At 49.3% G+C, this 56,255-nt stretch carries 57 protein-coding genes; 41 read left to right on the top strand and 16 right to left on the bottom strand.

The features are described from left to right. Positions 1-88 precede the first annotated feature (88 nt). From QP860_RS06495 to QP860_RS06485, 3 genes are all read left to right on the top strand, one after another. Positions 89-529 (top strand): GNAT family N-acetyltransferase, encoded by a 441-nt coding sequence (locus QP860_RS06495; protein ID WP_070618078.1) that lies wholly within the window; start codon positions 89-91, stop codon positions 527-529. 370 nt (positions 530-899) lie between these two features. Then, a complete protein-coding gene (gene apf / locus QP860_RS06490) occupies positions 900-1,604 on the top strand; it encodes an aggregation-promoting factor (RefSeq protein ID WP_070618075.1) in 705 nt (234 codons plus the stop codon). A gap of 773 nt (positions 1,605-2,377) precedes the next feature. Further along, positions 2,378-3,136: a LytR/AlgR family response regulator transcription factor gene (locus QP860_RS06485; RefSeq protein ID WP_070618072.1), complete on the top strand. Its 759-nt coding sequence runs from the start codon at positions 2,378-2,380 to the stop codon at positions 3,134-3,136. A gap of 76 nt (positions 3,137-3,212) precedes the next feature. Here QP860_RS06485 and QP860_RS06480 read toward each other — a convergent pair whose 3' ends face one another. Then, positions 3,213-6,524 carry a hypothetical protein gene (locus QP860_RS06480; RefSeq protein WP_070618070.1) on the bottom strand — a complete coding sequence of 1,104 codons (3,312 nt, stop codon included), beginning with the start codon at positions 6,522-6,524 and terminating at the stop codon, positions 3,213-3,215. Positions 6,525-6,613: 89 nt separating this feature from the next. Between QP860_RS06480 and QP860_RS06475 the strand changes: the two genes are divergently transcribed. Beyond that, positions 6,614-7,921, top strand: a complete 1,308-nt coding sequence (locus QP860_RS06475; protein WP_070618067.1) for a sensor histidine kinase — start codon at positions 6,614-6,616, stop codon at positions 7,919-7,921. Between the two features lie 309 nt (positions 7,922-8,230). On the opposite strand, the gene pdxS is transcribed toward QP860_RS06475, so the two are convergent. After that, positions 8,231-9,085 carry a pyridoxal 5'-phosphate synthase lyase subunit PdxS gene (gene pdxS, locus QP860_RS06470; protein ID WP_070618065.1) on the bottom strand — a complete coding sequence of 285 codons (855 nt, stop codon included), beginning with the start codon at positions 9,083-9,085 and terminating at the stop codon, positions 8,231-8,233. A 93-nt stretch (positions 9,086-9,178) separates the two neighbouring features. On the opposite strand from pdxS, the gene pdxR reads away from it, so the two are divergent. The 3 genes from pdxR (at position 9,179) to QP860_RS06455 (ending at position 11,521) form a co-directional block, all read left to right on the top strand. Next, positions 9,179-10,564 carry a MocR-like pyridoxine biosynthesis transcription factor PdxR gene (gene pdxR / locus QP860_RS06465; RefSeq protein ID WP_070618062.1) on the top strand — a complete coding sequence of 462 codons (1,386 nt, stop codon included), beginning with the start codon at positions 9,179-9,181 and terminating at the stop codon, positions 10,562-10,564. A gap of 225 nt (positions 10,565-10,789) precedes the next feature. Further along, positions 10,790-10,936: a hypothetical protein gene (locus QP860_RS06460; protein WP_168162710.1), complete on the top strand. Its 147-nt coding sequence runs from the start codon at positions 10,790-10,792 to the stop codon at positions 10,934-10,936. A 312-nt stretch (positions 10,937-11,248) separates the two neighbouring features. Further along, on the top strand, positions 11,249-11,521 hold the full coding sequence (locus QP860_RS06455; protein ID WP_143236731.1) for a hypothetical protein: 273 nt from the start codon (positions 11,249-11,251) through the stop codon (positions 11,519-11,521). A 564-nt stretch (positions 11,522-12,085) separates the two neighbouring features. Here QP860_RS06455 and QP860_RS06450 read toward each other — a convergent pair. The 5 genes from QP860_RS06450 to QP860_RS06430 all read right to left on the bottom strand — a co-directional run bounded on the left by QP860_RS06450 (position 12,086) and on the right by QP860_RS06430 (position 17,185). After that, a complete protein-coding gene (locus QP860_RS06450; RefSeq protein WP_256374734.1) occupies positions 12,086-12,211 on the bottom strand; it encodes a hypothetical protein in 126 nt (41 codons plus the stop codon). Positions 12,212-12,355: 144 nt separating this feature from the next. Beyond that, positions 12,356-13,651, bottom strand: a complete 1,296-nt coding sequence (locus QP860_RS06445; RefSeq protein ID WP_070618151.1) for a uracil-xanthine permease family protein — start codon at positions 13,649-13,651, stop codon at positions 12,356-12,358. A gap of 565 nt (positions 13,652-14,216) precedes the next feature. Further along, entirely contained in the window at positions 14,217-14,537 is a 321-nt protein-coding gene (locus QP860_RS06440) for a putative heavy metal-binding protein (protein WP_067973897.1), read from the bottom strand. 683 nt (positions 14,538-15,220) lie between these two features. Continuing rightward, a complete protein-coding gene (locus QP860_RS06435; RefSeq protein WP_070618053.1) occupies positions 15,221-16,291 on the bottom strand; it encodes an LLM class flavin-dependent oxidoreductase in 1,071 nt (356 codons plus the stop codon). 45 nt (positions 16,292-16,336) lie between these two features. Further along, positions 16,337-17,185, bottom strand: coding sequence for a putative RNA methyltransferase (locus tag QP860_RS06430; RefSeq protein ID WP_070618050.1), 849 nt, complete (start codon positions 17,183-17,185; stop codon positions 16,337-16,339). Between the two features lie 164 nt (positions 17,186-17,349). Between QP860_RS06430 and QP860_RS06425 the strand changes: the two genes are divergently transcribed. The 3 genes from QP860_RS06425 to QP860_RS06415 are packed head-to-tail and all read left to right on the top strand — an operon-like array spanning position 17,350 to position 18,753. Next, complete coding sequence (locus QP860_RS06425; protein ID WP_070618046.1) at positions 17,350-17,736, top strand: DUF488 domain-containing protein; 387 nt, start codon at positions 17,350-17,352, stop codon at positions 17,734-17,736. 3 nt (positions 17,737-17,739) lie between these two features. Next, positions 17,740-18,567 carry a hypothetical protein gene (locus tag QP860_RS06420; RefSeq protein WP_070618043.1) on the top strand — a complete coding sequence of 276 codons (828 nt, stop codon included), beginning with the start codon at positions 17,740-17,742 and terminating at the stop codon, positions 18,565-18,567. 12 nt (positions 18,568-18,579) lie between these two features. After that, positions 18,580-18,753, top strand: a complete 174-nt coding sequence (locus tag QP860_RS06415; protein ID WP_168162709.1) for a hypothetical protein — start codon at positions 18,580-18,582, stop codon at positions 18,751-18,753. 694 nt (positions 18,754-19,447) lie between these two features. Here the strand turns inward: QP860_RS06415 and QP860_RS06410 are convergent. After that, positions 19,448-20,905: an NCS2 family permease gene (locus QP860_RS06410; RefSeq protein WP_070617295.1), complete on the bottom strand. Its 1,458-nt coding sequence runs from the start codon at positions 20,903-20,905 to the stop codon at positions 19,448-19,450. Between the two features lie 142 nt (positions 20,906-21,047). Here QP860_RS06410 and QP860_RS06405 point away from each other — a divergent pair, with 142 nt between their 5' ends. From QP860_RS06405 to proS, 7 genes are all read left to right on the top strand, one after another. Next, positions 21,048-21,620, top strand: a complete 573-nt coding sequence (locus tag QP860_RS06405; RefSeq protein ID WP_070617290.1) for an SGNH/GDSL hydrolase family protein — start codon at positions 21,048-21,050, stop codon at positions 21,618-21,620. Between the two features lie 76 nt (positions 21,621-21,696). Next, positions 21,697-23,004, top strand: coding sequence for an alpha-amylase family glycosyl hydrolase (locus QP860_RS06400; protein ID WP_070617292.1), 1,308 nt, complete (start codon positions 21,697-21,699; stop codon positions 23,002-23,004). Between the two features lie 18 nt (positions 23,005-23,022). Beyond that, on the top strand, positions 23,023-23,820 hold the full coding sequence (locus tag QP860_RS06395) for a Cof-type HAD-IIB family hydrolase (protein ID WP_070617294.1): 798 nt from the start codon (positions 23,023-23,025) through the stop codon (positions 23,818-23,820). 673 nt (positions 23,821-24,493) lie between these two features. Then, a complete protein-coding gene (locus QP860_RS06390) occupies positions 24,494-25,135 on the top strand; it encodes an NUDIX hydrolase (protein ID WP_070619326.1) in 642 nt (213 codons plus the stop codon). Positions 25,136-25,154: 19 nt separating this feature from the next. Beyond that, the gene (locus QP860_RS06385; protein ID WP_070619333.1) at positions 25,155-25,727 is read left to right on the top strand and encodes an ECF transporter S component; all 573 of its coding nucleotides are present in this window, start codon (positions 25,155-25,157) and stop codon (positions 25,725-25,727) included. A gap of 29 nt (positions 25,728-25,756) precedes the next feature. Further along, the gene (locus tag QP860_RS06380; RefSeq protein ID WP_070619336.1) at positions 25,757-26,287 is read left to right on the top strand and encodes an acyl-CoA thioesterase; all 531 of its coding nucleotides are present in this window, start codon (positions 25,757-25,759) and stop codon (positions 26,285-26,287) included. A gap of 268 nt (positions 26,288-26,555) precedes the next feature. Next, positions 26,556-28,007 (top strand): proline--tRNA ligase, encoded by a 1,452-nt coding sequence (gene proS / locus QP860_RS06375; protein WP_284912402.1) that lies wholly within the window; start codon positions 26,556-26,558, stop codon positions 28,005-28,007. Positions 28,008-28,718: 711 nt separating this feature from the next. Here proS and QP860_RS06370 read toward each other — a convergent pair. The 5 genes from QP860_RS06370 to QP860_RS06350 form a co-directional block, all read right to left on the bottom strand. Further along, positions 28,719-29,081 (bottom strand): PTS glucitol/sorbitol transporter subunit IIA, encoded by a 363-nt coding sequence (locus tag QP860_RS06370; RefSeq protein WP_070619342.1) that lies wholly within the window; start codon positions 29,079-29,081, stop codon positions 28,719-28,721. A gap of 147 nt (positions 29,082-29,228) precedes the next feature. Next, complete coding sequence (locus QP860_RS06365) at positions 29,229-30,533, bottom strand: TRAP transporter large permease (protein WP_070619345.1); 1,305 nt, start codon at positions 30,531-30,533, stop codon at positions 29,229-29,231. After that, positions 30,533-31,039 (bottom strand): TRAP transporter small permease, encoded by a 507-nt coding sequence (locus QP860_RS06360; RefSeq protein WP_070619347.1) that lies wholly within the window; start codon positions 31,037-31,039, stop codon positions 30,533-30,535. Before QP860_RS06360 ends, QP860_RS06365 begins: the two co-directional genes overlap by 1 nt. Further along, positions 31,026-32,090, bottom strand: coding sequence for a TRAP transporter substrate-binding protein (locus tag QP860_RS06355; RefSeq protein WP_083294392.1), 1,065 nt, complete (start codon positions 32,088-32,090; stop codon positions 31,026-31,028). Before QP860_RS06355 ends, QP860_RS06360 begins: the two co-directional genes overlap by 14 nt. Before the next feature lie 760 nt (positions 32,091-32,850). Beyond that, positions 32,851-33,852, bottom strand: coding sequence for an isocitrate/isopropylmalate dehydrogenase family protein (locus QP860_RS06350; RefSeq protein WP_284912401.1), 1,002 nt, complete (start codon positions 33,850-33,852; stop codon positions 32,851-32,853). 383 nt (positions 33,853-34,235) lie between these two features. Between QP860_RS06350 and QP860_RS06345 the strand changes: the two genes are divergently transcribed. Further along, positions 34,236-35,444, top strand: coding sequence for an AI-2E family transporter (locus QP860_RS06345; protein WP_070817357.1), 1,209 nt, complete (start codon positions 34,236-34,238; stop codon positions 35,442-35,444). 153 nt (positions 35,445-35,597) lie between these two features. Here QP860_RS06345 and QP860_RS06340 read toward each other — a convergent pair whose 3' ends face one another. Then, a complete protein-coding gene (locus QP860_RS06340) occupies positions 35,598-36,932 on the bottom strand; it encodes a C1 family peptidase (RefSeq protein WP_070619353.1) in 1,335 nt (444 codons plus the stop codon). Between the two features lie 172 nt (positions 36,933-37,104). Between QP860_RS06340 and QP860_RS06335 the strand changes: the two genes are divergently transcribed. Then, complete coding sequence (locus QP860_RS06335) at positions 37,105-38,241, top strand: DNA/RNA non-specific endonuclease (protein WP_070619357.1); 1,137 nt, start codon at positions 37,105-37,107, stop codon at positions 38,239-38,241. A gap of 738 nt (positions 38,242-38,979) precedes the next feature. Here the strand turns inward: QP860_RS06335 and QP860_RS06330 are convergent. Further along, a complete protein-coding gene (locus QP860_RS06330) occupies positions 38,980-39,255 on the bottom strand; it encodes a hypothetical protein (protein WP_070618395.1) in 276 nt (91 codons plus the stop codon). A 595-nt stretch (positions 39,256-39,850) separates the two neighbouring features. On the opposite strand from QP860_RS06330, the gene cysS reads away from it, so the two are divergent. From cysS to QP860_RS06290, 8 genes are all read left to right on the top strand, one after another. Then, positions 39,851-41,269 (top strand): cysteine--tRNA ligase, encoded by a 1,419-nt coding sequence (cysS, locus tag QP860_RS06325; protein ID WP_070618398.1) that lies wholly within the window; start codon positions 39,851-39,853, stop codon positions 41,267-41,269. After that, on the top strand, positions 41,270-41,683 hold the full coding sequence (locus QP860_RS06320) for a Mini-ribonuclease 3 (protein WP_070618401.1): 414 nt from the start codon (positions 41,270-41,272) through the stop codon (positions 41,681-41,683). It abuts the gene before it with no gap. After that, on the top strand, positions 41,670-42,422 hold the full coding sequence (gene rlmB / locus QP860_RS06315; RefSeq protein WP_070618405.1) for a 23S rRNA (guanosine(2251)-2'-O)-methyltransferase RlmB: 753 nt from the start codon (positions 41,670-41,672) through the stop codon (positions 42,420-42,422). The genes QP860_RS06320 and rlmB overlap by 14 nt, the downstream gene beginning before the upstream one ends. A 19-nt stretch (positions 42,423-42,441) precedes the next feature. Then, a complete protein-coding gene (locus QP860_RS06310) occupies positions 42,442-42,963 on the top strand; it encodes an NYN domain-containing protein (RefSeq protein WP_070618408.1) in 522 nt (173 codons plus the stop codon). Between the two features lie 43 nt (positions 42,964-43,006). Further along, positions 43,007-43,615 (top strand): RNA polymerase sigma factor, encoded by a 609-nt coding sequence (locus QP860_RS06305; protein WP_070618411.1) that lies wholly within the window; start codon positions 43,007-43,009, stop codon positions 43,613-43,615. Positions 43,616-43,693: 78 nt separating this feature from the next. Next, the gene (gene rpmG, locus QP860_RS06300; RefSeq protein WP_083272431.1) at positions 43,694-43,846 is read left to right on the top strand and encodes a 50S ribosomal protein L33; all 153 of its coding nucleotides are present in this window, start codon (positions 43,694-43,696) and stop codon (positions 43,844-43,846) included. A 20-nt stretch (positions 43,847-43,866) separates the two neighbouring features. Then, on the top strand, positions 43,867-44,040 hold the full coding sequence (gene secE / locus QP860_RS06295) for a preprotein translocase subunit SecE (RefSeq protein WP_067973991.1): 174 nt from the start codon (positions 43,867-43,869) through the stop codon (positions 44,038-44,040). A gap of 421 nt (positions 44,041-44,461) precedes the next feature. Beyond that, on the top strand, positions 44,462-44,647 hold the full coding sequence (locus QP860_RS06290; protein ID WP_070618414.1) for a hypothetical protein: 186 nt from the start codon (positions 44,462-44,464) through the stop codon (positions 44,645-44,647). Between the two features lie 368 nt (positions 44,648-45,015). On the opposite strand, the gene QP860_RS06285 is transcribed toward QP860_RS06290, so the two are convergent. After that, a complete protein-coding gene (locus tag QP860_RS06285; protein WP_070618417.1) occupies positions 45,016-45,216 on the bottom strand; it encodes a hypothetical protein in 201 nt (66 codons plus the stop codon). A gap of 233 nt (positions 45,217-45,449) precedes the next feature. Between QP860_RS06285 and QP860_RS06280 the strand changes: the two genes are divergently transcribed. The 14 genes from QP860_RS06280 (at position 45,450) to QP860_RS06215 (ending at position 56,105) form a co-directional block, all read left to right on the top strand. After that, positions 45,450-45,917 (top strand): hypothetical protein, encoded by a 468-nt coding sequence (locus tag QP860_RS06280; protein ID WP_284912400.1) that lies wholly within the window; start codon positions 45,450-45,452, stop codon positions 45,915-45,917. A gap of 111 nt (positions 45,918-46,028) precedes the next feature. Continuing rightward, complete coding sequence (locus QP860_RS06275; protein WP_070618422.1) at positions 46,029-46,346, top strand: PadR family transcriptional regulator; 318 nt, start codon at positions 46,029-46,031, stop codon at positions 46,344-46,346. Then, positions 46,343-46,963: a DUF1700 domain-containing protein gene (locus QP860_RS06270; protein ID WP_070618424.1), complete on the top strand. Its 621-nt coding sequence runs from the start codon at positions 46,343-46,345 to the stop codon at positions 46,961-46,963. The genes QP860_RS06275 and QP860_RS06270 overlap by 4 nt, the downstream gene beginning before the upstream one ends. Positions 46,964-46,979: 16 nt before the next feature. Continuing rightward, on the top strand, positions 46,980-47,684 hold the full coding sequence (locus QP860_RS06265) for a hypothetical protein (RefSeq protein WP_070618427.1): 705 nt from the start codon (positions 46,980-46,982) through the stop codon (positions 47,682-47,684). A gap of 13 nt (positions 47,685-47,697) precedes the next feature. Then, positions 47,698-47,913, top strand: coding sequence for a hypothetical protein (locus tag QP860_RS06260; protein ID WP_070618431.1), 216 nt, complete (start codon positions 47,698-47,700; stop codon positions 47,911-47,913). A gap of 98 nt (positions 47,914-48,011) precedes the next feature. Beyond that, on the top strand, positions 48,012-48,563 hold the full coding sequence (gene nusG, locus QP860_RS06255; protein WP_070618434.1) for a transcription termination/antitermination protein NusG: 552 nt from the start codon (positions 48,012-48,014) through the stop codon (positions 48,561-48,563). A 528-nt stretch (positions 48,564-49,091) separates the two neighbouring features. Continuing rightward, on the top strand, positions 49,092-49,517 hold the full coding sequence (locus QP860_RS06250) for a YrhK family protein (RefSeq protein WP_246818929.1): 426 nt from the start codon (positions 49,092-49,094) through the stop codon (positions 49,515-49,517). Positions 49,518-49,684: 167 nt separating this feature from the next. After that, a complete protein-coding gene (locus tag QP860_RS06245) occupies positions 49,685-50,599 on the top strand; it encodes a metal ABC transporter solute-binding protein, Zn/Mn family (RefSeq protein ID WP_284912399.1) in 915 nt (304 codons plus the stop codon). An 11-nt stretch (positions 50,600-50,610) separates the two neighbouring features. After that, complete coding sequence (locus QP860_RS06240; protein ID WP_070618443.1) at positions 50,611-53,544, top strand: pneumococcal-type histidine triad protein; 2,934 nt, start codon at positions 50,611-50,613, stop codon at positions 53,542-53,544. A gap of 134 nt (positions 53,545-53,678) precedes the next feature. After that, entirely contained in the window at positions 53,679-54,104 is a 426-nt protein-coding gene (gene rplK, locus QP860_RS06235) for a 50S ribosomal protein L11 (RefSeq protein WP_067974040.1), read from the top strand. Between the two features lie 99 nt (positions 54,105-54,203). After that, positions 54,204-54,893: a 50S ribosomal protein L1 gene (rplA, locus tag QP860_RS06230; RefSeq protein ID WP_070430600.1), complete on the top strand. Its 690-nt coding sequence runs from the start codon at positions 54,204-54,206 to the stop codon at positions 54,891-54,893. An 81-nt stretch (positions 54,894-54,974) separates the two neighbouring features. Continuing rightward, complete coding sequence (locus QP860_RS06225) at positions 54,975-55,337, top strand: CHY zinc finger protein (protein ID WP_070618446.1); 363 nt, start codon at positions 54,975-54,977, stop codon at positions 55,335-55,337. Further along, complete coding sequence (locus tag QP860_RS06220) at positions 55,327-55,533, top strand: hypothetical protein (RefSeq protein ID WP_284912398.1); 207 nt, start codon at positions 55,327-55,329, stop codon at positions 55,531-55,533. Before QP860_RS06225 ends, QP860_RS06220 begins: the two co-directional genes overlap by 11 nt. Then, positions 55,533-56,105 (top strand): formate/nitrite transporter family protein, encoded by a 573-nt coding sequence (locus tag QP860_RS06215; RefSeq protein WP_284912397.1) that lies wholly within the window; start codon positions 55,533-55,535, stop codon positions 56,103-56,105. Before QP860_RS06220 ends, QP860_RS06215 begins: the two co-directional genes overlap by 1 nt. The last annotated feature ends 150 nt before the right edge of the window (positions 56,106-56,255 follow it).

Below are 56,255 nucleotides of genomic sequence, written 5' to 3'. Positions count from 1 at the left end.
GATGATTTCTTCGCCAAGCTGGCAGGCTTTGTTTTTGCTTCCAGGCGTGTTAGAGTCAAACTATAATATGTAGAGAGGGGTTATAACCATGTTAGCGATCTATCGTCCAGGCGACCAGGCGCCGGAGTCTTTACTGGAGGCCATGGAGGGTGTGGACTTTCCAGGAGGAGGCTATCTGGCGGAGAAATTAGAGGACCAGACGCTCCAGGCGGGTGAAATGGTCTTAGTGGTGACGGATGTCAGTGGAGGCTTGATGGCCTTTGCTTCGCTCTTAGAGGAGGATATTGTGCCAGACCTCGACTATGGCCCCTTCCTAGCGGCCGTCTATGTTGACCCGAACTACCGTGGCCAAGGGATCTTCTATCATCTCGTCTCCTTGATCGAACTCGAAGCCAAGAGCCAAGGTCAGAGCCAGCTCTATGTGATCTCTCAACACAAAAACCTTTATAGTAAGGTGGGTTATCAGTTCAAGGAAGACCTGGTCGACTTCATGGAACGGCCAGTTTATTGTTTTAACAAGGCTCTTTAGTGGTGAAATATAACAATTCTTACAAGCAGCCAAGTTAAGGAAAGCCTGTTCTGATGGGAAATTTCCTCTAACTTGGCTTTTCTTTTAAGGATTCTTAGGATTTTTTGTCATAATTTGGTATGTAATTTTTAACAAAAGACAATTCAAGAGGTTTTTTATTACAGGATTTTTACATTTTTTCAGCTAAATTTCAAAAGCTCCAGACTTGTTAACAGAGGCGTTAAGGCTGATTAACAAGTCGGTCGGAGGGCTTTTTTTGTTTTGGGGGCCGTGCTAAGATATTTCTTGTCGACGAGGCAAGGCCCTGATGCCTTCGCCTGAAGTGAAAGAATATAGATAAAAAAGAGATGAAAAAGGAGAATTTACTCAAATGAAATTTAACAAGGTACTTTTCGGAGCAAGTGTTGCAATCGCAGGTTTCGCTTTCCAAGCGGTTCAAGGTCAAGACGTTCAAGCAGCTGAATGGGTAGCTCGTACAGTTGAACAAGTTCAAGCAGACGTTAAAGCTGTTGACGGCGATGCTAAAGAATACACTGTTCAATGGGGTGACACCCTAAACGTAATCGCAGCAGCCGTAAACGCTGATGTTGATGCGATCGCTGACCTCAACGACATCGAAAACGCTAACCTCATCGAACCTGGCCAAAAATTAACCTTCGAAGTGGACAAAGACGGTAAGGCCCACAATGTCAAAGCTGAAGGCCAAAAAGCTGAAAACAATGACCAAGTTGCAGCTCAACCACAAGCCCAAGCAAGTTCATACGCTAACGCACCAGCTGCCCAACCTTCACAACAAGCTTACAGCTATGAAGCCCCTGCTCAAGCAGCACCAGCCGCTTCAAACTACACCGGCTCATCTTCATCCGCTAAAGAAATCATCGCCCAACGCGAATCAGGCGGTTCTTACACAGCAACTAACGGCCAATACATCGGACGTTACCAATTATCAGCTAGCTACCTCGGTGGCGACCACTCCCCAGCCAACCAAGAACGCGTCGCTGACCAATACGTAGCCAACCGCTACGGCTCATGGGACAACGCCCTAGCCTTCTGGAACAACAACGGTTGGTATTAAAAAAAGGGTGTGAGACTTGGCGCTTAGACTCGGATGATTGGAGCAAGTCAGAATAAGAGCGAAGCATTCGCTCATTTCTGACTTGTGAAATCACTCCGAGTCTGCCAAGTCGAACCCAACTAGGACGTGAGGACGCACGGTTAGGTTCAAACAATCCTCTAACATTCATACAGAGCTATCGAGTGTGGGTTGATGCTGTTCAATCCACAAACAGAAGGTCCGAATGTGGGTTGATGCTGTTCAATCCACAAACAGAAGATCCGAGTGTGGGTTGATGCTGTTCAATCCACAGACAGAAGGTTCGAGTGTGGCTTGTTACCATTCAACCCACAGACAGAGCCAGCAAGTGTGGATAGACAGACCGATCGAACTCGGGCGCAAGCCAGAATGCGTTTCCTTGTACGTTAAACACCACTCAAAACTATTGAATATAACAATGAAAGGCTAGCACGGCAAAACTGCGCCGGGCTAGCTTTTTTCATTATTTAAGACGATTTTCTTTATGATAATCTTTAAAAACAAGTGGGGAGCAACTTGAGAACGAGGGATTCCAAAGCAAGTAACATCCTTCCAACTTTGAACTAAGGGCTCTGAGCGCAAGTTGAATGCCTCTAGTTTCAAAGGAGGCTGTCCAATGAAAGTTGTAAGAAGAGGCAAAGTTCGATTCCTTCTCACAATCACTCCTGAACCGTTAAATATCGCTCCTAAACGCTTGAGACTGGGAATCTTAGAGGCCAACATGTTATAATTAAGGGAAGTTAGGAGGCTTGCGAATGTTTGAAATTATTATTTGTGAAGATAATCCGGCGCATTTGGAAGCAATGGTGACTTATGTGAAGAACTATCTTGTAATGGAAGAAGATCTTCCCATTCGCCTGGCTCTTGCGACGCCGGAGGCTGCAGAAGTAGTCGCTTATGCTAGGCAGACGAGCGCTAGGCAGGACAGCCTTTACTTTATTGATGTGCGCTTGGGTGAGCAAATGAGCGGCCTAGACTTGGCTCGTAAGCTTCGTCGCTACCAGCCCCAGGCCAAGCTGGTCTTTGTCACAGCTTATGAAGAATACCTGCCCTTCACCATGACCTATCATCTAGAGGCCTTGGATTATATCTTGAAGGATGATTCGCACAAGATGCGGGACAAAATAATTGCCTGTATCCAGACAGCTTATGAGCGGAGCCTGGTTCAAGCGCAGAGCTTTCCCCCTTTTGTCATCCGCAAGGGGGCTCAAACCCAGGTGATCCGGAGCGCAGCGATTAATTTCTTTGAGACCCTGCCTGCCCACCGTATCCGCCTCGTGGGTCCGGATGCTCTCGTTGAATTCTATGATTCCCTCAAAAATATCGAAGCGGACTATCCGCAATTCGTTCGCTGCCACCGGTCCTACCTAGCTAATGTTGAGAATATTCAGGAGTTAGACAGCAAGGAGCGCCAGCTGACCTTTATCGATGGCAGTGCCATCCCCTTCTCTAGGGAACGTTACGACCAGCTGGTGGAAGCCATGGCCAATTATTCCAACCAGTGTCCGCGTTAAAGCAAAAAAACGACCGTCCCACTTAGTCTGCTAGACTAAATTGGGCTGGTCGTTTTTTCTTAGGCTGAGGGATCGCTTATTGGCGTTTCTTCAACCAATAGGCGAGGGGGAGGAGCAAGAGGGCGAGTAGGCCTGCAAATGGCCACTTGCTCGCTTGCTGGTCTTCCTTGTCTTCTTTTTCTTTGCTGGAATGGAGGCTTTCGGAGTCTTGACTAGCTTCAGCAGGCGATACTTTCGCCCCTTCTTTCTGATCTTGGCTAGTTGGGCGGTTAGGGTCAAGCCTATCATCTTCTACAGCTGCTTGGACAGGGGTTTGGAAGATCTGGGCGATGGCTTCCTTAAAGTTGAGGCCCTGTCTGGTGCGCAGGGGACGATCTTCTGGCGATAGGTTACGCGCAGTATCTGCCTCCTGGTTAGGATTTGGACGGAGGAAGCGATCCTGGAAGTTTTGGATGAGCTGGGCTAAGCTGCCTGCTTCAGGCCGGTCATCTTGCTTAGCCAGCTGGGTCTGCCGTCTGACGATACGCTGGCTCGGACGGTTGATCCAATCTTTAAGACTTTGGCTGAGTCGTTCAAGCCAAGAGATGTCTGGCGAAGTTTGGCTAGCTGGCTTCTCTTCTACTGGCTGGGTTGGAGAAGTGGAGCTTGGGCTAGAAGGGGCTTGACTTGTCGCTTCAGGCTGGTCAGCTTCTTTCGCTTGACCTCCTGCTTCATTGCCTGGTCGGGCAGTTTCTTCTTTATTAGCAGGTAGGGTTACCTGACTTTCTTCATAAGGCTTGTCCTTAGTGATGTCATCGTGGTCCTCTATTCCTTGACTCGCTCCAGCCTCTGATGTTTCTTTTGATGGGTCCGGCTTGTGGTCTTGATCAGGCAGCTTGACCTGGTTGCCTTCATAAGGTTTTTCCTTGGTGAGGACTTGGCGGCCGCCTGTTCCCTGGCCACCCTGGCCGAAGTCATCGCCGATATAGCGGTAGACCCGGTCTGGATGGTCTAAATCGGTATAGAACTTCATGGTATAGCTTATGAATGGAACAGGGCTTTCGAGGCCGAATTGTTGGACCCGGTAGCGCCGTTGGCTCCTATTATAGGGGTTGGCTGCCCCACTGATATTGGTCAAGGTTAGGATATAGTCGGAAGTCCCTTCGACAGGCTCAGTCTGATAGTAGAAAGCTTCGAAGCCGGATGGCTGGCTAGGGGATTTGAAGATGTAAAAATTATCCGCAAAAAGAATGGGATAAGCATAGGCCCCTTCAAATGTGCTGGAAGTTGGCAGGATATTGAAGATATTGGGAATATCGACAGGGCCTTTGCCTTCCTCCTGGCTACGAATTTTCTCCGCCTGAGTGAAGAAGGGCCGGGCTCCGCTTGCCTGGTCGGATTTCGGCAGGCTAAAGACTTTTTCCACGCTTTCGCTGTTGCTCTCTGGATCTGAGTTGACCAGGCTGAATTTGACCTGGTAGGAACTATCGTCTTCAGTGAGGATCTCCTTGCGCCAAGCTTCTTTCCGGAAGGTCACCCGAGGCAGGTAGAGCTTACCGACCAACTTATCGCCATACCGGTAGTGGGTGAGGTGGATGAGTTCTGTCTTATCATCGATCTTTTCCCGCTGGGTTTCTTTGGCATAGTAGTGGGCAGGGTCGTCCGTGTCCTTGGTCAGGATGAGGTCGAGGTCGCTTAGCACATTAGCTTGTGATGCGGGCTGGCTTTGCTTTTGGACCCACTCGTCAGTAAAGTGGAGGAGCTGTTGGTAGTGGTAGCGGGTTTGCTGGTCATCGAGTGCTTCTTTGGAAACCCGCCAGTGGACTTTGAAAGTCTTCGTATCCAACATGGGTCGGTCCGTATATTGGTAGATGAGGTCGACTTGGTCCTTGCCCTCTTGGGGGATGACAAACTTCGACCATTTAATTTGACTGGTGAGTCTGCCTTGGCTATCTAGCCTATGATAGGTCAGTTGTTTAGAAGGGAGGTTGAGGATCGGGTCCCAGCCATTTTCAATTTGCTTCCAATTGACCCCCAGCCAGTAGGGATTGAAGCTGAGCAGCTCTTCATCTGAGGCCCCTTCAGGACTATGGGGGAGGTCTTGGTAGATGAATTCAGAGAAAGGATTCTCCTTGTCTTCAACGATGAAGTAGTAGCGGTCATCTTCTAAGATGCCAGGACGAGGGGAGAGGGGCTCTTGAACGGTCTCCTTGTCGATCCGCCGCCAGACCCGTAACTTACCGAAGTCCTGGGGATTGGGGGTCCAGTTTTGGATCCCGTAGAGGAGGTCGCGGTCATTGGCGCTGGGGAGGGGGCCCAGGATGGTGAAGCGGTAGTGGTTATCCGAGTTGGCCTTTTCGGGGATAATCTGGTGCTTGCCTGTGGGCGATTTAGAGAGAGAACGCACGGGGAAGCTAAAGTAGCGGTCCCAGGAGTCTCTAGGTAAGCCCATGAGATCCCAGTGAGTAACGACTTGCTTCTCCGCCTCTTGGCCGCTTAGGCCCTCCTGGCTAAACTTTTGGTAGGGAGGCAGGTCAGCCTGGCCCTGGCCTTGGCTGTGGTCAACGATCCGCTCCAGCTGGCGGTCCAAATTATAGTGGAAGATGAGGCTTGACGCCTGCTCAGGGTCTTGTGGCTGGTCGTTGACTTCGTAAGAGATGATCCACTTGTGGTCTTGCTGGAAATGGGGGTTGCTGTAGCTGACTAGGAGCTGTTTTTGGTCAGCTGAGAGTTCGATTTTGCGCAACCACTCGCTGGGTGGTGTGATGTTGGCGAGCCGCTGTTGGCTGGCTAGGTTTGCGGGGAAGGTGCCGGGCTTATCATTATTGTGATCAGTCCAAGCATAAGGGTAGTTGATGAGTTTATCATTGGGCAAGCCTTTTTTGATCAGGGCTTGGAAGGGGAAGGGAAGCTGGTCGGTTGGTGTTGAGGAGGGGTCGATTAGCGGGGAATAGTGAGACCGGCTGATGACTGGTTTGTAGGCTTGACGGTGCTTTGAAGCGGGCTTAGGCGCTGACTTTGAATCTGCTTTGCTTGCTTGAGGAGCACTTGCCTTGCTTTCCTCGCTTGCCTTAGGGGTGTCTTGGACAGAACTTGGCTTAGGCGCTTCCGTGCTTGGATTCGCCTCTTGAGGCTTAGCCTCAGTGTCAGTTTGCTTTTCCAGGCTGGCACTTGTGTTAGTAGTTGCCGCTGGGCTTTCGTCTGTCTTTTCGGCAGCTGGGGTCTCTGCTTCTACCGGGCGATCGGTTGATGGCTCAGCTGGGCTAGAGGCTTTCGGTTGACTTTCCTTGGCCTGGACGTCTGGAGTCGTTTCAATGGGAGCAGCTTGGACCTCTTGGCTAAGGAAGAAGCAGAGGCTGGCGCTGCAGGCAAGAATTTTAAGAATGTCTTGTTTTAATTGTCTTTGCATATGGTTTCTCCTTATAATGGTAATATCTTAGTGATATTAATATAACATTTTATTAAATTTTTAACTAGTTTGAACTAAGGAGGTGGGCCATGTTTGCTTACCTAATGAGCCACTTGACCCTCTATGATTTTGTTTTTCAGGCCCTGGTGGTCTACAGCTGTCAGTTCTGGGCTAAGGGGAAGCGGTCTCTGACCAGCTATCTGGTCTTGTACGGGCTCTTATTATCAACAGCTCTGAATCCGCTAATTGTGAGCTTAAATTTCTATATGACCTTTAACTTCCTCCTAGTAGCAGCCTGGCTCTACTGGCAGTGGCGAGAGCTGACCCAGGTGATGGCGATGACGGCCTTGATCTTTGTTAATATTTCTTGCCAGGATTTTTATTACTTTAATATTGTTTACGAAAGCCTCCCATACGGCACACTGGGACATTTTATACTTTGGCTCCTGGGATCGATTCCCTTGATCTGGGGGCTCAGTCGCTTGGAAGATTGGCTTTGGCGGACATATTTCTCGGGGTCAATCCGCCGCCACATTACTTTCCTGCTCCTGACGGTGGGCCTGGCTTTCCTGATTTATTTTCCTGCTTTTGTCCGCGACTTCCAGAAGGTTTCAGACATTAATTCGGCAACCTGGATTTATTTGGCCCTGACCAACCTGCTCTTATTGATTTTCCTGATTTTTGCGGCGGCTCTCTTCTATCAGGGAACGGAAAGGATCCGCCAGGCGGAGCGCCAACAAGCTGAGCAACGCTTGGATGCGGAGTATGGGCGCTTAATCCGCCAACAATACAAGGAGATGCGGCGCTTTCGCCATGACCTGAAGAACCTCTTAGTGGGCTTCGGGGGTTATATTGAGTCCCGGAATTGGGAGGGCTTGGCGAGCTATTACCAGGCGCTGAAAGCAAGCGGGACCAGTTTGGACCTAGCGGAAGACCACCCCATCTTTGATTTGGTAGACTTGCCGAATGATGCCTTGCGGGAACTGGTCCAAACCAAGCTGAGCTTAGCCTTGGCCTACGATATCCCGGTCCATGTCGAAGTGGCCGAGGACCTGCCCCAGATCCAGGATGGCGTGGCGGGCCTGGTTCGGATCGTTGGTATTCTCCTGGACAATGCCATTGAGGAGTCTGAAGGCTTTGACCAGGCAGACCTGACCTTTGCGGTGGAAGCGGTGGAAGGCTATCTCTCCATTAGTGTGGCCAACCGCTGCCAGGATCCCGACCAAGTGAGGGCGGTTCTCCAGAAGACGGGCCAGTCGACCAAGGCTGGTCCGGGCCAAGACCGGGGCTATGGCTTGGTTAATATTCAGCGTCTGAGTGAGTCTCAGGGGATCCAGCACTTTACCAGCTTCTTGGGAGATACCTTGGTGCAGGAACTCTTGATTGATTTGAATTAAGTCGCATAGTGAGCATTCGTTCCGCTTTTGAATTTGGTCCTTAAAGAGCCATGGCACCGGCTCGAGCCAAGGTCTCTCGCCTAGCGAGCTTCAAACGGCTAGTATGGCTGACGCCTACTATCCGTATTTCACATCGCTTGCTTATTCATGGCTAAGGACTAACTTCAAAGCTACACTCCTGCTCATAAAGAGATAGTTAAATGAAAATGTTTTAATCAATCACTGCTTTTTATAATAATCTACTTTCATAAGAAAAAGCGACCCTGTCAAGGGGGTCGCTTTTTGTCTTAATGAGGTATAGCTCGATATTTAGCGGAGGGCCATGAGAACGTCAATTTCGTCTTCGTTGAGGCCGACCATGGCTTCGCCGAGGTCATAGGAGACTTCAGCGATGACTTCAGGCTGATCATAATTGGCCACAGCCTTGACGATGGCCTGGGCCCGTTTTTCAGGGTTGCCGCTCTTGAAGATCCCACTACCAACGAAGACGCCTTCTGCTCCCAGCTGGCGCATGAGGGCAGCGTCTGCTGGCGTTGCTACGCCACCGGCAGAGAAGTTGGGGACAGGCAGGCGTCCTTCTTGGTGGACGAAGCGTAGGAGTTCAATCGGCACCTGGAGCTCTTTGGCCTTGGTATAGAGCTCATCTTCCTGGAGGGCACGGACACTAGCGATTTCTCGGTTGAGGGTGCGGAGGTGTTGGACAGCTTGGACCACGTCACCCGTCCCGGCTTCCCCCTTGGTCCGGATCATAGCGGCTCCCTCGCTAATGCGGCGGAGGGCTTCGCCTAGGTTGCGGCAACCGCAAACGAAGGGCGTCTTGAAGTCGTGCTTGTTGATATGGTTGGTATTGTCGGCGGGTGAGAGCACTTCCGATTCGTCGATATAGTCGATCTCTAGGGCTTCGAGAACTTGGGCTTCAACGAAGTGGCCAATCCGCGCCTTAGCCATTACAGGGATGCTCACCGCTTCTTGGATCTTTTGGATAATGGCTGGATCGCTCATCCGACTCACCCCGCCTGCCTTGCGGATATCGGCGGGTACGCGTTCGAGCGCCATGACTGCTACGGCACCTGCTGCTTCAGCAATCTTGGCTTGTTCATGGTTGATCACGTCCATAATGACCCCACCCAGTAATTGGTCGTTAACTTCTTGGAATTTTGTCATGATTGGGCCTCCTTTTTCTAATGCATTTATTATAAAATAAGTCTGTAACCTTCTAAAGGTACAAAAGCTATTAAAAAAAGGGGTACAGATACCATGTTATCGATTGACTTTAAGCCAGGCGAGAAGCTCTACGAACAAATTTATGAGCGCTTGAAGGCGGCTATTTCGGACGGCTACTATCAGAGTGGGGACCAGCTGCCCTCCTTCCGGGCCTATGCCGACCACTTGGGGGTTAGCTTGAATACGGTCAAAACAGCCTACTTCCAGCTCTTGGAAGAGGGTTATATTATTTCTAAAGAACGCTGTGGTTTCTTCGTGGATAAGATCGAACTGGATCATCTGGGACCGAGAGAGGCGGTCTATCCCCAGTATCTTGCGGAGGCAAAAGAGGCGTCTGCTTGGCGTTATGACTTCTCGCCCTCAGCGGTTGACCTAGAAGGCCTGGCTCGGACCGGTCTCCAACAAGCGGCCAGTCTGGGAATGGCCCAGGCTAGTCGCTACCAGCAGGCCAATCCCCTGGGCGAAGTGCCCCTCCGCAATGCCCTGGCCCACTACCTCTATGAATTCCGGGGCCTGGCCACTTCGGCTGAAAATATCGTGATCACCCGGGGCTTTTCCCATAACTTACTGGCCTTAAACCAGGTCTTCGGCCATGCTTGTTATGGCCTGGAAGATCCTGGCTATGCGCTGAACCTAGCTAGCCTGCACGCGAATTTTGAGCAGAGGGAGAAGATCCCCATTGACCGCTATGGTTTCTCGGTTAAGGACCTGGAGCAGACGCCGGCCAATATTGCGGTGGTCTCTCCCAACCACCAGTTTCCCACCGGGCAAGTGATGGGGGTCCGCCGTCGCCAGCGCTTGTTGAACTGGGCGTCTGAGCGACCCGACCGCTACATTATTGAGGATGACTATGACTCTGTCTTTAAGTATGCGGGGCGGCGGATTCCTGCCATGAAGGCTATCGACCGGGACGACCGGGTCATCTTATCGGGATCCTTCTCCAAGTCGATTGGGCCTTTTATGGGCTTAGCCTATATGGTCCTGCCAGACGCTCTCTTGGACACTTACGCAACTTGTGCAGATCTCGGCTTGACCCCCTCGATTGCTAGCCAGTTGACCCTCAGCCAGTGGATGGCGGAAGGAGCCTTCACCAAACATGTCAACCGGATGAATACCTATTACCGGAAGAAGCAGGGGCTGATCATCGACGCCCTCCAAGAGCTGCCGGGGCTATCTTTCACCCAGGCGGATACTGGCCTCTACCTGGTCTTTCGCCTAGACCCTGACTGCTATAATCTGAACCAGCTGACCCAGACCTGGCAAACAGAGGGGTTGAAGATCGACAGTGTTGCTAGCTATTGCCGGCAGAAAAACTGGCCCTGGGCAGACTATCTCCTCGGCCTGGGCGGCGTTCCCCTAGCTGACCTGCCCCAGGCGATGGAAGTTCTTCGTCGGAGTTTAGAGGGGAGTCGGCTGTGATGACCATACGGGTGCTTGAATTATATTAAAACAGATAATAATTTCATTGTGTGTATTAAATATGATAAGAAATAAGAGGCAAATATTTCAAAAGAATTAAATCTATCTCAACGAAAATCAAAAAAGTAAAAATAATGTAAATTATTCTCAACATACTTGATATATATATATATATTAGGCTTTGCTTAAGCATAAAAAACCAATAATATAAAAGGTGGAGAAGCTATGAATGCGCTTATTAATTTTCTCATGGCAATATTTTTTATCATATCAGGCGATAAAAATCCTGGGAATGAAACAATTTTAAAATTTATAGGTGTAATCTTTTTGTTTTTTGCTTTAAAAGAAACGTTTATAGATAAAGAGAAATAACTGTTACTACAATGGGTTATGGGCTAAGATCTGTTTGAATTTGATGGCTATATTTTTAATGAAAGACTAATTTCGGCTCCTTTAGAGGAGGGGAAGGGGATATAATAAAAGAAAAAGAGTGGGGGGAGTATAGTGAGAATCCTAGTGATCTTAGCCCTTTTATGGGGGATTCAGCTACTGATAAATCTTACCGGGCTCCGTTTATCTTTTGGGAAGGCTTTCCTGGATGCCCAAGCAAATAAATGCTGTCTAAAAATTTATCTGATTTTTTTAGTTAGTATGCTTGGACTGATCATCCTGGAAGTCTATGTCTTGCCGCTTGCTTTCTTCTGCTGTGTCCTTTCTCAATTTCTTAAAAGCTACTCCCGGACTTTAGAAGACCTCTATGTCGCGGGGACTAGCTATCTAATTGTCTTTATCCCCCAACTGGTCTTTGTCTGGCAGATGGTGAAAAACTTGCTTCAAAACGAGGAAAGGCGGTTTACCCTAAGCTACTTTCTGACTATTTTCTGTATCCTTCTTCTCTTAACCACAGCTTGGGCCATCCTGATCCCTATCACGGCCATTGCCTTATATGGGGTGTGATGATTTGATCTCACTTTGTCTTTTTGTTAGTTTGAAAGTGAAAGCGAGGGAGATCGGTAATGAAGCGGATCGAAAAAATCATGAATGGCTATGTTTTTATTCTAGTGTGTATGATTTACTTCCTAGGACGCCTCTTGGATTTCGCTTTGGGGCAATCATTAAGTGAAGTAGTCTGGTCCTTTGAAAATTTCATGTATTTACTGGGTCTAGCGACCTATCTGTTTTGTTTAATCAAAATGAAGCGTGATGGGGTCATTGATAGTATTTGGTGATAAAATTTAGCTTAATTGCTATTTAGTTGAATAAAATTAGATTTTTGAATTATAAGATGAAGTCGTTTAAACAGTGTTTTTAATTTAGGTTGTCGGTATTAATAGCTGGTTAATTTTGAGCAGTAGTGGAGTTTTGGATGAGATCGTTAGCCATGAAAAAGCAAGGCCAGGGTGTAAAGGATAGCGGGAGAAATAGACCTCTGGAGCAAAGAGACAGAGAAGACTAAAAGTCTTCGACGGCTCTTTGTGAAGAGGAGCTATTTCTGCTAGCCTGAACCCGACTAGATGTGAATTACGGATAGTCGGCGTAAGCCGTTACTAGCCGTTTGAAGCTCGCTAGGCGAGAGACCTTGGCTCGAGCCGGTGCTGCTTTAGCTGTAGGAGCAAAGCGACGTACGGATAAAGTACGAGACGGCATTAGCCGTTCTCGATCCCTTAAAATTTAACGATCACATCCAAAACGGAACGGATGCTCACTCATGCGACTTGGTTTAGAAGTAAATAAAAGAGAAGCTACAATTCCAGTCTTGGTTTTGTAGCTTCTCTTATTTTATGTATTTTTTTACCGGTCCGAATTAATCTTGAGGTCCTTGAATTCAGGCAGGGCTAGGTTGAGGCAGACACCGACGATGGCGGCTAGGGCGGTCCCAGACAGGGAGAAGACGCCGACTTGGAGGATAGCGCCGCCCAGACCTAGGACGAGCATGGCACTAGCAATAACTAAGTTGCGGACTTGGTTGAAGTTCACCCGGGCTTCGATGAGGACCTTCAAGCCGTTGCTGGCGATGACCCCATAGAGGAGGATGGACATCCCACCTAGTACGGAGGCTGGGATGGTTGAGATGAGGGCAGTAAACTTGCCCAGGCAGCTCAGGATAATGGCAATGATAGCCGCATTGCGGATGACGCTGACAGAAGATACCCGGGTCAGGCCGATAACGCCTGTATTTTCCCCGTAAGTGGTGTTAGCAGGCCCACCTAGAAAAGCAGAGACGGCCGTTGCCACCCCATCCCCGATCAGCGTACGATGGAGGCCAGGTTTTTTCAAGAATTCGCTGCCGCAAATTTCGCTGAGGACAGTGTGGTCGCCGATATGCTCAGAGATGGTAACCAGGGCGACAGGCAGGATGGCGATGGCTTCGGGACCGAAGTAGAAGCGGTAGCTGTCGAAGAAGGGGGTCTGGAAGGGGAGTTGGAATTCGGGGAATTGGAACCAGGCCGCTTCATGGACAGGAGTGAAATCCACGAGGCCCAGGCAAGCAGCAGTAATGTAACCGCCAATCAGGCCAATTAGAAAAGGAATGACCCGGATAAAGCCACGTCCGTAGACGTTAACGAAGGCACAGATTAGGAAAGTTACGACAGCGACCAACATCTGCTGCCAGGTCCCATCTGCAGTAAAACCCGCATTGCTGACGGCGGAAGAAGACAGGCTTAGACCAATCACGATAATCATTGGCCCAATCACGATAGGTGGCAGGAGCCGGTCGATCCAGCCGGTGCCCAGAGCTTTGACAAGGAGGGCGACTAATACATAGATCACACCCGTCAGGATAACCCCGGTCTGGGCGGCTGATATATCGCCCCCCAATTGTTTAATGGCATAGGACATGGCCCCGATAAAGGCGAAAGACGATCCCAAGTAGACAGGAACTTGGTGCTTGGTTGCGAAGTGGTAAATCAAGGTGCCTAAACCACTACAGAAGAGGGCCACTGAGACTGGCAAACCCAAGATGAGCGGCACCAGAATCGTTGCTCCAAACATGGCGAAGACGTGCTGGAAGCTGAGCAGTAAACCCTCCGCAAAGGGCGGGGTGTCCTCAATATCAAAATTCATGCGTAACTGTTTGGTGTTCATTTCCATGACTTCATCCCTCCATAAGTCAATATCCAATCATTGATCAAGAGCCAGCCTAAAACTGGCCAAACTTTTGAAATTATACCGCATAAAAATCCCTTATTCAAGAGAAGGTTAAGAAAAAATTAAAAACGGAGGGTGTGAGGGCGCGCGGTTAGCTTCCTTTCACTGGAGCAAGTCACCAGAGCAGTCTGCAAGACTGCGGCGGAGACTTGTGAAGTGACAAGAAAGCTGCGCGACCGAACCCGACTATAAGGGTGTGAGGGCGCGCGGGTAGAAGTGGACCTTTGGAGCAAAATATCGAAGAAGGCTGAAAGACTTCGCCGATATTTTGTGAAAAGGAGCCACTTCTGTGCGCTCGAACCCGACTATAAGGGTGTGAGGGCGCGCGGTTAGCTTCCTTTCACTGGAGCAAGTCAGAATAAGAGCGAATACTCACTAACCAGATATGGTAAAAAACAAAAGAGGCTGGGACAAAAGTTCCAACCTCTTTAAAAAAAACGAACTTTTTTCAAAAATTTGTTCCAAAAGTCAGGCCTGAACGACTTTTGTCACACTCTCTGGCCTAATCAATAGAAACAGCGGTCCCGCTACAGGTTACCATGAGCATGCCGTTATCTGCGCCAAGAACCTCATAGTCCATCTTAACGCCAACAACAGCATTGGCACCTAATTCCTCGGCCCGCCCCTTCATTTCGTTGAGGGCTTCTTCGCGGGCTTGATTGAGCTCCTCCTCGTAGCCTTGTGACCGACCGCCGAAGATATTGCGTAAGCCGGCACCGATATCTCTAAACATGTTAATCCCAGTAATCACTTCACCAAAGACAATGCCGTGGTAGGCTTGGATGTTTTTGCCTTCAATTTGGGCAGTGGTTGTGCTAATCATGAGGCCATCTCCTTTTCTATTTGTAAGTGCTTTCTATAGTTTAATCATAACAAAGAATGGCGATAGAAAAAATACTGAGCCTTAAAATATTTTGCCTTGTGGGACTGTTGCCGATTCTATTTGCATGCAAAGTACTTGAGCGCTAATAGAGCGCTCTTATTTGTACACAGGGCTTCCGGGTGTAAATAGAGACTTGTTATTTGTATATAGAGCAGGTGAGGGCAAATAGAATTCGGCTATCTGTATACAGAGCCATCGAGTGCCAAAGAATGCTGCTATTTGCATATAGAGCTGCTCAGTGCAAATTGGAAAACTGCAAGCGTCCTCACACCCTAGTCGGGTTCGGTCGCGCAGAAGTGGTTCCTCTTCACAAAGCGCCGCCGAAGACTTTCAGTCTTCTCTGTTGCTTTGCTCCAGAGGTCCACTTCTAACCGCGCTCCCTCGCACCCTGGTATAGTCGGGTTCGCAGTTGCAGACTTGAAGTGACTTCACCCAATCGGAACGATCGGCTAAAGCCGCTCTTTTCCGTTTGGGCTCCAGTCATTCCAGTCTGAGCGCAACTGCTCACACCCTGTAGTCGGGTTCGACTTGGCAAACTTGGAGTGATTTCACAAATAAGAAACGAGCGAATGCTTCGCTCTTTTTCTTATTTGTTCCAATCATCCAAGTTTAAGCGCTAAGTCTCACGCCCTGGTATACTGTTTGATTTTGGGGAGGATTTTTTCGCCGATGAGGGCAATGGTTTTTTTGATTTCGTCGAAGGGCATGCCGCCGTTGTCGATTTGGGCAATGTAGCGTTGGTTTTGGTAGGCTTCGTGTTGGGCTAGGATTTTATCGATGATGAAGTTGGGTTCGCCGACGTTGATGACGCTGCGTTGGTCTTGGCCTTGGGCGAAGAGGCGTTTGGAGATGCCGCGTCCGTTGGCTAGGCGCAGCCCCTGGTCGACGCAGGGGTAGTAGAGGCGGTAGGCTTCCTTCATATCTTCGCGGGGGAAGAAGAAGCCGCCGGTTGAGACGGGCAGGTTTTCTGCTCGGTAGCCCGCTTCCTTAGCTTGGCGGCGGTAGACGTCGATATGAATTTCATAGGAATCGATAGTGCCCGCCAGGTGAGCTAGTTGAAGGGGGACGCCGCGTTGTCCAGCGCGTTCAGCAGATCCTAAACTCCCACCGACAGCTTGCCAGATGGGAAGGCCCTGGTTAGGATTTTGGGGGCGAGGGATGATCTTTTGTTCCTTCAATTCAGGGCGGAAACGACCTTGCCAAGTGATGGGGTTATTTTCGTTGATTGCTAGTAGGAGGTCGAATTTTTCATCGAAGAGGTCCTCGTAATCGGCGAAATCGTAGCCAAAAAGGTCAAAAATTCCCAGGCGTGATGCCCGACCGCCAACGATTTCCATCCGACCATCGGAAATTAAGTCGATCGTCGCTGCTTCTTCAAAGACACGGACAGGATCTGCCGTTGATAAGATGCTGGCGGCTGATCCAAGTTTTATCTTTTGCGTTTTAGCCGCAATAGCGCTGAGAATAACGAAGTGGGCCTGGGAGATGAAATAATCCTGGTGGGACTCGCCCAACATAAAGCAGTCCAAACCAGCTTCTTCAGCTAGGACCGCCATCTCGATAATTTCTTTGATCCGTTCCTGGACGCTGGTCTGCTGGCCGGTGAAGGGGTTGGGCATATGTTCACCTAGGCTGTAGAGACCGAATTCCAGGCCTTGACTGGGGTCAAATGAAGGCAGGATACGATGTGACATCTGAGGGCTCCTTTCTGTTTTTATCTTAGGAAAAATCGGGACTAGCTAGGCTTTGTAGCCAATCAAAATCTCTAAATCAATAGTCATTTCTGTGAGCTCAAGGGCTGCCTGCCGCTCTTGGTCTGAGGCGTGCCACATGAGCGGGGTCATCTGGATGAGCTCAGCCATGAGATCAGGTGTCATGGCGACTTGGTCATGGTAGTGGAAGCTCTCCATCTCTGGGAAGCTGTCTTGGAAACGTTGGCGGCTCTGGCTGGGATCTTGGGCAACGTCTTCTTGGTCGAGAACCAAGCGGCGGAGTTCGATGAGATAGCTTGGCCCCGGGATGATCTTGATAAAGGGGGCGCCGGCCTTTAAGACCCGTTTTACTTCTTGGTAGTTAGAAGGGGAGAGGATGGTCAGGGCTAGGTCCAAAGTCTTGTCGGCGAGCGGAATCTGGGCCAGGTCAGCCACAGCCCAGAGTGCCTGGCTGGATTGCTTGGCTGCGCTTTGGATGCCAGCCTTGGCCAGGTCCAGACCCAGACCGTGGACTTCCTTGTCTCCGAACTGGGTCAAGAAGTCTAGCAGATGGCTGCCTTCGCCTGTTCCCAGGTCGGCTAGGAAGATAGGGCTTTGGGGCAGTTGGGCAGCGATACTTTGATAGGCCTGACTGAGGGCTTGCCCGTAGAGCTGGTTTTCGCCCATAACGACTTGGCGGGCTTGGAAGAGGTCAGCGGTATAGTGCTTCTCTTGGTGGTTGGGGGCTAGGTTGATATAGCCCTGCTTAGCGAGGTTGAACTGGTGGCGATTGGAACACTGGAGGTCTGGGTTCAGGGCTTCATGGCAGAGGGGACAAGTGAGTCGTCCCTGCCAGGCTTGGATTTTTGCTTGGGCGCGTTGCTTTTTACTTTGCATAATAGGGACCTTTCCTTTAACATTAAGCATGTGAGACTGTGACAAAAGTCGCTTAGGCCTGACTTTTGGAACAGCTTTTTGCAAAAAGTGTGTTATTTAAAAAGAGGTCAGATTTTCGTGCCAGCCTCTTTAGAACTATCTTATCATAAATAAGAAGGTGTCTCATGTTTAGAAGAAAACGAATCTATGAAGCTGTGGAAGAGTCGGATGGTTACCGGGTCTTGGTCGATCGGCTCTGGCCGCGTGGCGTTAAGAAAGAAGATGCCCAGCTAGATGCTTGGCCCAAGGAAATCGCCCCTTCCAAGGACCTGCGCCAGGCCTTCCACCGGGCTGACCTGGACTTTGAGGACTTTAGCCAGGCCTATGAAGAGGAGTTAGAGGGGAATGAAGAGATCCAGGAAACCTGCTCGGACCTGGCCCGCCGTGCGCGCGACCACCGGGTGACCCTCCTCTATGCTAGTAAGAATGAAGAGGAGAACCATGTCCTTGTCCTTGAAGCCTATCTCGCTTCGTTACTTAAGGGCATCCGGACAGACTTGGAGGGAGACTAAAGCATGAAACGAAATTATTATAGTTTAGGCATTGGGGGCTTGATGGCTCTGGTCGCCTTGCTACTGGAGCTACTCTTTCCGGATTCAGCTTTGGCCTTGATCTTTGGACGGCCGGCACCTTTTGCGACCGGTTGGCCCTATTGGCTTTACTTTGTCTTGATTATGGGACTGGCCTTCACCTTAATGACCAAGGCCTATGATTTAATCGACCTCCGCCTGCCAGGGAATGCCTTCTATAAAACGGTGGTCTATGTGGCTTGCGAGCTCTTGCTCTGGCTCTTGTATACAGCGGAGCCCCTGCCTCATTTGGATCTGGCCAGCCTGACTATTAATCTCTTGAAGGGCTTTATTATTTTCTTGGTCCAGTATCAGTTAATTCGTCGCTACTTGGCCACCGAGCGCTACCATTACCAGCGTAAGGCCTTCCTGTATTGGCGGGGGATCGCAGTCTTTACGGCGAGTTTTGCGGTCTTTCGAACCCTGGGTAATCTCGCCTTCGACCTCTACCAATTGCCCCGCAACCTGATGGCCTTCTCCATCCTATGGGCCTCTTTGATGGGTTTTGCGCTGGGGCTCGTCTTTTGTTTCCTACAGAGGTATCTCAGTAAGCAGGACAAGAAGGGCAAGACCTTCCAGTTTAGCTTTAACTTCTTTAGTCCCCTAGTGATTAGCTACCATCTCTTCTTGGTCTTGAGTTATGACCTGGATGCGGTGGGGATTTTGATCCGGATTGGCCTGGATATCCTTGCGGTACTTGTTGCCAGTTGGATTGTTAGCCAGTGGCAGATCGACGAATTTATTGACTATGACCAAGCCGACAGTCAGACTTAAGGAGGGACCAAGATGATTAATATCAAACGTATGGGCATACTGGCTCTGGCCCTGATCCTGGCGGGCATCCTCTATGTCCTCTGCCAGAAGCTGGGCCTGCCAGACTTCCTTACACGCGTCCTAGCTGCCCTGACCTGCCTAGGCCTCTACCTTTTCCTAGCTGACCGTTTGCTCGAGCAAAAATAAAACAAAGCGCCTTCCTCGATTGGCTTCAACCGATCGAGGAGGCGCTTATTTGTTTGGGTACTTTATTAGCTAGGATGGGGTGGTTTAACTGCCAAGTCTCTCACCCTTATTAGTCGGGTTCGACTTGGCAAACTTGGAGTGATTTCACAAGTAAGGAACGAGCGAATGCTTCGCTCTTATTCTGACTTGCTCTAATCATCCAAGTCAAACCGCCAAGTCTCACACCCTGTGTAGTCGGGTTCGGTCTGGCAGCTTTCGTGTCACTTCACAAGTCTCCGCCGCAGTCCTTTAGACTGCTCTGGTGACTTGCTCCAGTGAACGAAAGCTAATCGCCAGCCCTCACACCCTTTATAGTCGGGTTCGGTCGCGCAGAACTGGCTCCTCTTCACAAAATCCCTGCGAAGTCTTTTGCTCCAGAGGTCCACTTCTACCCGCGCTCCCTCACACCCTTTACTAGTTGGGTTCGCAGTTGCAGACTTGAAGTGACTTCACCCAATCGGAACGATCGGCTGAAGCCGCTCTTTTCCGTTTGGGCTCCAGTCATTCAAGTCTGGGCGCAACTGCTCACACCCTGTGTAGTCGGGTTCGAGGATGCAGAAAGGGCTCCTCTTCGCAAAAGGGAACGACCGGCTACAGCCGTTCTTATCCCTTTTACTCCAGAGGTCCCTTTCTCCCGCATCCTCTTACACCCTTATTATAAATAAGCCATGATGATATAGTTAAGGATAAAGAGGAGGCTGGCGCCCCAGATGACGGGGTGGACTTCTTTAGCGCGTTTGGTTACGGTCATGGTCAGGCAGTAGAAGATAAAGCCGGCTGCAATCCCGTTTGAGATGGAATAGGAGTAGCCCATGAAGATGGAGGCGAAGAAGGCTGGGACGGCGATGGAGAAGTCGCCCCACTCGACTTCACGGAAGGATGACATCATGAGGACGCCGACCAGGATCAGGGCAGGGGCCGTAGCGGAAGCTGGCACTAGGCCGATAAAGGGGGCGATGAAGATGCAGAGGAAGAAGCAGATACCGGTGGCTAGGCTGGTTAAGCCGGTCCGCCCACCTGCTGCGATGCCGACCGAACTTTCTGCGAAGACGGTGGTGTTAGAGGTCCCGAAGATGGCTCCCATGGAAGTCCCTACTACGTCACCGAAGAGGGCCTTGTCCAATTTTGTATTGGACCGGGTGTCCAGGTTATCGATATCTTCTTTGGAGAAGATGCCTGTAGCCCGCCCGGTGCCGATAAAGGTCCCAATGGTATCGAAAATATCGGATAGGCTGAAGGCGAAGATGGTCACTAGGACCAAGGGCAGGCGGCTGGGGTCAGAGAAGAGGGAGAGGAGCCCTTCTGAACCAAAAGCAGCTCCAAAAGTGATGCCGAGTTCCTTAAAAGAGTTGGCCAAACCCGCTTGGGCAAAGTCTACCTGCTGGAGGAGCGAAGGGTCAATAATCAGTTGGAGGGCAGTGGTCGCCACAATCCCGATTAGGATAGCCCCTTGGATATTCTTAGCCATCAAGATAACGGTCAGTACCAGGCCGAAGAGAGCTAGGAGGGTTGAGGGCTCGGTAAAAGTTGCAATTTGTGGTAAGGTTGACCCATTGCTTGAGACCGCTTGGACCCCAGCCTCATAGACTTGCTGGCCAGCATCATAAGGAGCGCCGTTAATCTGCGTGATGGCAGCCGCATCGGCTTGGAAGTGGATCAGGTTGGCTGACTTCACTCCGATATAAGCGATGAAGACCCCAATCCCTCCAGAAATGGCATGTTGGATAGATTCCGGGATGGCGCTAATAATCACCCGACGGATATTGGTCACGGTGATGGCAATATTAACCAAGCCACAGATGAAGACCATAGCTAGAGCTTCCTGCCAGGTGAAGCCCAGGCCCATGACCACGGTGAAGGTGAAGAAGGCATTCAGTCCCATACCGGGGGCTAGGGCGTAGGGCACATTGGCGTAGAGGCCGATGAAGAGGGTAGCGATACCGGAAGCAAAAAGGGTTGCCAGAAAAACCCCTTGGTAGGGCATCCCCGTTTGTGACAGGATAGCCGGGTTCACGAAAATAATATAGCTCATGGCGAAGAAGGTGGAAATACCTGCCATGATCTCGGTTGACAAGTTCGTGTGGTTGGCTTCTAGTTGAAAGAATTCTGCAATTTTATTAGTCACAATGATTCTCCTTATTACGAATTTACTAATGAACGTCCTTAATTATAGCGGACAAAGGAGAAAAAATAAAGGTAATTACGAATATTTAAATTTATAAAACTTATTAATGTTCGTTATTAGGAGGGTTACAATGAAAGAAATCTTATCTTTGGGGGATAGTTTGGTCGCTTGTGGCCGCAATCCCGATGATTTGACTAGCCTGGGCCACGGTTTTGTAGGTGCACTGGCTAAAGACCAGGCAAGTTATCGTTTTTTAAATGGTGGCTACAATGGGGCTCGTTTGGTTGATGTGAACTTTTATCTGTTGGAGACACTGGCAGGCTGCCAGAATTTGGCGGGAGTCATTCTTTGGCTTGGGATCAATGACCTGGGGCGCCAGCTGGGGACTTCGGACGGCGAATGGAACAATTTTGTATTATCTTGGCAGGACCAGTATGGCCGCCTGGTCACTTTATTACGGGCACAGCTTGGTTGGGATCTTCCTATCTTGCTTTTAGCCCCTGTCGCTGTTCGAACTAAGCCGCGCCTGCTCGATTTGGTCCAGGCTGTTCGAGAGCTGGCCTCCTCCAGGCACTTGACCTTTGTAGATCTCAATCGATGGTTGACACCGGAAGATTTTATGCCGGATGGGATCCACCTCAAGGGGCGGGGCCAGGAGAAGGTCGCGGCGCACTTAAGGGACTGGGTCTCGCACTTAACTTAAGGCAAAAATATGCTAAAATATAAAATAGAATGAATACGAGCTGTTTAAGCGGCTGCTACTGAGATAGGAGGACGGTATGGCGAAGGTAACGAACTTGACGTTGAGACACCAACTCATTTACCAAGTCTATTTAAGGAATTACAGCCCAGAAGCTAGCTTTAAAGCTTTAGAAGCTGATTTGGACCGTTTGAAGGACTTAGGCGTCGATTTAATTTTACTGTCGAGCATTTTTCCAAGCCAGCAAGAAACGGAAGGAGAGGGAGATAGCCTCTTCGTCCAAAGTTTTGATGAAATCGGGACAGAGTATGGCAGCATGGCCGACTTTGAGGATTTGGTCCAAGCTGTCCGACACAAGGGTATGAAACTGCTTTTGACCATGGAGATTGTGGCTCTGGCTATGGATGCTCCCTTGGTTCAAGAACGCCCTGACTTTTTCTTGCAGGGACTGGATGGGAACCTGTACAGCCGGCTTCCAGAAGCAGCCCCTGTTTATGACTTGAACTTCTCCAATCCTAAGATGTGGGATGCTTTGATTGAGCGAATGAAGTATTGGGCCCATTATGTGGATGGTTTCTATATTCCTCATGCCCAATTGATTCGCTCCGAATTCTTCTCTTCAGCTCGGGCAGAAGTAGGGGATGTCCACCCTTATTTCTACTGGTTAGGCGGCCAGATGTCGGTCTCGGAACTCCTTGACCTGCGCCTGCAGAATATCGACTTTGAAACAGAAGGAGAGATGTACAGCAACTTCGATGTCCTAGACATCCGCCCTCATGCTGGCCTTCTGGAACGTTACTATGACGGCTTGATGGACTTAGCCAATGTTGCCTTCCTGTTGAATATGCGCACTCTAGTTACTGCGTCAACCAGTGTCTTAAACCGAGGACTTGAATTAGAGGCGGGCCAACGTATCGCAGCCAAAGTGAAGAATTATTGCGAGTTAAGGAACTGGACAGCCTTTTCCTTCTTCCGTAAGGGCATCGCCCAGCTGATGATGGGTCAAGAGTACGGGACCAAAGAGCGGATCCCGATCCACGAAAAGAAAGCTATTACTTGGGATAAGCCCTATGATCTGACAGCGATGATCCGCCAGCTCATGCAATTGAAGAAGCGGGAAGTCTTCAAGTCGGGCTACTGTTTCCACCAGGCAGCGAGTGATGACTGGCTCTTGGTGAGCTATCACTTTTATAACCAGCACGTTTTTGGCCTCTTTAAGTTGAGAGGGGATACGAACGATGAGATTGAAGTTGAACTAGGGATTCCTGAAGGTAAATATGCTAATCTCTTAGGGGAGGGGCACTATGAAGCCAAAGAAGGACGAATTCATGTGACAGAAGGACCAATTATTATCTCCTATGATGGGGATATTCGAGTACCGCGCTAATAGAGAAGGAGATGCTTAATGTATAAACTTGCTGCTTTTGATATCGATGGCACCCTGGTAAATGATGAGAAAAAAGTTACCGAATCAACTCTCAGAGGCTTAGCCCACCTCCAAGACCAGGGCGTTCATGTAGCGATTTCTACCGGCCGTCCCCTCAAAGGTGTCCACAAGGTCCTTGACCAGATCGACCAGGACTTGGTAGACTATGCTTCCTGCTTTAATGGCAGTGTGATCTACAACCTTAAAGAAAACCGCATTATTTTTGAAAGCTATTTAGAAGTTAGTCAAGTCCATGAAATTACCCGCTTTGCCTTGGACCACGGGATGGATGTCCACGGTCACAGCGACAGTCAGGTCTTGGTACACCGCGACCCTGTTGATCAATATGTGGGTGTTGAATCGGGTATCCTCGATATGCCGATCGCTCAGATAGACTTCCTAGCCGATGATGTCCACTTCCCTAAGTTGATGATTACCGGAGCAGCCGAACGCGTTCTTGAAATCGAAGGCGCAATTCCGAGCGACTGGTACCAACGCTACAACATCGTCAAGAGCGAACCCTATTATCTCGAATTCAACCCTAAAGAATCTAGCAAGGGCCTAGCTCTCAAACACCTCTGCGAGGTCTTAGACGTCGACCAGGCCCAAAGCATGGCCTTCGGAGACCAAGAAAATGACCTCTCCATGATCGAATGGGCAGGCTGCGGCATCGCCATGGGCAACGCCATCCCCGCCCTCAAAGACATCGCCGACTATGTCACCCACGACAACAACACCGACGGCATCGAACACGCCGCCAAAACATTGGTGAAATAAAGGGTGTGAGCAAGAGCGCTTAGCTTTGGATGCTTGGAGTAAGTTGGGATAAGTGCAAGTCCGCTTGCACGTTTCCAACTTGCGAAAGCACGCCAAAGCTGCTCTTGCGAACCCGACTACAAAGGGTGTGAGAGGATGCGGGAGAAAGGGACCTCTGGAGTAAAAGGCCAGAGAAGGCTGAAAGCCTTCGATGGACTTTTATGAAGAGGAGCCCTTTCTGCATCCTCGAACCCGACTATAAAGGGTGTGAGCAAAGGCAGTTAGAAAGGAATGACTGGAGGCAAAAGGGATAAGAACGGCTTTAGCCGGTCGTTCCCTTTTGCTGAAGTCACTTCCTTTCTGCCTTTGCGAACCCGACTAAAAGGGGGTGAGGGCGCGCGGGCTAGCGGTCAGCTCATTCATGCCCATTGCCAGTCTTTAATCCACAATTGAAGTTTTTGAGTGTGGGTTGGTCAGTTTCAACCCACAAACGAGGCCTAGGAGTGTGTGTTGGCGCGTTCCAATCCACAAATGAGACCTTTGAGTGTGTGTTTACCCATTCTAACCCAGAAACGAGGTCCAGGAGTGTGGCTTAGCAGCCTTCTATACCCAAACAAGCCCTTTTATTGTGTATTGCCGGCCCCTACCCCCTAACCCTCAGTCCGAGAATCAGAAACAAAGGAGGAAGTTTAGCTTGCTCGAGAAAATTTATCATATTTTTCAGTCTTATGAAGCCCAACCTCTGGGGATTGACAAGTATTACGCAGTCTTAATTCCCTTAGTTGTCATTGACGAAGAGCTCTATATTCTTTATGAGAGTCGGGCGGCCGGTATTTCCCAAGGAGGGGATACGTCTTTTCCTGGTGGCCGGGTCGAGGAGGGTGAGAGCTTTAAGGAGGCCGCGGTTCGTGAAACAGTGGAAGAATTAGGCTTAACTCCCGATAAAATTGCGCTTTTGGGTGAGATGGATTATGTTGTGGAGCGCGACCGAGTGATTGCTTGCTTCGTGGCCCAATTGAACATTGATAGCTTGGAAGACTTAGCGGTCAACCCGGATGAAGTGGCCTATCCTTTCTTGGTGCCCTTCATGAAGCTCTTCCGCCAAGAAACCAAGGCCTACACCTTTAGCCATGAGCTCCAGATCGACGCGGACTTTCCCTATGAGAAGATTCCTGGGGGCAAGGCCTACCCCTTCCGTAACCGTCAAGTAACGGACCAGGTGCCCTTCTATGATGTGGATGATGAAGTCCTCTGGGGCTTAACTGCCCGGCTCACCGAACGCTTGATGGATATTGTCCGAACGGGCGAGGCCGATATTTTTTCTGGAAAGCTTTGATTAGACTGAGGAGACACTAATGCACGAAAAAAAAGTCTACCGCCTAGCTATTGTCAGCCTCCTAACGGCTGTCTTGTTGCTGCAAACCTTTATCCCTTGGCTGGGCTATATTCCTTTAGGCCCTATTAGTATTACCATTGTTCAAATTACCGTCATGCTGGGAGCCAGCCTCTTCGATAAGCAGGTGGGAACCATGCTGGGGGGGATTTGGGGTGTCCTGGCTTGGTTGCGCCATCTGCTTCAACCGACCGTGGTTTCGCCGGTCTTTATTAACCCCCTAGTTTCGGTCCTGCCCCGGCTTTTGACCGGTTTTTTGACGGCGGTTTTAGCCAGCTACTTGAGGAAAAAGTTCTCTGGACGCTGGGTTTATGCCTTGATCGGGGCACTGGGGTCGCTTTGTAATACCCTGCTCGTGATGGGGGCTATCTACCTCTTTGCCCGGGCGGCTTATGCTCAAGCCTTGGGAGTGAGTGAAGCAGCCATTCTTCCCATTATCTTAGGGGTGGTCCTGACGAACGGTCTGGCTGAGATGCTGGCCTCTGCCCTGGTCTTGCCCCTGCTCGCCCAAGCCCTTCAAAAAGTACTCAAATAAAATTTTACTCAGAAAAGGAAGCGATTGTAATGAAACACTGCAAGGAAACGCGTGTTGTTCAAACCCACCGAATTATGCCCCAAGAAACCAACAGCTTCGGCAATATGTTTGGGGGCCAGCTCTTGTCCCTCGTTGACAATAGTGCCTCCGTCTCGGCGTCGAGGATGTCGCGGACAGTTGTGATGACGGCAGCTATGGATAAGATGAACTTTCTTGCGCCCCTCCCCGAAAATGATTCCGTCTGCGTAGAGAGCTTTGTCTCCGGAGTGGGCAAGAAGAGCTGCGAGGTGTTTGTCAAAGTCCTCGGGGAACACTTAGCTACGGGTGAACGTTATATTGCGGCGACTTCTTTTATGACCTTTGTCGCGATTACGGATGATCCGGACTTCCATATGCCTGAGATCGTGGCAGATAGTGAAGAAGAAGAGATGATCTGCTCAGGTTATGACCAGCGCCGGCAGGAACGTCTCAACCAACGCCAGGCCGACCAAGCCCTCCACGAGAAGTTGACCAAGCAAGTCTTCTGGTTGGATGAAGACTACTACAAGTCCGGAAATTAGAGTTGACTTTCTCTCGAAATTCGGTCACAATAGAAGCAAGCTGCAGACCAGTAGTGTTGCTATGGGTGAAGAGAGTGTTTGGTGCTGGGAAAACACCCCCGCTGGCAAGATGAACCTCCTGCATATTACTGGCTTGGAAACAAGCTACGGGGCGCCCCGTTACGGCGCAATGAGTGAAGTGATAAACTTAACGAAGGTGGTACCGCGGATTTTCCGTCCTTTTAGGATGTGAGGATCTGCGTTTTTTTATGGAGAAAAGGAGAGACAAATGAGTCAAGAAGAAACAAACTTACAACAAACGGATTTTTCCAAGTGGTACTTGCAAAGTATCCAGAAGGCAGACCTATTTGCTTACGGGCCTGCCCGGGGGACCATGATTTTCAAGCCCAATGGGTATTTCTTATGGAAACAAATTAAAAAAGCCCTGAATGACCAATATGAAGCGAGTGGGGTAGAAGAGGTTTACTTCCCTATGCTGATCCCCCAAAGCTTCTTTGAGAAGGAAGCCGACCACGTGGAAGGCTTCGCCCCTGAACTGCCTTGGGTGACTAAGGCGGGTGACGAAGAACTAGAAGAACCCCTCGCCCTTCGCCCAACCTCAGAGACCCTCTTTGGCAATGCCATGAGCGACTGGATTAATTCTTACCGCGACCTACCGATGGAACTTAACCAGTGGGCCAATGTCTTCCGCTGGGAGAAACGGACCTTCCCCTTCCTGAGAACTTCTGAATTTCTCTGGCAAGAAGGCCACTGTGCTTATGCGACAGCTGAAGAAGCCCATGAGCGGGTCCTCCACTTCTTGAAAATCTACCAAGATGTTGTGGAGAACCTTCTGGCTATGCCGGTTTATACAGGGGAGAAGACGCCTTCTGAACGTTTTGCTGGCGGGGATAATACCTATTCTCTTGAAGCCATGATGAAAGATACTAAGGCTGTTCAAGCTGCAACTTCCCACTTTTTAGGCACCAACTTTGCTGAAGCTTTCGACATCAAGTTCTTAAATGAGGATAACGAACACGTTCACGCTTATACCTCCTCTTGGGGCGCTTCGACTCGCTTGATTGGGGCCATGATTATGACCCACGGCGACGAGAAAGGGGTTGTCTTCCCACCTAAGATGGCTCCTGTCCAAGTGGCCCTCCTGCCAGTCGGCAATCTGAAGAAGAATCCTCAAGTTCTTGAGAAATTGCGTGAAATCGAGTCAGAACTGAAGGCAGCGGGCTTCCGTGTGAGCTTAGATGATTCCAATAACTCACCTGGTTACAAGTACAATGAAGTGGAAGTGAAGGGGGTTCCTCTCCGTCTCGACTTCGGCCCACGTGATATGGAAAACAACAGCTGCATGATCAAGATGCGCGACCAAGATGACAAGGAAGCTGTGGCTTTAGACGACCTTGTCGCAACGGTCCAAGACAAGCTAGACGCTATGCAGACGCGCCTTTACGAAAAAGCTGACCAATTCCGCAAGGCTAACGAGCACTATGATATCGACACCATGGAAGACCTCCAAGCCCACCTCGATAAGTGCCATGAAGAAGGCCAATACCCAGGCTGGGTGCTAGCTGGTTGGGACGGTACGGAAGAATCCGAAGCTGCGGTTAAGGAAGCTACAGGTTTTACCACCCGGAACATTCCTTTCCATGCTCCTGTTGAAAAAACAGTTGATATCTACTCAGGCAAGCCTGCCAAGTATACAGTTTGGTATGCTCGTGCTTATTAATTAGAATCTAGAAAAGCCGAAAGCCAACAAAACACTCCTAATGGGGTTGTTTTGTTGGCTTTTTCTGGTTGTTAGCGGGGAGTTGATTGTGAACTTTTAAATAAGGTGTCCGTTTGAGAGTAGGAAGTTGGCAAGTTGCGAATGGGACCTCCGTTTGCGAGTAGGATCGCTCCAACTTGCAAACGAGGCTTCGATTAGCAAATAGAGTCGTGTCAACTCGCAAACGGAGCTCTGATTAGCAAGTAGACTCACACCAACTCGCGAATGGCCCCTTGCTTAGCAAGTTGACCTCCCGCTAGGCAAGCTGCTTGGCCTCACCATAAGGAAAACAAGCTAGCGAGGCCCTTGCTAGCTTGTTAACTCTTATATTGTATTTTTTATACATTGATTGTGCTATGTTTCCCTTGGCGTTGGCTTGGCAACCCGCATTCGGACCTTCTGATTGTGGCTTGAGCGCCATCCTCCGAATCCTGTAGTCGGGTTCGACTTGGCAGACTCGGAGTGATTTCACAAGTAAGGAACGAGCGAATGCTTCGCTCTTATCCTTACTTGCTCCAATCATCCGAGTCTAAACGCCAAGTCTCACACCCTTATAGTCGGGTTCGCAAGAGCAGAAAGGGAGTGACTTCAGCCAATCGGAACGATCGGCTGAGGCCGCTCTTTTCCGTTTGGCCTCCAGTCATTCCTTTCTGGACGCCTTTGCTCACACCCTTATTTTATTTCGATCCAGGTGTTTTGTTTGATTTCGGGGAAGGGCTTGTCTTCGAGGTAGATGGTGCCGGGGATTTCGGCTTCTGTTGCACCGTTGGCTTTGAAGGTGACGTGGTTGATGGTGCGGAGGTTTTTCTCAGCGATGTCACCGACTGCGGTAATTTCGAAGCACTGGCCGGAGATGCAGAGACATTGGCCGGCTTCGATGTGGCCTGGGAAGTCGATGTCTGTGATGAGGACACTGTAGTTTTTGACTTCGGACATGACATCAGCGTTGGAGAATACGAGGAGGAGTTTTTCTCCGAGGAAGCGGTCGACAGCTTGGCCGACATTGGCGATTTTGGCTTTGAATTGTGTTGGCATATTGGGTCTCTCCTTTTTATTTAAGCCTGAGCTAAAAAATCTTTTCTCTTCAAGTATAACTTAGTATTATAGCAATGACAACGCATACATTAGAAAAAACATTTAAAAAAACGAAGCCTGCAATGCGAGACTTCGTTTGTCTTAAACTTATAGGAGTCCAGCCAATTCGGGTAACCAGAGCGAGATGGCTGGGATGTAGGTGACGAGGAGTAAACCAGTGAGGATTGCTCCATAGTAGCTCAGCATGTAAGGCATAACATCTGCCAGGGTCGACTTGCCGACGCGGATGGCGACGAAGAGGGTGTTGCCAACGGGTGGGGTGATGTTCCCGATACAGAGGTTATAGACCATAATAATCCCAAAATGAACAGGGGACATGCCAAAGGAAGTGGCAATGGGTAAGAAGATGGGCGTGAAGATCAGGATAGCTGGGGTCACGTCCATAAAGGTCCCTGAGATCAAGAGGATAATATTAATGATCAACATGATAGCAAGGGAGTTCTCAGTGATGCTGAGGAGGGCCCCAGCGATGGCTTGGGGAATCCCGGTGAAAGCCATGACCCAGCTGAGAATGTTCGATACCCCGATGAGGAAGACTACCATCCCGCTGGTTTCAGCACTATCGACTAAGATCTTGTAGAGGTCTTTCAAGCCGATGGACCGGTAAACCACCACGGAAATAAAGAGGGCATAGATGACGGCAATGGCAGAGCCTTCTGTGGCAGTGAAGACGCCAGCGATGATCCCGCCAATCACCACGATAATGAGGGAGAGGGGGAGGAGGGCATCTAAGGTTGCCTTGCCGAGACGCTTCCAGTCAAAGGGGCGTTGGTCGCCCAGATAGCCTTTTTTGCGGGCCATAATGAAGGCGACGACCATACAGGCTAGGGTCCAAATCAAACCAGGTAGGTAGCCGGCCATGAAGAGGGCAGCCACCGAAGTTCCTCCAGAGACGAGGGAGTAGGTGATGAGAGCATTGGATGGAGGAATTAGGAGCCCACTAGGAGCTGAGGCCCCGTTGGTAGCGGCGGCTAGGTTCATGTCGTAGCCTTGCTCGCGTTCGCCATCCTGAACCATGCCCCCAACTGCTGCCGCGGCTGCTGCGGCTGAACCTGAGATGGCGCCGAAGAGGGCATTGGCCCCCACGTTGGTGAGCAGGAGCGAGCCAGGGATCTTACCTACGATGGCTTCCACGAAGTTCACCAGGCGCTTGGCGATCCCGCCTTGGTTCATGATGTTTCCTGCCAGAACGAAGAAGGGGATCGCGACTAGGGTAAAGGTTGAAGTTCCTGAGAAGATCCGCTGGGCCGCCGTAATGACAGTAGTTTCTAGGGACATGGTAGGTAGGATCGCGCCAATCGCTGAAATCCCAATCGCAATGGCAATCGGAATTCCCAAGACCAAGAGGATGGCCAAGAGGGCGATCATAATAATTAAAGATTGAATAGCCATTAGATGTCTTCCTCCTTCTTAGCAGAATCAAAAGCAGCGAGGGGTTTTTGGTAGATGTCATAAATGTTAAGCACACTGTAGAGGGCAATGAAGAGACCACTCAAAGGGATCACTGCATAGAAGTAACCCATCGGCAGCGGCAGGGAGGATGACATCTGCCCCATCGTAAGGGAAGTGATTTCAATTCCGCCATAGATTAAGACCACAACAGCAAAGACAAAAATCAAGGCTTCGCTGAAGAGGTTGAGGGCTTTTTGTGTCTTGGCTGAGAAACGTTCTAGGATAACAGGGATATTCATATGTTCCCGCTTGCCGAAGACATAGGCAGCCCCGAACATGGTCACCCATGCGAACATATAAGAAGCCAGCTCTTCCGACCAGGTCGATGGGGCATGGAGGAGGTAGCGGGTGAAGACTTGCCAGACGGTTAAGAGTGTCATCAAGCCTAAAGTTAGGGCGTTGAAGACACGCATGATCTGATCTAGAATATGTCTAATTTTTTGCATCTGCCTGCGCCTCCTTGTCTTCAGCCTTGACGGTCTTAGCCTTTTCTTCGATTTGTTTGTAGATTTTTTCTAAGGAAGGATTGGCCTCAAGGACTTCTTTGTGAAGAGGCATGACCGCTTCACGGAAAGGTGCTGTATCGGGATAGTTGAACTTAACGCCCATGTCCTTTTCAGCTTTTTCCTTGGCTTCTTCTACTTTTTCTTGCCAAGCCTGGTGTTGGGTATCCTGCATGATCTGGAAGCCATGGTCGAAGATTTTTTTGTCTTCAGCTGGTAAGTCGTCGAGGAAGCGGCTGTTAACGATCACTTCGTCCGGAATCATTTGGTGGAGGGTATAGGAATAATTCTTCACAATATCTCCGTGGCCGTTCTCGGTTAGCGCGAGCTCATTGTTCTCCGCTCCATCGATAACGCCCGATTGGATGGCGGTGTAAACATCTCCGAAGCCCATTGGTGTAGCAGAGCCACCGAGGAGTTCCATCATGCGGACATTGGTAGGGGATTGTTGGACCCGGATCTTGAGCCCTGAGAGGTCAGATGGTTTCTCAATCGGTCCCTTGGTCACATAGAAGTTCCGGGTACCAGCATCTAGCCAGGCCTTGGTGATAAAGCCTGATTCTTCTGTCCCGTTGAAGATGGGCCCGACAATTTCAGGGTCATTCATCACGGCATGGTAAATCTCTGGGGTTTCGAAGAGATAGGGCAGGTTGAAGATCTGGAACTGTTGGTTGAAAGTTTCCAGGATCGAGTTGGATGCCACTGTTATCTCAATCGCCCCGGTTTGGGTGAGCTGGACCATATTGGTTTGGGTTCCTAAGAGCTCACTGGGGTAGATCTGAACATCATACTTGTCGCCCAATTCCTGCTCGATATATTTCTCGAAAGCTTCCATCCCGATATGGGTGGGGTGGTTGGATGATTGGTTATGGGCGATGCGGATAATCCGCTGTTTTTGTTCAGCCTGCACTTGTTCAGGCAAAACAAGCATGACAAGGACGCTTAAAATACTCACAATAATAGCAAATTGACTCAGTAAACGCCGCTTTCTCATGTCTAATCACACTCCTTCATAATAAATAGAGCCACCTAGCCAGAAGCTGGTGACGCTTACAAACTATTATACAATAAATCTTTGAAGAGGTGTTAATCGTTTTCATTAATTATTTCTAAGATTATGAGAGTTGGGGGTGATATAAATCATCAGAGTGCTTGGCTGAAGTGGACGGGATTATTGGCTCCTGCTCAAAGTGAGCTGCTAATAGAAAGCTTCTTTAATGACTAGTCACTAGCACGAAAGGATAGAGAAGTAAAAAAACTAAGAGGCTAGAACAAAAGATCCAGCCTCTCTATAGCATGCACGTAAAAAATTATTTCTTTCTCCCGCATCATCTAGTTGGGTTCGGTCGCGCAGAAGTGGCTCCTCTTCTACCGCTCTTCCTCACACCCTTAGTCGAGTTCGGTCTATCAATCCACACTCGCAAGCCCTGATTGAATGTTGAACAGAGTGAATCCACACTTGAGGATGTTGTTTGTGTGTCGGTCGCCGTCAACCCACACTCGGAGCATTTGATTGAGTGTCGAGCAGAGTGAATCCACACTTGAGGGCATTGTTTGGGTGTTGGTCATTGCCAATCCACACTCGCAAGTTCTGATTGTATGTTAGCTAGTAGTTGTAACCGAGTCGCCAGCCCTCACACCCTTAGTCGGGTTCGCAAGAGCAGCTTTGGAGTGCTTTCGCAAGTCGGAAACGTGCAAGCCTAGCTTGCCCTTATTCCGACTTACTCCAAGCATCCAAAGCTAAACGCTCTTCCTCACACCCTTAGATCTTGGCGGAGGGCTTGGCAGAAGTCGGCGGTGCTGGCTGGGCCGCCGAGGTCTGCGGTTAGGTTCTCTTTGTGGCTGAGGACTCGGTCTAGGCTCTGGCGGATTCTTTGGGCGCAGTCGTCTTGGCCGATGTGGTCGAGGAGGAGGCAGGCGCTCAAAATCATGGCGGTGGGATTGGCCTTGCCTTGGCCCGCAATGTCAGGGGCAGAGCCGTGGACAGCTTCGAAGATGGCTAAGTTGTCACCGATATTGGCACCGGGAACCAGACCCAAGCCACCGATCAAGCCTGCCATGAGGTCGGAGAGGATATCGCCGTAGAGGTTTTCCGTGACGATGACATCGAATTGCTTGGGATTGATGACCAATTGCATGGCCATGTTATCGACCAAGACTTCCTTGAGTGGGATATCGGGATAGTCTTTAGCGACTTGGCGTGCGGTATCCAGGAAGAGGCCATCGCTGAGCTTCATGATATTGGCCTTGGTGATGATGGTAACGTGCTGGCGCTGGTGTTTCTGGGCATAGTCGAAGGCCTGGCGGGTAATGCGTTCGGAAGCTTGGCGGCTGATGATCTTGATGCTGTGCATGACGTCATCAGAAACCTTCTCTTCGACACCAGCATAGAGGTCCTCTGTATTCTCCCGGAAGAGGACCAGGTCCAGATCATCGAAGAGAGAGGGGACTTGGCCGAGCGAGCGGACCGGACGGAGGTTGGCGTAGAGGTCATACTTCTTGCGCAAGGCCACGTTGGCACTGCGGAAGCCAGTTCCAATAGGCGTTGTCATGGGGCCTTTGAGGGCTAGGCCATTGGCTTCAATGCTTTGGAAGACCGCTTCAGGGATAAGCTCGCCCGTCGTCTCATAGACGGCTTGACCAGCTTGGCGGATTTCCCATTCGATATCGGCACCGGCTGCTTCTAGGACTTGGACGGTGGCATCGGCAATCTCAGGGCCGATGCCATCGCCAGGAATCAATGTGACACGTATCATTTAGAATCGCTCCTTTATTTATTTTTATCTATATTATGACAGAAGCAGGAAGTGATTGCGAGCGCTTTCTTGACTTGCTAGGCGCTTGGGGAGGTGATAAAATGAAAGCAATGCAATTGTTTATACAGGGTGTGAGACTTGGCGCTTAGAAAGGGTTGGCTGGAAGAAAAGCGGATAAGAACGGCTTTAGCCGGTCGTTACGCTTTTCTGAAGTCACACCCTTTCTGCCAAGTCGAACCCAACTACACAGGGTGTGAGACTTGGCGTTTAGACTTGAATGATTGGAGGCTCATCGAAAAAGGCTGACGGTAGTCAGTCGTTTCGGTGAGCTGAAATCACTTCAAGTCTGCTCTTGCGAACCCGACTAATTTGGAGGATATGAAATGAAAATCAAAGCAATCGAGCGGATGGTTCTCAAATTTTTACTCTTGACGGCCTTGCTCGTTTTAATTATTGTCAACTGGCAGAGTACCCTATCGATCTTTGCCACCTTGCGTGGCGTGGCCTACCCCTTGATCTTGGGCTGTGCTATTGCTTATGTGGTTAACATCCTAATGAATAAGTATGAGAAGTGGCTCTTCCCCAATACGGAGAAAGCCTGGTTGGATGGTTTGCGCCGGGGACTGGCCATGGTCTTAGCCTTCTTAACGATTATCTTAGTAGTGATCTCTGTATTGATGTTGGTTGTGCCTCAGGCGGTGAATGCGGTAACGACTTTTATCTATGCCGTACCAGCCTTGATTCGCGACATCGAACGGTTTTTCTTTGACCTGGCAGACCGCTTCCCCCAAGTCCTTACCATGATCAACCGGATTGATTTCGATATTCAAAACATTACCCAACGCTTAGGCCAGGCAGCGACCAGCTTTGCCCAATCGACCCTCCAGTCCTTGCTCTCCATGGCGGCGACTTCTGCTTCAGCCGTGATGAACTGGGTCCTAGGTTTGATGTTCTCGGTCTACTTGCTCTCATCCAAGGAGAAGTTGGGTAAGCAATTCCGCCACCTGGTGACCAATTACTGTACTCCCCGCCACAGTAACTTTATTCTGAATGTGGTTGGCTTGGCCCACCACAGTTTCTCTAACTTTATTGCAGGGGAAACCGTTGAAGCAGCGATCCTGGGTTCCCTGGTGGCAGCCGGGATGTGGGTCCTTCAATTGCCCTATGCCGGAATGATTGGGGCCCTAACCGCGGTTCTGGCCTTCATCCCTATTCTGGGGGCCTATGTGTCTGCCGGGATCGGTGCCTTGCTCCTCCTGACCAATTCCTTCTCCCAGATGGTCATCTTCTTGATCTTCATCGTGGTGATCCAACAATTGGAGGGAAACCTGATCTATCCCTTCGTCGTGGGGAACTCCATCGGCTTACCTGGCCTCTGGGTTCTCGTTGCTGTGACCATCGGTGGGGGCGTAGCCGGCGTCCTTGGCATGATCCTGGGCGTTCCACTGGCTTCCATGTTCTACCTCATGGTCCAAAAAGACATGCGCTACCGCGACCGCTTGCAAGGACCGGGATCCAGCCAAGACAAGGCTAAGATCCCCTTCCTCGAATCCCTCTACCAGTCTGATTACCTGGACCAGCTAGAGGACTAGATCGTATCTAGCTAGGAGCGAATATTACTCACCAACACGATTTGTTAAAAAATCAAATAAGCCTCCCCTCGGACCAATTCGGCTCGAGGGGAGGCTTTTAAAGCGATTATCTTTTGTGGCGACTAGCACCCAAAAAATAGAAAGCAATAGTTTCTATTGGTGCTTAGCCAGTGAGCCCATTGGATCCCATGGGGCGAGGTGGATCGGCTCTTGGTCATACTTACCTTGCCAGTCGCTTGGCAGGTAGCGGCTAGGGAGGGTGATTTGATAGTTGTATTCATCGAACCACTTGTCGGACATGCTGAAGATGCCGTCGTCGCCGACTTTCTTGCCCCAGCTATTTTCAACCTTCCAGTTGAGGGCTTGGCCGTCTGCATCTAGGTCCACGCCAACCAATACCATGGCATGGGTGAGAACGCTGACCCCGTAGTCGAGGCGGGCTTCTTTGCTGAGATTTAGGCTGTCACCGAGAGTGGCTTCATAGTCGAAGAGCTCGGTGTCCATGATTCCCCACTTGCTGTAGCTGGACTTGCCCACATCGCAACCAAACCAGACAGGGACTCCATCCTTGATGGCTGCAATGGCTGCTTCCTTGAGCACATCGATCGGCGCATTGAGGTATTTGATCGGTTTTTCTTCGGCGATGGTGCCTAGATAGTCGACGGTGAAGGTCTTGCCATAGGGTTTGTCTTGGGTTGGGGCATTGATGAGGCTGACCATGTCTTCGGTCTCGATGCCGCCATATTGTTGGAAGAAATCTTGTGGTGTGAGCCCTTGGAGCTTGTGGTAGTTGCCGTCCTTGTCGCGGTAGCTGTAGTCGAAGACTTCAGGCACGGGACCCAATGCCTTGACCAGCAATTGGTAGACGAAGTAGAGTTGTTCGTCCCGCTTCTTGGCTAGGTCGTCTTGGCTTTGGCCAGCTTGAGCAGCTTGGCGGAGCTCATAGGCGAATTCCCGGAGCTTATTGTTAAGTGTTTCGTTAAGGAGGCGTGTGTTAGAAGAATGGAAGCTTTCCGGCATGATTTCTTTAGGAACGCTCCCATATTTATTGAGGATACCGGCGAACATTTCCCATTGGCCGCCGTCTTCTTGGGGAGCTTGGAGGAGGTGCCAGATCAGTCGGTCATTGAGCTCGCGGTCGGCAGTTTCAATGATGCTGTTGAGGAAGTAATTGGCTTTCTCCAGCTTGTCCCAGAAGAGGGTATAGTTTTGTGAGAATTCGAAGCTTTCTAGGTTGAGTTTCTCCATCACATGGACCCGGGCCGTGTTGAGGGCAGAGAACATCCAGCAGCGGCCGCTCGATTTTTGGTCAGTGATTTTTCCCCGTTTGGTTTCTTCGGAGAAGGCGAAGGGATGATGGCGGCGGATATCCGCATTCAGGCTGGCTTCTTGGATGCCGACCTGGTGAATGGCATGCTGGCTGGCCCGGTTAGTCGGGTCTTTTTCATATTTTTCTTTAAAAACTTGTCTCAATTCTTGGTTAATCATTCGAATCGCTCCTTTATTAAGCTAGATTACAAATCTTATTCTAACAAAGACAGGTCCAGTTGACAATTAGGCTGACCTAAAACAAGTGAAAGCTTAATAAAAAAGCGAATGCAAGTTCGCTTCTTTTTTGCTAGAATAGAGGCAGACTTTTTTTTCGGATGGGGGTAGCGGAATGCAAGTTATTTTTTCTTTGATATTATTACTGAGCTTAGGCTTCATGTTCTACTACTGGCAGCGGAGCCTGACCAAGCGGCGGATTACGGCCTTCACAGCGCTCAATGGGGTTTTGGGCCTAATCGCGACCAATGACCTCAAAGCGGCCCTAGCGACTTTTGCAGTGCTGAGCGCAATCTTCTCGGCCTTGAATATTAGGCGAAACAAGCGCTGGCGGAATTTGGCGGTTATCCTGGCGGTGGTGTCGACAGTAATCCTCTTGGTGGTGTCGGCTAGTCCAGCGCCCCAGAACTTGCCCAGCGATTCGCCCCAAAGTTCCTCTTCTCAAGCCCAGCGCTCGGACCAGGCAGAGCGCACTAACCAGACGTCTTCCGCCTCCCGGTCGGGGGATGACCGGCTCCGCTATCCCGAACTGCCTGCCCAAACAGGGGAAGAAAGTGGTAACCTGCCTGGCAAGGATCGGACAGCACCACCAGCGCCTAATGATCCGGAGCCGGAAGCAGGGGGCGTGGTGCCCCAGGTCCCGGCAGACCAGGCCTATGTGGCTATCAACAGCAATATCCCCCACTTCAGCAACGCAGATATCTCCTCCACCCAGGCCTATGAGGACTACGGGCAATTGGATACTTACGGTCGCGTAACGGCGGCCAATGCCGTCCTTGGTCAAGAACTCATGCCAGACGAGGACCGGGGCGATATTTCTTCCATCCGGCCCACGGGTTGGAAGCAGGCCAAGTATCCTACTGTGGACGGAGGTTGGCTCTACAACCGCAGCCACCTAATTGGCTACCAATTGACGGGGGAGAATGCCAATATCCGCAACCTCATGACGGGGACCCGCTACTTCAATGTGGAAGGCATGCTCCCCTTCGAGAACTATGTGGCCAATTATATTGAAGAAACAGGCAACCATGTCCGCTACCGGGTGACCCCGGTCTTTGAAGGTGAGAACATGCTAGCGTCGGGGGTCTATATGGAAGCTTTCTCCATTGAAGATAATGGAGCGGGGATTAAATTCAATGTCTTCGTGCCCAACCGGCAGCCCCAAGTTGCTATTGACTACCGGACAGGGGCAAGCCGTGGTCAGGAAGGGCCTTTAGAGAGGGATGACTTGCCCTCGCTCCCTCGAGAATAGAAGAATCATTATCTATTCAAAAAATCCAGCTGCAAGCGGACCGGCAGCTGGATTTTTGTGGTTAAAGTTTAAATGCTTAGAGATTAAAACGGTTAATAAGATGATTAGCAGGGTTTGGTGATGAGAAGAAGTGGCTTTCACACTCTAGTTGGGTTCGAGGATGCAGAAAGGGCTCCTCTTCGCAAAAGTCTGTCGAAGCTCTCTGAGCTTCTCTAGTCTTTTACTCCAGAGGTCCCTTTCTACCGCATCCTCTCACACCCTTGTAGTTGGGTTCAGGCTAGCAGAAATAGGTCTTCTTCACCAAAATCCGTCGAAGGCCTTCAGCCTTCTCTGGCTTTTGGCTCCAGAGGTCTATTCCTCCCGCTAGCCTTCACACCCTTGTATAGTCGGGTTCAGGCTAGCAGAAATAGCTCCTCTTCACCAAAATCCGTCGAAGGCCTTCAGCCTTCTCTGGCTTTTGGCTCCAGAGGTCTATTTCTCCCGCTAGCCTTCACACCCTTGTATAGTCGGGTTCAGGCTAGCAGAAATAGCTCCTCTTCACCAAAATCCGTCGAAGGCCTTCAGCCTTCTCTGGCTTTTGGCTCCAGAGGTCTATTTCTCCCGCTAGCCTTTACACCCTTGTATAGTCGGGTTCAGGCTAGCAGAAATAGCTCCTCTTCACCAAAATCCGTCGAAGGCTTCCAGCCTTCTCTGGCTTTTGGCTCCAGAGGTCTATTTCTCCCGCTAGCCTTTACACCCTTAATTGTTTATCGTTGGCTTCTGGCTATCGATAGGGACTTCTTGGCTGGTCTCTTCTTGATTGGTTCTTTCTGTTTGACTAGAAGATGTTTCAGGGTTTGCTTCGGGGCTTGAAGCCCCATCGGCATTGTCTTCGACGATGGGTTGGGTTTGGCCTGATTTGACTTCTTGGCTCTCTTGGCTAGCTGCTGGCTCTTCTTCGCGGCTCACCTTATTGCAAGCGACCAGGCTGAGAAGGGAGAGGAGGCAGAGCCCTAATTTCAATTGATTCTTCATATCTTTAACTCCTAATTTTTCTTTGTTTGATGGGTTCAAGCTTAGTCTATCACAGTTTTTTTCTGAAGGGGAGGGGTGAGAGGGGATGTTTTTAATTTTCAAGCTTTCGATTTGTAAATCTTAGGTGAAGGCTTGCCAGCTAAGCCGGGCGTTTTTGCCTGTTTTTTGTCTTTTTAGCGGACTTTTAAGACCTATTTCTTTTAAAAGTGCAAGAAGCGAGCGAGTTGGTTTTTCTTATCGCTTTTTGTGATGAAAAGATTTACATATCAATAAAAGAAGGGGCAAACTGCTTATAATGGATTTTATTTCAAAGACCATGCCAGATCCGACGCTTTGGCATGGCCTGTATGGGCGATAAACTGAGCAATCTTTACAAGGTCTGCCAAAGAGCATTTGAAGACAAGAAAGAGATTTCTTATACTGAAGGCGCAATGAGCTCTCGGAGGCGTGCTAGCTTGATGATCCGCAAGCCAGACTTATTGTAGCCTTTCTTACAAGAAGTAAGATGTTTGCTTTTGAACTTGTCATAAAGATGATAGAATAGAAGTTAAGAACATTGAATACTACTTGTAATCCAGAGAAGGGTGGTAAGTGCATGTTGAAGATTTACAACACCTTAACCAATCAAAAAGAAGCATTTAAAGCCATTGAAGACGGCAAAATTTCCATGTATGTCTGTGGACCCACTGTCTATAACTATATCCACATCGGCAATGCCCGCAGTGTTGTTGCCTTTGATACGATTCGTCGCTATTTCTTATACCGCGGCTATGAGGTTAACTTTGTATCCAACTTTACCGATGTTGACGATAAGATCATCAATCGAGCCAATGAAGAAGGCATTAGCTCTAAAGAGGTGGCGGATAAGTATATTGAAGCTTATTATGCCGACACCGATGCCCTCAATGTCATGCGGGCGACCCGCAATACCCGGGTGGTAGAGACCATGGACGATATCATTGCCTTCGTGGAAGACCTGATTGCCAAGGGCTATGCCTATGAACTGGAAGGTGATGTCTACTACCGGGCCCGCCGTTTCGACCACTATGGCTGCCTGTCCGACCAATCCATCGATGACTTGCGCGAGGGGGCCAGTGAACGGGTAGGGATCGACTCTCAGGCCAAGAAGGAAGACAGTGTGGACTTTGCCCTGTGGAAGGCGGCTAAGCCAGGCGAACCTTCCTGGGAATCGCCTTGGGGTCAAGGCCGTCCCGGCTGGCATATCGAATGCTCGGTTATGGCGACCAAGTATTTGGCTGATACCATTGATATCCACGGTGGGGGCCATGATTTGATCTTCCCCCACCACGAGAATGAGATTGCCCAGTCGGAAGCCAAGACTGGCCAGCCTTTTGCCCACTATTGGATGCACAATGGCTTTGTGACGATTGGTGATGATGGTGAGAAGATGAGTAAATCCCTAGGGAACTTCGTCTTGGCGCATGATTTAATTCAAGAAGTCGATCCGCAAGTTATCCGCTTCTTCCTATCCAGCGCCCACTACCGCAGTCCCCTTAAATTCAGCGAGTCAAGTCTTGACGATGCACGGAAGAATTTAGAACGTCTCCGGATTGCTTATCAGAATATCAATTACCGTCTTAAAGATGCGGTTGACCAGCTAGCCGATGATTCTAGCCAGCTAGCCAAGCGCGACCAGTTCCAGGCGGACTTTATCCAAGCCATGGACGATGACATCAACGCCCCTAATGGCTTGACCGTGATTTACCAATTGATGCGGGAGATTAACCTTTACTTAGAGGAAGACCAAGTCTCTAAAGTAGTTCTCCAAGCTTACCGCGACCTCTACCTTGAGCTTTTAGGAATTTTTGGAGTGACCTTTACTGAAGATAAAGAACTCTTGGATGATGACATTCAAGCTTTGATTGAGGAACGCGACCAGGCTCGGGCCAACAAGGATTATGCCCGCAGTGACGCTATCCGCGACCAATTGAAGGCGGAAGGGATTATCTTGGATGACACCCCCCAAGGTACCCGTTGGAGAAGAAGTGAGTAGATGAAGGACCAAGATATTAAACAATTGAGCGGCCTGCCCCTGGCCTATATGGGGGATGCTGCTTGGGAAATTTGTGTTCGTCAGACCTTATTGGAGCGCGGACTCACCCGGCCTAAGGCCCTCCACCGAGAGGCTACCGCCTATGTGAGTGCGCGCGGCCAAGCCCAGGCCATGGAGGTCTTGCTTGAAGAGGACCGCTTGACGGAGGAAGAGGTCCGCATTTATAAGCGGGGGAGGAATGCCTCCCCCCATACTTCGGCCAAGAATGCCAGCAAGCAGGACTACCGGGTGGCCACGGGCTTTGAAGCCTTGATGGGTTACTTGTACTTGATCCAGCCCCAAGGACGTTTTGAAGACTTGAGCCAGGAGTGCCTGGCCATTATAGAGGAGCGAATTGACCATGAAAGAAAGTAAGAGTTCCGACCAAGACTTTGTCATCGGCTTTCACAGCGGTATGGAGGTCTTGGAACATTCGGACCGGGATGTCAACAAGGTCTTTATCCAAAAGGGCCTCCAAGACAAACGCCGCCAGCAGATTGTCCGCGCCTGTAAGAAGGAAGGCGTGACCTTCCAAGAGGTGCCCAAGGCCAAGCTAGACCAGCTGAGTGATGGGGGCAACCACCAAGGCCTAGTAGTGGCAGTAGCCGCCTACCAATATGCCAGCTTGGAAGAGCTCTTCCAGCGGGCCCGCGACCGGGAAGAAGATCCTTTCTTCTTAATCTTAGATGGGATTGAAGACCCCCACAATTTGGGCTCGATCTTGCGGACAGCGGATGCAGTTGGCTGCCACGGCCTGATTATTCCTGAGCGCCGGGCAGTGGGCTTGACCCAGACGGTGGCTAAGACCTCGACCGGCGCCATTGAACACGTGCCTGTCGCCCGGGTGACCAATCTTTCCCAGTGTGTCCGCCAATTGAAGGAGGCGGGCGTCTGGGTCTTCGGGACCGACATGAAGGGGCAGAACTACTGGCAGATGGATGCGACCCTGCCTCTAGCCCTGGTGATTGGTAACGAAGGCAAGGGCATTTCGCCTGGCCTCAAGAAACACTTGGATGGAACTCTTACCATCCCCATGCGCGGTCATGTCCAGAGCCTGAATGCTAGCGTGGCTGCTGCCCTCTTAATGTACCAAGTCTACGCCAAACGTTTTTAAGCTGATAGAGGAGGTCAGTATGAAGCGAAACCGATTAATTGTCGATGGCTATAATATGATTGGCTCCTGGCCTCCACTCAAGCGGCTCAAGGACCAAGACCAGATCGAGGAGGCCCGGGACCTCTTACTGGAACTCCTGTCTAACTATGCCGCCTACCATAACTATGAGACCTGGGTTATCTTCGACGCCATGTTCGTCCCCGGCCTCTCCCAGACCTATGACCAGTACAAGCTTCATGTGGTCTATACCGCTGAGAAGGAGACTGCGGATGCTTACATTGAAGCCATGATGGACGAGATGGTGGGTGTCTTGCGCAATGTGACCGTTGCCACCAGTGACTTAGCGGAACAGCGCATGGTCTTCCAGAAGGGAGCCCTGCGCAAGTCGGCTAATGAGCTCTGGCGCGACATCCAGAAGACCCAGCTCGACATTAGCCAGGGGGATGAGAACTATGATCCCAATGCCTACCAGCGGATGGTGCCCTGGTCCTACCAGCAGATGCGTGACTTGAAGTCTCTTCTAGAGGATCTCTCTAAATAACTTCTTCTGATAAGTAATCCTGCCTAAAACTAGGGAGGATACCATGACTACTTGGAAGAACCGTGCCACTACTGACCATAAACTTTGCCAAGCTGCTAGCCAGGGACAAGAGGAAGCCTTCAGTGAACTCTACTGGCACTACCGCCCTTTGATGGGTCACTTTTATCCCAAGGTGCGGGGCTATATGGACTATGATGACTTTCTCCAGGAGGCTGGGCACCAGCTCTTTGAATGCGTCAACCGCTACCAGGCGGGCGAGGCAGGACAAGCGAGTTTCTACACCTTCTATGCCAACTGCCTGCGCTATTTAATTTGTAATATCTACCGCCACTACCAAACAGAGAAGCGGCGGATGCCCGATCCCTCGGTGTCCATTAACTGTCCCGTCGCTCAACTGGAAGACCAACTGGCCGCCTATGCCCATGTCGACCATGATCCCCAGGCTGCCTATGCCTTTCATTATTATCTCGATTGTTTTGAGAGTGCCTTGTCCCCCATGGAGCGGGCTGTCCTAGCCGCTTACCTAGAAGGCTTGGACTGGCAAACTATCGGCAAGGAGCTAGGTATCGGGACGAAGTCTAGCCGTACTGCCTTCTACCGAGCCAAGTCTAAATTGGTCCAGCTAATTAAGGAAAATAAGCGTGACCATTGACTAATCAAGTTTGACAAAAGCTCCAAAAATCGTTACTATAACCAAGTATATGAAATTAGATAGAAATGGGGCAGCAGTATGGCAACTAAAAAAATTATACTCGCATGCTCAAAGTGTGGCTCCCGTAACTATACAGTGAAGAGCAATCCAGCCAACCGGACAGAACGACTCGAAGTCAAAAAATTCTGCCGCCACTGCAAGGGCCATACTTTGCACCAACAGACCAAATAGGATAAGAGAGGAAGCAGAAGATGAGTTTTATCAAAGGAGTCTTTCATGAAATGCGTATGGTTGAATGGCCATCCGGCAAGCAACTCATGCGCGACACAGGAATCGTCTTAATCACCATCCTCATCGCCGCCATCTACCTCGGCGTTGTCGATGAACTAGTCACCATGCTCTTCGGTTGGTTCATTCAATTGTAATAAGGGTGTGAGCAGTTGCGTTCAGTCTTGAATGACTGGAGCCCAAACGGAAAAGAGCGGCTTTAGCCGATCGTTCCGATTGGGTGAAGTCACTTCAAGATTGCAACTGCGAACCCAACTAGAAAGGGTGTGAAGGCTAGCGGGAGAAATAGACCTCTGGAGCACAGAGTCAGAGAATATGTTAGTCCCAAATAAAAAGTACTAAAATTAGCTCGAAGGTAAGTCAACAGACTCACTTTCGAGCTAATTCTGTTTAAAATATGCATCTGCTGAAGAATAATTCAGATAAATAGATTTAGAATTTTTTGAAGATCTATGTAGCATATCTTATATGTAAGAAAGTTTAAAAGACCGATCGTGGGTATATTCCTTAGTTCACAAATTTAGCTATGGTATGCTATCTCACAAAGGGGGATCTAACATGAAAAATAAAAAAAGAGATAGATATTTAAATATTTATTTTTGGCTTGCTATAATTATATACATTAGCTTAATTTTATTTCTACCTAACAATAAATACTTAGAATTTTTTGGTTTATTTTTAGTATTTTTATTTTTTTTACTTCGTTTAATTTTTAGACGAATAGATAAACGAAAAGATGAGTAGTTAAATTTTAAATGTTAGGTAAAGTTCATTTTTAGCTCTAGCAGATGAGTGTTGTCTGTTTAGTTCAATTACTCAAAGTAAAAGGCCTAAAGAGAGTGTTACAAAAGTCGATCAGCCCTGCACCAGCTAACGCATACTATATCTATAACTCGCTGCGCGTCGAACAGCTATAGCAACCGTCCGCGAACTATGGGAAATCGTTGGCAAACGTTTGGGCATAGTTCGTGAAGTGGATGTCAGGATTGACTTTTGGAACAGATTTTTGCCAAAAAAGTTCGTTATTTTTAAAAGGGGCCGGAGCTTTTGTCCCAGCCTCCTCTTAAGCGTTCGAAGCTAACAAAATTCTTTGTGTACTTAATGAAATTATTTTAAATCTTATCAGAATTGTTCCTTGCTTGTTCTTTAGCTTCTTGGATATCTTTTGCCCAAGCTTTATGTGAAATAAAACCTAAAAATCCACCTAAAAGCGTTGAACCTAAAACACCTAGCGTGTCTTTAAAGCCTAAAGTAACTAATAAAATCATTGGCATAACAATTCCCATGGTTCTAGAAATTTGTTTCTTTTTCATAATTATCCCTTCCAAGTTGACGATACACTTATAAGTGCATGCGAAAGTTTAAGATTCTAGATCCATACTAAACGTTTAAAAAGTAATATTACTCCTAACTAATTTTTATATAGTGCTGTGAATTACACATTTATCTTAACATATGAGTAAAAGGTCTTCAATTGATAGTAGTTAGCCATTATATCTTAAGCGTATTTTGATGAAATGATTTTCGGATAGAGGTGAAAGTTCTGATGAGCATTTATGGACTATTAACATTTTATTTATTGGAAGTTTTGGTCCTATACCATCAGTTTAGGACCATCAAGCGGATTAGAATCAAAGAAAAATGTAGTCGACCTGTAAAGCTGACTTACTATATAATTAGCCTTTGCTTTTTGGTTTTTGGCCTATCGATCAGTCAAGCTCTTAGTCACTTGGGCCTATTTCTTGGACTTGGACTTATCTTCTTCCTGGCACCGCAAACGACCGGCTTGGGTGACCATGCTTATTACCACCGAGTTAAACTTGGTGGCTTTGCTGGGCTCACAGCAAAAGAACAGTCTTATGCAGAAGTGCTGAACTATCGACTGACAAGGAAAGAGGATTCCTTAGTGCTAGTCTTTAGCCATAAATTCCGTCGCGATGAATTGACCTTCTCATTAGAAGACCAGGAAGCTGTTGAGAGATTGCTGAAAAGCGATAAAGTCATGAAATTCTAAATAACACAGAACTGCTTTAAAGTTTTCTCTTCTTATCTATTGTGCATTACAAGCTAGCGTGCTATACTTTATTTGAAGCTAGTGTGTAATACAAGATAGTGAGGTGTGGAGATGAATAGTCAGTTAAAGAAGGGGGTTTTGGAGATGATGGTTCTCCACCAGCTGGCCCAGCGAGATTGTTATGGTTATGAATTGGTCCAGGAGATCTCCAAGCATATCCAGATGAGTGAAGGAACAGTCTATCCCTTGCTCCGACGTTTGAAGAAGGAGGGGCTCCTGACCACCTACATGCAGGAATCGGAGTCGGGACCCGCTCGGAAGTATTATGAATTGACGGCTGAAGGTGCCCAGGCCCTCCAAGCCCAGCGCTTGGAGTGGGAGACCTTTGCAGCTAAGGTCAGTGCCTTTTTAGGAGGGGAGTCAGAATGAGACAAGAAGAATTTTTGGACCTGTTGGCCTATTACTTGAGGCGGCTGCCGGATTCGGTGATTGCTGACATCCGACAAGATTATTTGGAACACTATGAGATGGGCCTGGCCCAGGGGAAGTCAGAAGAAGAAATCAGCCAAGAACTGGGTTCACCCCGGGAGATTGCTGTTGACTACCTGGATAATGAGCGGGTCTTTATCGATGAGGAAGGGGCCTTGGCCCTTAATGAAGAGAAACGGCCGCGAAAGCTACACTGGTTCTGGAAACTTGTCTTGTTCCTCGCCGCCCTCCCCTTTATCCTAGCCTTTCTCTCCGTTGTGTTCTCTCTGCTTGTGAGTGTGGTCAGTATCTGGTTAGCGATTATCTTGACAGCCGCTGTCCTTGGCGCTTCGGTCCTAGTCAGTGTCTTTCGCCCGGACCTCTTCAACAATGGAGTCGTCAATATTGGCTTAGTTAACGACCTGAGCCTTGTGACCAAGCTCTGTCTGGCTATCTTCTTAATCTGTCTGACCTTACTGTTGATTTATTCCTTGTATGCAGCCATTCGTTGGTGTATTCGGGGGCTAATGAACGCCTGGTATGCCTTCCAATGGCGCCGTAAGAGAGGTGCTTACTAATGAAGAAGAGAATTCTATGGGGATTGCTTTAACGGGTCTTATCGCCTTAGTGATTGGCACGCTGTCTTTCTTTATCAGTGATTATGACCATGTGGCAGCTGAGCTCAACCGCTTCTACCAGGAAGAGCTGACCGACAATCGCCAAACCATCTATGATGAGGACTTAAAAGAAGGCGTCAAAAGCTTGGCTGTAGAGAGCCAATCGGAAGCTAGTGTCCATATCCAGCCGGCAGAAGACTACCGGGTCCAAGTCCAAGACCTGCCAGGTGCCGATGCGGCTAAGGTTAACTACGAAGAGGGTCAGTTGACCATCCAATCCCCTACTAAGGACCGCAACTACCCGCTGGAGATTACCCTTTATGGGCCGGACTTTGACCAGACTAAGTTGGACCTGAAGGCAGCCTATCTTGACTTAGATAGCCAGGCTAGCCTCGAGCATTTAGCCCTGGAAGCGGACCATGCCGAAGTCGACTTGAAGGGCGACCATTCCTATCCCATGCAAGTACAAGCGGGATATATTGATGGGGACTTCGATTTTGACCGGACGGACCTCGCTTTCGCTGTCTTGGAGGGGCAATTAGGGCTCAGTCTAAATGCTGGTGAGATGCACTATCTTCCAGCAGGCCAACAAGGGGCCATCCTCTATAAGTTGGGCAAGGGCGACCAGGAAGTCCAGCTTAAGGTGGATTACTCGGCCATTGATGTCACGACGACAAACTAAGGGGGCAGCTGTCATGAAGAAAGGCATTCGACCAGTTATCTTGGGGGTGTTAGCGTTGGCTTTGATCTTTTATGCCTGCCAGACTATCCAGCTCCTCCCGGTACAGCCCAGTCCCAGTCGGTCTTCTTATATTAAGATCGAGCGTGGACCAGCAGGACAATGGGGACCCCGCTTCCAGATCCAGGTCTATCTGTCCAGCCTGTCAAATTCTTTTGAATTGGTGCCTTAGCTATGCTACAATAAAGGCGTGGAAAATTTCGTCAAAAAACCTTCTCCTAGGGGGAGGTTTTTTATTCAGGTAAAATTTAGAAAAAGGAGCGCGAAATAATGGTAGAAACAGTTGAAAGTGCCAAGCAATGGTATGTCCTCCATACCTATTCAGGCTATGAGAACAAGGTTAGGGAAGACTTGGAGATGCGGATTACCTCCATGGGGATGGAAGACTATATCTTCCGCGCTGTAGTGCCAGAAACTGAGCACGTGGAAGAGACCAAGACGGGCAAACAAAAGGTCGTTAAGGATAAGATCTTCCCAGGCTATGTCTTCGTGGAAATGATCATGTCCGATGAGGCTTGGTTCGTGGTCCGGAATACGCCGAATGTGACGGGCTTCCTAGGTTCCCACGGCCAAGGGTCTAAACCAACTCCCCTTTTGGATGATGAAGTTCACCGCCTGCTCCGCTCCCAAGGTGAAGTAGTTAAGCGGGACATCCACTTTGAAGTGGGCGAAATGGTCCGTGTGATCGATGGGGCTTTCGATGGTTTGGAAGGTCGGATTGAATCGATTGCAGAAGACCAAGAGAAGCTCAAGGTTGTGGTTGAAATGTTCGGCCGCGAAACGGTAGCAGAAGTTGACTTCGACCAAGTGGATAAATTGTAAATAATGTTAAATTAAATGGTGCTGGTGAGCATCTATTCCGCTTTTGAAATTGTTCCTTAAAGAGCCATGGCACCGGCTCGAGCCAAGGTCTCTCGCCTAGCGAGCCTTCAAAGAATTAGAGTGTGACAAAAGTCGGTCAACCCTGAACCACTGGAGCAAAATCTAGAAGAGCCTTGCTAAAGGCTCGGCTAGATTTTGTGAAGTGGAGTCAGGGTTGACTTTTGGAGCAGGTTTCGGCTCGTACGGCTTTCCGCCTACGATCCATAATTCGCTTCGCTTGCTTGTTCATGGCTAAGGAACACTTTCAAAGCTCCACTACTGCTCACAACAGTAATTATTTAACTTATTGGTCACCGAGGCTGAGACAAAAGGTCCAGCCTCTTTTTAAATGGCGATTTTTTAAAAAGCTGTTTCAAAGGGCAGCATTGAAGTGTTTTTTCCACTTTCTCTGTTCAGAGGGCCTTTCTTTGCTTTTGGCGAGGGGAAATGCTATAAAGAAGAGAAAAAGGAGGTGCTATCGTGGCCCAAATGGAGCGGAAATCTTATGAGATGGAGCCACAGACTGAAGAGGACATTGTTGTCAAGCTAGGTCCATTTCGTCTTTACTTCCAGAATGTCTATACAATCATTTCACTACTCAATGATATTTTTACCGGGAGCTTGTATTTCATTGGGAGCATCTGTAATTTTTTCGGAGCGCCGGCGATTTATGGAAATACGCTTTTCTTAATTGGGGGCTTCTCCTTCGTCATGCGTCCGATTATTAAACTCATCCATAATATCCATATCTACAATCAAGATCCTAGCAAGCGCCGGCGTGATGAAGCCAATCTCGATAAGAAGAAATTATTCCAAGTTAAATATAGTCAAAAAGGCGACCAACAAGATGGAGACTATCTGGGGGACGCCTATAACCATGAATATTACGAAGCAGATGACAAGCACCAGGACTGATGCAGGTTGGAACTTCGAAGGATAAAGCAGCTATTAGCGAAAAAAGTTAATGGCTGCTTTTTCTTTTAAAAATTAAATCGTAATATTTACGATTTGTCTTGACAAGTCAGATTCTTCCCGGTATATTTTATATCGTAATCGTTACGATTTAAAGGAGGATTTATTCAATGTTTCGAAAAGGAAAAGGGGCCGCTTTACTGGTCGGCCTCGTGACTCTCGTCTTCTTGGCCCTCAGTGGCTGTCAGAAGGCGACAGATGCAGAGTCAGGCCAGGGCATGCGAGTCGTGACAAGTTTTTACCCAAACTATGCCTTGACCAAGGAAGTGAGTGGCGACCTCAATGATGTCCGCATGATCCAGTCTGGGGCAGGCATCCATTCTTTTGAACCGTCAGCCAGTGACCTGGCAGCCATTGAAGAATCGGATCTTTTTATTTACCATTCGTCAACTTTGGAGGGCTGGGCTAAGAATATCCAGGGGAAGGATGTGGTGGAGGCTTCAGACGGTTTGGACTTACAGAAGGTGACCGGTTTAGAAGATATGCCGACAGCTGATGGTATGGATGAGGCCAAGCTCTACGATCCCCACTCTTGGCTCGATCCCATTCTTGCGGGCCAGGAAGCCCAAAACATTGCCAAGGCACTATCTGAGAGGGATCCAGCCAATCAGGCGACCTACCAGGCCAATGCGGATAAGTTCCAGGCCGAGGCAGAAGCCCTGGTCAAGGCATACCAGCCGAAGTTTAAGGCAGCTGAGCAGAAGACTTTTGTTACCCAGCACACGGCTTTTTCTTATTTGGCCCAGCGCTTTGGGCTCAAGCAGTTAGGGATTGCGGGGATCTCACCCGATGCGGAGCCGAGCCCCCAACAATTGTCGGAAATTAAGGAATTCATCGACCGCTACCAGGTGGGGACGATTTTTACGGAAGAGAAGGCTTCACCCAAGTTGGCCCAGGTCTTGGCAGAAGAGACGGGCGCTGAGATTAAGACCCTGCGCCCCTTGGAAGCTGACCCAGAGAATAATTTAACTTTTTTGGAGAACTTAGAGGCTGACCTGAAGACCCTCTTAGAAGAATTAGAATAAGGAGATTATGAATGGAGAAACGAACACTTAAACAAGTTATCCTCGGCGCTACAACCTCTGCCCTCCTCCTAGGGGGCGCCTATTATTGGGGCTATAGCCAGGGTAACCAGACCGAAGCTAAGGATTCCAACATTGCCTATGTCGATGGTCACGCTGCCAAGACAGGAGACCATAAGGCGAAGACCCCGGACCAGGTGTCGGCAGAAGAAGGGATCGATGCTGAACAAATTGTTGTCAAAATTACTGATGATGGCTATGTGACCTCCCACGGTGACCACTACCATTACTACAATGGCAAGGTCCCCTTCGATGCCATCATCAGCGAAGACTTAGTCATGAAAGATCCGAACTATCGATTGGATAAAAAAGATATTGTTAATGAGGTCAAGGATGGCTACATTATCAAGGTAGATGGCAAGTATTACCTCTACCTCAAGGATCCTAAGAAGGCCGTCAATGTTCGGACCAAGGAAGAGATTGCTGAACAGAAGAAGCTCCATAATGTTAAAGAAAAGGATGGAGCAGAGCCGATGAGCCAGTCCGTCAAGCAAGCGGTGGCTCAGGCCAAGGCCCAAGGACGCTATACGACTGATGATGGTTATGTCTTTACTGTGGGATCGATTGTGAGCGACACGGGTGATGCTTATATCTGTGCTCATGGCGACCACTTCCACTATGTGCCCAAGTCCGACCTTTCGCCGGCTGAGCGGGCAGCTGCAGCCGCCTATTGGTCAGCTGGATCAGCAGGCGGTCGTGGGGCGACCACTTCCCACGCTCCAGGCTTTAATGGGGCTGGTCCAGTCCAAGTCCAAGAAATTAAACAGACCCAGCAGAGACCAGCGGCTTCAGGTCAGTCTGGCCATCAAGGGGACTTACAAAGCATGCTCGACCAGCTTTATGCCCAGCCTCAGAGCCAGCGTCATGTGGAAGCAGACGGTTTGGTCTTTGATCCCGCCAAGGTGACCAAGAAGAATGCTTTTGGTTATGTCATGCCCCACGGTGACCACTACCATATTATTCCGGCCAACCAGCTCTCTGACTTGGAGCGCCGGGCAGCAGACGCCTATCTCAACCAGCCTGACTTCACCTACCAAGCAGGAGCAAAGAAGGCTAAGAAAGACAAGGCGCCTGGGCAACGCCTAGTGACTAAGAAAGTAACACCAAGTTCGAAGCCAGCTGACCAAGCCTACACCACTGATGACGGCTATGTCTTTAAGGTGAGCGATATTATTGCCGACGAGGGCGATGTCTATGTCGTTCCTCACGGCGATCACTTCCACGCCATTCCCAAGGCCGACTTATCCGCTAAAGAATTAGCTGCGGCTAAGCGCTATTGGGAGAGCCAAGGCCAGTCGAAGCCAGCCAGTCCAGCTAAACGTCCTCAGCAGAGCGCGACGCCCCGCCCCCAAAGGAAGCCCCAGGCCCCAGCTAAGAAAGCTCAAAGCAAGCCGAGCCAGAAAAAAGAAGAGCCTAAAGTTCAAGCGCCTGCTCAAAAATTGGGGGATCTGAAGCTTGACCAACTTCTGGATCGATTATATGCCCTGCCTCAGAGCCAGCGCCATGTGGAAGCAGACGGTCTGGTCTTTGATCCGGCTAAAGTGACTAAAAAGAATGCTTTTGGTTACGTGATGCCCCATGGTGACCACTACCATATTATTCCAGCTGACCAGCTCTCTGAACTCGAACAGCTAGCGGCTGACCGCTACCTCGAATCAGGTCGATCCGGTCAAGACGACAAGGCAAAGCAGGAGCCGACTAAGAAGGCGAGCGAGAAGCCAGACAAGCAGAACGGCCAAGCAGGCGATCAAGATAAGCCAGCCAAGGATGACCCAGCCAAAAAAGAAAGCGAGGAAGATACAGGAAACAAGGTGCCAGGTAAGCAGGACCAAGCTCAAGTGCGGGGCAAGAAATTACCTGACTGGTGCCTGCCGCTCAGCGAATTCAAGGGTAACCTCCAGTATGCCGATAAGGAAATTGAGCCCGGCCGTTTCCGTATTCCTCACCACGACCACTACCATTATGCCGACCGGTCCTTCTTGAATGTCTGGTTTGACAATGACCAAGACAAGGTCGACCTAGCCATTAAGACGGTTCGCTTCCTGATCGCCCATCCCGAATACCGTCCGGCTGAAAAAGATGGCTGGGGTGCGGATGTGGAAGGTCAACAAGCCGCAGCGAAAGCAGACCAGGAAAAGACCGTCCGTTTCAATGGCCAAGACTACCAAGCTTTTGGCAAGGGACTCGACGGTAAACCCTACACCACAGATGATGGCTATACCTTCTCACCAGCCTCCATTACAGAAGTGACCAAGGATAGTGTAATCGCTAAGCACGGCGACCACTTCCATGTCTTTGAATTCGGGGAATTGGAACAAGACGAACTTCGCCAGGTAGAAGCTTGGATGAAAGAACAAGGACTTAAAGTAAAAGAAACAGCTGAAGAAAAAGGTCAGGAAACTGAAGCGTCGACTAGTGATGAGGGGCATGAAGCAGACCCACTGGCTGGCTACCAATTCCAGGCAGAAGATGTCCAATCGCGCTTCGGTAAGGGCTATATCTTCTCTATCCAGGGACAAAATGTCTATATGACCCCATACAATCCAGCATCCGGCCGTCCTAAGAAGGCTTCGGAATTAACGGCTGACCAAGTGGCGGCGGTGGAAGCTGTCCTCAGCCAGCGCCAGGCCAGTCAAGCTACAAGTCAAAAGGATCCCACAAATAAGCAAGCCCCAGAGGCTGACCAGAGAGCGGGCGACCAAGACGCGGGTGCTCAAAAAGCAAAAGCAGGTCAGGAAGCTAAACCAGCTCCAGCGCCCTCAGCTGAGCAGGGCCAAGCTGCACTGGCTCTAGCAAGTGATGAAGGGGCTGGAGCTGTTCAAGCGGGGCCGGCCGACCAAGGCGAGCAGCTAGCTAAAGAAGAGGGAGCAGGACTCGTTGAACAATAAAATTAAATTTGCCCTTGCTTTTTGAATCGAACTATGGTTTAATATGGTATTGTGTGCAAACACAATAAGTGGGAGGAGAAATCTAACTACAACTCCATTAAACCACTCGCGAACAGAACAAGGAGGAATGTTTCGTGGCTAAGAATGTAGAAACTGTTGTTAAATTACAAATTGAAGCTGGTCAAGCAAGTCCAGCTCCTCCAGTAGGTCCTGCTTTAGGGCAAGCTGGTATTAATATCATGGGCTTCTGTAAAGAGTTCAATGCACGTACTGCCGATCAAGCAGGCTATGTTATCCCTGTTGTGATCACTGTTTACGAAGATCGCTCATTTGACTTTATTACTAAGACCCCACCTGCAGCTGTCTTACTTAAGAAAGCCGCTGGCGTGGAAAAAGGTTCTGGTGAACCTAACAAGAATAAAGTAGCAAGTGTCACTCGCGATCAAGTACGTGAAATTGCAGAAACCAAGACACCAGACTTAAATGCTGCTGATGTTGAAGCTGCTATGCGTATGGTTGAGGGTACTGCACGTTCAATGGGGATCACTGTCGAAGACTAGTCGACCCGCTGGACGAACAGAATCAATAATCAAACGCCACAACATCTAGGTGTTGTGCGTGGGAGGAATATCCGTTAAAACCACATAGGAGGAAAGATAATGGCTAAAAAATCAAAAAATCAAATCGCAGCTTATGAAAAAGTTGACAAGAACAAAAAATACACTGCTGAAGAAGCAATTGAATTATTAAAAGAAGTTGACTACACCAAATTTGACGGTTCAATCGAAGTGGCTTACCGTTTAGGTATCGACACTAAGAAGAACGACCAACAAATCCGTGGGGCAATGGTATTGCCTAAGGGTACTGGTCAAACACAAACCGTTTTAGTCTTTGCCCAAGGTGAAAATGCCCGTATCGCGGAAGAAGCCGGTGCAGACTATGTTGGTGACGATGAATACATCGAAAAAATCAACGATGGCTGGTTAGACTTCGACGTTGTTGTTGCAACACCAGACATGATGGGTAAGATCGGCCGCTTGGGTCGTGTCTTAGGGCCTAAAGGTTTAATGCCTAACCCTAAAACAGGTACCGTAACACAAGATGTTGCCAAAGCTGTTAGCGACATCAAATCAGGTCAAATCGAATACCGTGCAGATAGTGCAGGTAACGTTCACGCTTTAATTGGTAAAGTTTCATTCAACACTGAAGACTTAATTGAAAACTTCCGTGCTATCCATGAAACTATCCTACGCGAAAAACCTGCTGCAGCTAAAGGGACTTATGTGAAGAACCTTGCTGTAACATCTACTATGGGTCCTGGTATCAAAGTTGATCCATCATCATTATAATCAATAGTGATTAATGGGAGCGCTAAGTGGGATTAACTTGCTTAGCGCTTTTTTTGTGTCATAATAGAAGAGGGCTAGGGAATGGAAGAAAGAAGCCAGATCCGGGGCCTTGGCCTGGATGGTCAGGGGCGCTGCCAGCACTACCATTTGCCAGAGGATATTCTGGCCTTATATTGCTCAACTTGTAGGGCCTACTATGCCTGCTACCGCTGCCACGACGCCTTGGCTAACCATGCCTTCACGCCTATTCGAAGTGACCAGGCTGATAGTTTGCTCTGTGGTGCTTGCCGGGCGACTTTCGACCAGGCCACTTATGAGGCTTTAGGCCGCTGTTCCCATTGTCGGGCGGCTTTCAACCCTGCTTGCCAGCGTCATGCTGGTCTTTACTTTGCTTCAAAAAAAGAGAAAAATCATAATGGAGGAGTTAGATTTAATGAACGATAAGATTACCGCGGCGATTAATAAGAAAGTCGCCCTGGCAAATACATCAGTTTGGCAATATGGTCTCCGGGCTATTTTTGCTGGTATTTATTTGGGAATTGGTTGTGGAGTCGCCTTTATGACGGCGGAACAGATTAGCGCGGTCCATCCTGACTTGGGGCGCTTTCCTATGCCTTGCTTTTCCCATGGTGTTTGGTGATGATTATCTTCCTGAACGGGGAGTTAACGACTTCTAATATGATGTACTTCGCCAATGGCTTGTACCGCAAAGTGGTGAAGCCAGCGGATGCTGCTAAGGTCTTAGCCCTATGTACCTTATTTAATTTAATCGGATGTGCGGCCATTGCTTGGGTACTGAGTCAGACTTTAGGTTTTAATGATATCGATGCCAGCCATTATTTAATTTCGGCCGTCCAAGGTAAGATTGATAAGTCTTATGGCCTCGTCTTCCTGGATGGGATTGTAGCCAATATGTTAGTTAATATTACCGTTATCGGCATCATGTTCATGAAAGATAACAGCGCCAAGATTCCTTATATTTTAGGGATTATCTTTATCTTTGCCTTCTACGGCTTTGAACACGTGATTGCTAACTTCGTCACCTATTCCCTGGCAGCCTTCACCCTGCCTTCTGCAATTGAAGGCTTTACCCTGAGCCATGTGCTCCTGCAATGGCTAGTTGCCTGGATTGGTAACTTTGTCGGTGGGGGTGTCGTAATGGGGGTCGGCTACGGCTTCCTCAATAAGGGACAAGATATTTATACCGATTAATCAACAGCAGAAAGTCTCCTTTACAAGAGGGGGCTTTTTTACTTTAGAGCTCCCGCATCCTCTCACACCCTGCCTAGTCGGGTTCGCAGAGGCAGAAAGGAAGTGACTTCAGCAAATGGGAACGATCGGCTAAAGCCGCTCTTATCCCTT

It is taken from the genome of Aerococcus sp. UMB1112A (assembly GCF_030230715.1).
In the GTDB taxonomy this organism is placed as follows: Bacteria; Bacillota; Bacilli; order Lactobacillales; family Aerococcaceae; genus Aerococcus.
The sequence above is the reverse complement of the archived record's forward strand: the minus strand, read 5'-3'. Positions and strand labels throughout refer to the sequence as shown.

What these genes read in the sequence shown, in the direction of transcription:
- QP860_RS06225 (WP_070618446.1), top strand. Translation starts at nt 54,975, where the DNA reads ATGGAAGAAAGAAGCCAGATCCGGGGCCTTGGCCTGGATGGTCAGGGG.
- QP860_RS06415 (WP_168162709.1), top strand. Translation starts at nt 18,580, where the DNA reads ATGATTAATATCAAACGTATGGGCATACTGGCTCTGGCCCTGATCCTG.
- apf (WP_070618075.1), top strand. Translation starts at nt 900, where the DNA reads ATGAAATTTAACAAGGTACTTTTCGGAGCAAGTGTTGCAATCGCAGGT.
- QP860_RS06435 (WP_070618053.1), bottom strand. Translation starts at nt 16,291, where the DNA reads ATGTCACATCGTATCCTGCCTTCATTTGACCCCAGTCAAGGCCTGGAA.
- QP860_RS06485 (WP_070618072.1), top strand. Translation starts at nt 2,378, where the DNA reads ATGTTTGAAATTATTATTTGTGAAGATAATCCGGCGCATTTGGAAGCA.
- QP860_RS06450 (WP_256374734.1), bottom strand. Translation starts at nt 12,211, where the DNA reads ATGCCGTCTCGTACTTTATCCGTACGTCGCTTTGCTCCTACAGCTAAA.
- QP860_RS06330 (WP_070618395.1), bottom strand. Translation starts at nt 39,255, where the DNA reads ATGAAGAATCAATTGAAATTAGGGCTCTGCCTCCTCTCCCTTCTCAGC.
- QP860_RS06480 (WP_070618070.1), bottom strand. Translation starts at nt 6,524, where the DNA reads ATGCAAAGACAATTAAAACAAGACATTCTTAAAATTCTTGCCTGCAGC.
- QP860_RS06350 (WP_284912401.1), bottom strand. Translation starts at nt 33,852, where the DNA reads ATGATACGTGTCACATTGATTCCTGGCGATGGCATCGGCCCTGAGATT.
- QP860_RS06265 (WP_070618427.1), top strand. Translation starts at nt 46,980, where the DNA reads ATGGGGATTGCTTTAACGGGTCTTATCGCCTTAGTGATTGGCACGCTG.
- QP860_RS06305 (WP_070618411.1), top strand. Translation starts at nt 43,007, where the DNA reads ATGACTACTTGGAAGAACCGTGCCACTACTGACCATAAACTTTGCCAA.
- pdxS (WP_070618065.1), bottom strand. Translation starts at nt 9,085, where the DNA reads ATGACAAAATTCCAAGAAGTTAACGACCAATTACTGGGTGGGGTCATT.
- QP860_RS06370 (WP_070619342.1), bottom strand. Translation starts at nt 29,081, where the DNA reads ATGCCAACACAATTCAAAGCCAAAATCGCCAATGTCGGCCAAGCTGTC.
- QP860_RS06420 (WP_070618043.1), top strand. Translation starts at nt 17,740, where the DNA reads ATGAAACGAAATTATTATAGTTTAGGCATTGGGGGCTTGATGGCTCTG.
- nusG (WP_070618434.1), top strand. Translation starts at nt 48,012, where the DNA reads ATGGTAGAAACAGTTGAAAGTGCCAAGCAATGGTATGTCCTCCATACC.
- QP860_RS06310 (WP_070618408.1), top strand. Translation starts at nt 42,442, where the DNA reads ATGAAGCGAAACCGATTAATTGTCGATGGCTATAATATGATTGGCTCC.
- proS (WP_284912402.1), top strand. Translation starts at nt 26,556, where the DNA reads ATGAGTCAAGAAGAAACAAACTTACAACAAACGGATTTTTCCAAGTGG.
- QP860_RS06340 (WP_070619353.1), bottom strand. Translation starts at nt 36,932, where the DNA reads ATGATTAACCAAGAATTGAGACAAGTTTTTAAAGAAAAATATGAAAAA.
- QP860_RS06405 (WP_070617290.1), top strand. Translation starts at nt 21,048, where the DNA reads ATGAAAGAAATCTTATCTTTGGGGGATAGTTTGGTCGCTTGTGGCCGC.
- QP860_RS06290 (WP_070618414.1), top strand. Translation starts at nt 44,462, where the DNA reads ATGAAAAATAAAAAAAGAGATAGATATTTAAATATTTATTTTTGGCTT.
- QP860_RS06495 (WP_070618078.1), top strand. Translation starts at nt 89, where the DNA reads ATGTTAGCGATCTATCGTCCAGGCGACCAGGCGCCGGAGTCTTTACTG.
- QP860_RS06360 (WP_070619347.1), bottom strand. Translation starts at nt 31,039, where the DNA reads ATGCAAAAAATTAGACATATTCTAGATCAGATCATGCGTGTCTTCAAC.
- rplA (WP_070430600.1), top strand. Translation starts at nt 54,204, where the DNA reads ATGGCTAAAAAATCAAAAAATCAAATCGCAGCTTATGAAAAAGTTGAC.
- QP860_RS06380 (WP_070619336.1), top strand. Translation starts at nt 25,757, where the DNA reads ATGAAACACTGCAAGGAAACGCGTGTTGTTCAAACCCACCGAATTATG.
- QP860_RS06245 (WP_284912399.1), top strand. Translation starts at nt 49,685, where the DNA reads ATGTTTCGAAAAGGAAAAGGGGCCGCTTTACTGGTCGGCCTCGTGACT.
- QP860_RS06270 (WP_070618424.1), top strand. Translation starts at nt 46,343, where the DNA reads ATGAGACAAGAAGAATTTTTGGACCTGTTGGCCTATTACTTGAGGCGG.
- QP860_RS06440 (WP_067973897.1), bottom strand. Translation starts at nt 14,537, where the DNA reads ATGATTAGCACAACCACTGCCCAAATTGAAGGCAAAAACATCCAAGCC.
- rlmB (WP_070618405.1), top strand. Translation starts at nt 41,670, where the DNA reads ATGAAAGAAAGTAAGAGTTCCGACCAAGACTTTGTCATCGGCTTTCAC.
- QP860_RS06260 (WP_070618431.1), top strand. Translation starts at nt 47,698, where the DNA reads ATGAAGAAAGGCATTCGACCAGTTATCTTGGGGGTGTTAGCGTTGGCT.
- QP860_RS06280 (WP_284912400.1), top strand. Translation starts at nt 45,450, where the DNA reads ATGAGCATTTATGGACTATTAACATTTTATTTATTGGAAGTTTTGGTC.
- QP860_RS06275 (WP_070618422.1), top strand. Translation starts at nt 46,029, where the DNA reads ATGAATAGTCAGTTAAAGAAGGGGGTTTTGGAGATGATGGTTCTCCAC.
- QP860_RS06220 (WP_284912398.1), top strand. Translation starts at nt 55,327, where the DNA reads ATGAACGATAAGATTACCGCGGCGATTAATAAGAAAGTCGCCCTGGCA.
- rpmG (WP_083272431.1), top strand. Translation starts at nt 43,694, where the DNA reads ATGGCAACTAAAAAAATTATACTCGCATGCTCAAAGTGTGGCTCCCGT.
- QP860_RS06365 (WP_070619345.1), bottom strand. Translation starts at nt 30,533, where the DNA reads ATGGCTATTCAATCTTTAATTATTATGATCGCCCTCTTGGCCATCCTC.
- QP860_RS06355 (WP_083294392.1), bottom strand. Translation starts at nt 32,090, where the DNA reads ATGAGAAAGCGGCGTTTACTGAGTCAATTTGCTATTATTGTGAGTATT.
- QP860_RS06250 (WP_246818929.1), top strand. Translation starts at nt 49,092, where the DNA reads ATGGAGCGGAAATCTTATGAGATGGAGCCACAGACTGAAGAGGACATT.
- QP860_RS06395 (WP_070617294.1), top strand. Translation starts at nt 23,023, where the DNA reads ATGTATAAACTTGCTGCTTTTGATATCGATGGCACCCTGGTAAATGAT.
- secE (WP_067973991.1), top strand. Translation starts at nt 43,867, where the DNA reads ATGAGTTTTATCAAAGGAGTCTTTCATGAAATGCGTATGGTTGAATGG.
- QP860_RS06240 (WP_070618443.1), top strand. Translation starts at nt 50,611, where the DNA reads ATGGAGAAACGAACACTTAAACAAGTTATCCTCGGCGCTACAACCTCT.
- QP860_RS06475 (WP_070618067.1), top strand. Translation starts at nt 6,614, where the DNA reads ATGTTTGCTTACCTAATGAGCCACTTGACCCTCTATGATTTTGTTTTT.
- QP860_RS06400 (WP_070617292.1), top strand. Translation starts at nt 21,697, where the DNA reads ATGGCGAAGGTAACGAACTTGACGTTGAGACACCAACTCATTTACCAA.
- QP860_RS06285 (WP_070618417.1), bottom strand. Translation starts at nt 45,216, where the DNA reads ATGAAAAAGAAACAAATTTCTAGAACCATGGGAATTGTTATGCCAATG.
- cysS (WP_070618398.1), top strand. Translation starts at nt 39,851, where the DNA reads ATGTTGAAGATTTACAACACCTTAACCAATCAAAAAGAAGCATTTAAA.
- QP860_RS06460 (WP_168162710.1), top strand. Translation starts at nt 10,790, where the DNA reads ATGAATGCGCTTATTAATTTTCTCATGGCAATATTTTTTATCATATCA.
- pdxR (WP_070618062.1), top strand. Translation starts at nt 9,179, where the DNA reads ATGTTATCGATTGACTTTAAGCCAGGCGAGAAGCTCTACGAACAAATT.
- QP860_RS06425 (WP_070618046.1), top strand. Translation starts at nt 17,350, where the DNA reads ATGTTTAGAAGAAAACGAATCTATGAAGCTGTGGAAGAGTCGGATGGT.
- QP860_RS06385 (WP_070619333.1), top strand. Translation starts at nt 25,155, where the DNA reads ATGCACGAAAAAAAAGTCTACCGCCTAGCTATTGTCAGCCTCCTAACG.
- QP860_RS06345 (WP_070817357.1), top strand. Translation starts at nt 34,236, where the DNA reads ATGAAAATCAAAGCAATCGAGCGGATGGTTCTCAAATTTTTACTCTTG.
- QP860_RS06215 (WP_284912397.1), top strand. Translation starts at nt 55,533, where the DNA reads ATGATTATCTTCCTGAACGGGGAGTTAACGACTTCTAATATGATGTAC.
- QP860_RS06320 (WP_070618401.1), top strand. Translation starts at nt 41,270, where the DNA reads ATGAAGGACCAAGATATTAAACAATTGAGCGGCCTGCCCCTGGCCTAT.
- QP860_RS06430 (WP_070618050.1), bottom strand. Translation starts at nt 17,185, where the DNA reads ATGCAAAGTAAAAAGCAACGCGCCCAAGCAAAAATCCAAGCCTGGCAG.
- QP860_RS06445 (WP_070618151.1), bottom strand. Translation starts at nt 13,651, where the DNA reads ATGAACACCAAACAGTTACGCATGAATTTTGATATTGAGGACACCCCG.
- QP860_RS06335 (WP_070619357.1), top strand. Translation starts at nt 37,105, where the DNA reads ATGCAAGTTATTTTTTCTTTGATATTATTACTGAGCTTAGGCTTCATG.